Here is a 57671-nt window from a genome sequence, read left to right on the forward strand (position 1 = left end):
GCGGCCCAGAAGCCGAGCCGGTCAGCGCTGGCCTGTTCATACGCCTCCGCCGTGACGTTGGCGTGCGCGGCCAGGTCGGCGGGGGGCGCGAACCTGCGCTCTTCCTTCAGCAGGTTGGCCAGGCTCTCATTGCTCACGACATCCGCCTTTCGAGGGTGTCCGATGTGTCCCAGGCCACAGCTCATCAGACGTGGGGGGCCGGTGACAAGGGTCGTCCGGAATATTGGTTTAGACCTGTGGGTCCGCGAGGTGTAGAGGCGGGGCGACCCTTCGCAAAGGGCCGGTAACGCCACGTAAAGACCTTTCATGGCTTCTCGTGGCGAATGGCCTAAGAAATCCCTCGCGATGGTGGATAAATCATTTGATCGGCTTGTCGTACTAATTCCTTCCCGGGTCCGTGCGATCTTGGGCGGCGCCGCCGGTTCGAACCTGGCGGATCACCACAAAAGCCCTCGCCAGCGTTCGTCCGAGAGAAGGAAGAAGGTGGGCGGAACATGGCCGCCACCCAGAGGATCGCCGTCGGCGTGGTCGCCGCGGCCTGTGCCGCGTCGCTCGCGGCCTGCGGGACCGGCCCCGACGGTGCGAAACAGGGGACGTCCGGCCCGCAGCGGGGGGCGCCCGCGGCACCCGCGCCCAAGAGCGTGCTGCGGCTGATCGGCGACGGATCGACCGCGTACACCGGCGCGCAGCCCCATCTGCCCAGGCCCGAGCGGCTGAAGCCCGGTCAGAAGCCCCCGCAGTTCGTCGTCTTCTCCTGGGACGGGGCGGGCGAGGACAGCCAGAAGCTGTTCTCGCACTTCCGCAAGGTCGCCAAGGAGAACAACGCCAACATGACGTTCTTCCTCAGCGGGGTCTATCTGCTGCCCGAGGACAGACGCGACCTCTACAAGCCGCCGCAGCACTCGCCGGGCAGCTCCGACATCGGCTTCAACGACCAGCGGGGGATCGGCGACACCGTCAAGCAGGCCCGGCTCGCCTGGCTGGACGGCAACGAGATCGGCACCCACTTCAACGGCCACTTCTGCGGGCCCGACGGCGGGGTCGGCACCTGGTCGGTGGACGAGTGGAAGAGCGAGATCACCCAGGCCAAGCAGTTCGTGGAGAACTGGAAGACGAACTCGGGCATGAAGAACGCGGCCCCGCTGCCCTTCGACTACGACAAGGAGCTGATCGGCGGCCGCACCCCCTGCCTGGAGGGCCGGAAGAACTTCGTGAAGGCGGCCCGCCAGATGGGCTTCCGCTACGACTCCAGCGGGGTCGACAACCAGCTCTGGCCGAAGAAGAAGGACGGCCTGTGGGACCTGTCCATGCAGCTGGTCCCCTTCCCCGGGCACGACTACGAGCAGCTGACCATGGACTACAACTTCATGATCAGCCAGTCCGGCACCCAGACCCAGGGCGACCCCGACAAGTTCGACTACTGGGGCGACCAGGTGCGCGACGGACTCCTCCAGGGCTTCGAGCGTGCCTACGACGGCAACCGCGCGCCCCTGATCATCGGCAACCACTTCGAGTCCTGGAACGGCGGCACCTACATGCGCGCCGTCGAGGAGGTGGTGAAGAAGGTCTGCAACAAGCCCGAGGTGCGCTGCGTCTCCTTCCACCAGCTGGCCGACTGGCTGGACGCCCAGGACCCCAAGACCCTCGACATGCTGCGGGGCCTGAAGGTGGGTGAGGCGCCCAAGCAGGGCTGGGCGTCCTTCCTCTCCGGCTCCCCGGCCCCGGCGCCCAAGGGGGTCCCCGGGGCGCCGGCGGTCAAGGGGTAGCCGCCGGGCGGGACCTGTCGGGCGGGAGTCCGCACACCGGGGTCCGTGTACCGAGGGTCCTCAACCCGGGGTCCGTATGCCGAGGGTCCTCAACCCGGGGTCCCTCGCGCCGGTTCCTCACCGCGGAGTCCTCACGCGGGCGTGGAGACACTCGCCTCGACGCCCGCCTGGATGCCCGGGATGCCCGTCTCGATGCCGTCACCCGCGCCCGCGCCCACGCCCTCGCCGAGCACGAACCCGGGGTCGACCTGAGCCGCCAGGTCGGCCCCGGTGCGCTCGTTGCCCCACGACTCGGCGTTCTTCAGATGGAAGTGCACCATCTGGCGCATGTAGCGTTCCCGGTCCCGCCGTTCGTACGTGGCGTCCGCGGTGGCCCGCAGGGTCGCGAGCGCACGCGCGTTGGCCTCCTCCAGGAGGTCGAACCGCGGCGGGCGGCCCTTCTCCATGGCCCGCACCCAGTTCGAGCGCCCGACCGTGACCAGCAGGTCGTCCCCGACCTCCGCGCGCAGGAAGTCGATGTCGTCCTGCTCCTGGATCTTGTTGCCGACGACCTTCAGGGCGACGCCGAAGTCGCGGGCGTACTCCTTGTACTGGCGGTAGACGGAGACGCCCTTGCGGGTCGGTTCGGCGACGAGGAACGTCATGTCGAAGCGGGTGAACATGCCGGAGGCGAAGGAGTCCGAGCCCGCGGTCATGTCGACCACCACGTACTCGTCGGGGCCGTCGACGAGGTGGTTCAGGTACAGCTCCACCGCGCCCGTCTTGGAGTGGTAGCAGGCGACCCCCAGGTCGGCGTCGCTGAAGGGGCCGGTGACCATCAGGCGGACGGCGCCGCCGTCGAGCTCCACCGGACGCGCGCAGGCGTCGTAGACCGGATTGGGCTCGCGCACCCGCACCAGCCGCGAGCCCCGCCCTGGCGGGGTCGTCTTGATCATGGTGGCGGCGGAGGCGATGCGCGGGTTGCTGCCGCGCAGGTAGTCCTTGATCAGCGGCAGCCGCTCGCCCATCGCGGGCAGCGCCGCCGCCTCGGTCTCGTCCAGCCCGAGCGCGGGGCCGAGGTGCTGGTTGATGTCCGCGTCGATCGCCACGACGGCGGTTCCGGCCTGGGCGAGATGGCGGATGAAGAGGGAGGAGAGCGTGGTCTTGCCGCTCCCGCCCTTCCCGACGAAAGCAATTTTCATGTTCACCAAGCGTAGTCGCCCGATAGCTTTAGGTGGCATGGCCGAGTGAAGAAGACCACTCCTTCGTGGGGTCTGCCGATCGGGTGCGTAGGGTCGTACTCATGAGTACGACAGGCGCGACCGCCGATCCGCTCGCGGCCCTGGGCGCACTGCCCGGCGTGGCCGAGTCCGTGGAGTCCGTGCGCAAGGCCGTGGACCGGGTCTACGGGCACCGGATCATGCGCCGACGCAGCAACGAGATCACGTCCGAGGCGGCCCTGCGCGCCGCCCGCGGCTCGGCGGCGCTCTCCGGCGCCGACTGGGCACTGGAGGAGGTGCGCCGGCGCACCGACTTCGGCACCGACGACGAGGCCAGGGTGATGGGCGCGGCCCTCCGGCTGACCGCCGAGGCGGGCCAGCTGCTGTCCATCTGGCGGCAGTCGCCGCTGCGGGTGCTGGCCCGGCTGCACCTGGTGGCCGCGGCGAGCGACGACAGCCGGGTCGGCCGGCCGCGCCAGGACGGCGAGGCGGTGGACGAGCCGCTGATCGAGCTGCCGCTGCCGGACGCGCGGGAGGTCTCCGGGCGGCTGGAGGGCCTCGCGGACCTGATCATCGCGGGCAGCTCCGCACCGGCGCTGGTGACGGCGGCCGTGGTGCACGGCGAACTGCTCGCGCTGCGCCCCTTCACCTCGCACAACGGGCTGGTCGCGCGGGCCGCCGAGCGCATCGTGCTGATCGGCAGCGGCCTGGACCCCAAGGCGATCTGTCCGGCCGAGGTGGGCCATGCCGAACAGGGGCGGGCCGAGTACCTGGCGGCCCTGGAGGGCTATGTCTCGGGCACTCCCGAGGGCATGGCGGACTGGATCGCGCACTGCGGGCGCGCGGTCGAGTTCGGGGTGCGTGAGTCGACGGCGGTGTGCGAGGCGCTGCAGCGCGGCGCGGCCTGAGCCGTCCGGAAGGGGCCCGGACAGGGTTGCGGCGGTACGAGTACTCGTACCGCCGCTGGCATGAGCACCGGGTTACCAGGCGTCCTCGAATACTCGCCCATCAGGTCGGGGACTTTGCCCGCACCTGGTGCGGCTGGCCCGTAATCGACGGGTCGACGTCGCGTGGGTGCCCGGTGTGCATGCGGTGGTCCGTGGGCCAAATGCGTCGTGATCGGGGATCCTCTCGGATTTCCTTGGTCGCGCGGGCCGCTGATTTCTTTGTACCGCGCGCTCGTGACAAGCGGAACCCCTGCCCGCACTTCTTTGCCTTCGGGTGCGAGCAGGGGCCGGAACGGGCGTCGGCGGGAGGGTCTCAGACGGTGCTCCGGCGCCGGTTGGCGTACCAGACGAGGCCGGCCGTCGCGGCCGCCGCTCCCACGGCCGCCGCCGCGACCAGCGCGGGCCGCGGCGGCACGGAGAGGGCGGGCAGCCGCTTCTTGAGCGGGACGGGGCGGCGGAACTCCAGTACCGGCCAGTTCCGTGCGACGGCCTCGCGGCGCAGCGCCCGGTCGGGATTGACGGCGTGCGGGTGTCCGACGGCCCGGAGCATCGGCAGGTCGGTCACCGAGTCGCTGTAGGCGTAGCAGCGCTCGAGGTCGTAGCCCTCGGAGGCGGCCAGCTCGCGGATCGCCTCCGCCTTGGTCGGGCCGTACGCGTAGTACTCCACCTCGCCGGTGAAACAGCCGTCCTCGCCGACGACCATGCGGGTGGCCACCACCCGGTCGGCGCCCAGGAGTTCGCCGACCGGCTCGACCACCTCGGCGCCCGAGGTGGACACGATCACCACGTCCCGGCCGGCCGTGTGGTGCTCCTCGATGAGCGAGGCGGCCTCGTCGTAGATGATCGGGTCGATCAGGTCGTGCAGGGTCTCGGCGACGATCTCCCGCACCTGCTGCTGGTTCCAGCCCCGGACCATGTCCGACAGATAGGCGCGCATGCGCTCCATCTGGTCGTGGTCCAGGCCGCCGACCAGGAACACGAACTGGGCATAGGCGGTGCGCAACGCGGCCCTGCGGTTGATCAGCCCGCCTTGGTAGAAGGACTTGCTGAAGGTGAGTGTGCTGGACTTCGCGATGACCGTCTTGTCCAGGTCGAAGAAGGCCGCCGCGCGCGGCAAGGAGTGGTTTTCCACGTCCCCGAGCATAGGCGCCCACCATTCGGCGTAAGGTGGGGCGCGTGGGTTTGCCTGAGAGGGCTCTCGGGTACACCATGGAAGTCACGGATCGTTCGCGACCGTGCTAACCCGGTCCGGCTCCTCCCCCCCCGAGTCGGCCGTGGGGACGACCCCCGCTCTCCCCCCCGGCGGGGGTCGTCGCATGTCCGGACGGGTTTTTCCCCGCCTTCCCTCCCTCGTACGGCCCAACGGCCGACGCCTTCGCGTCGCGACCGCCGGTTCGGTGCGCCCATGATTCGTTACTCGCGGTAATCGCAGGGCTGCGCTGAGGAAGTCGTACAGGCGTCAGTGCAGGGTCACCGGTTTGGGTGACGAAGTTATTCACAGGGCCTGGGTTGTCCACGGTTTTCCACCAAGATCCACATGATTTCCCGGTTCGCTGCACCGTCATTCCCACGCGCTCCCGCCGCGGCGAGTTCACGGCCGGTTCCGTTTGCGGGACGCGTATGGCCGATTCGTGCCGACCGTTCATATGGAAGCCGCTCGCCGGTTCTCCACGTGCAGGGAAATCGCGTGGTCGCAGGGCCGCGCGGCGAAGGGGGAACACCGTGTCCGGAACCATCACCCATGACCCGCCACCCGCCCGCGGAGGCAGTCCGCTCATCGTCACCGAGGACGCCGCGCTCCTGGACGACCTGCTGCGCCTGTGCGCGGCCGCGGGCGCGACCCCCGAGGTGCACCACGGCATCCCCGACCAGGGGGACGCCTGGGCGGCGGCCCCGCTCGTCCTGGTCGGGGACGACGCCGCCCACCGGCTGCTCGGCGCCGCGCGCCGGCGCCAGGTGGTGCTGATCGGCCGGGACCAGGACGACCCGGACGTGTGGCGACGCGCCATGGAGATCGGCGCCGACCACGTCCTGATGCTCCCGGACGGCGAGCAGTGGCTGGTCGACCGGATCGCCGACGTCGCCGAGGGGGTCGGCCGCCCGGCCCTCACCGTCGGTGTGATCGGCGGCCGGGGCGGGGCCGGGGCGTCCACCCTGGCCTGCGCGCTCGCCGTCACCTCCGCCCGCGAGGGGCTGCGCACCCTGCTGGTGGACGCCGATCCGCTCGGCGGCGGCCTGGACGTGCTGCTCGGCGGCGAGGGCGCCGAGGGCCTGCGCTGGCCGGCCTTCGCCGCGTCCCGGGGCCGGGTCGGCGGCGGCGCCCTGGAGGAGTCGCTGCCCGCGCTGCACTCGCTGCGGGTGCTCAGCTGGGACCGCGGCGACTGCGTCGCGGTGCCGCCACAGGCCGTGCGCGCGGTGCTCGCCGCCGCCCGGCGCCGCGGCGGCACCGTCGTGGTCGACCTGCCCCGCCGCCTGGACGACGGGGTCGGCGAGGTCCTGGCCCAGCTCGACCTGGCCCTCCTCGTCGTCCCCGCCGAACTGCGGGCGGTCGCGGCGGCCGGGCGCGTGGCCGCCGCCGTCGGCGTGGTCGTCCGCGACCTGCGGGTCGCGGTGCGCGGGCCGTACGCGCCGGGTCTGGACGACCAGGAGGTGGCGCGGCTGCTCGGCCTGCCCCTGGCCGGGGAGGTCCCGGTGGAACCCGGGCTGCTGCGGCCGGGGGACGGCGGGAAACCGCCGGGCGCGAGCGGCCGCGGTCCGCTGGCCCGGTTCTGCCTGGGGTTCTGGGAGCGGGTGCTGGTGGAGCCGGGGGGTGCCAGGTGAGCTTCGAAGGGGTCGATCACGCTGATGACGCGACTGCGGCCCACGGCCTCGGCGGCCGGCCCGCGTGCCCTTGGGGCGGCCGGCCCGCGTGCCTTCGGGAGCGTGCGCTGCCCGAGGGGGGCGGTGCGCGATGACCTTCCCCGGATTCGACCGGGCCGACGGCGCCGCCCTGCTCGACGGGGTGCGACGGCGGCTCGCCGAGAGCGGGGCCGAGCCCACTCCCGCGCGGGTCGCGCAGGCACTGCGCGCGCAGGGGCGGGTGCTCGGGGACGCCGAGATCCTCGGGGTGGCCGAGCGGCTGAGATCCGAACTCGTCGGCACCGGGCCCCTGGAGCCGCTGCTCGCGGACCCCGAGGTCACCGACGTGCTGGTGTCCGCGCCGGACCGGGTCTGGGTGGACCGGGGCGGCGGACTGGAACTGACGCCGGTGACCTTCCCGGACGCGGCGGCGGTACGACGCCTCGCGCAGCGGCTGGCCGCGGTGGCCGGACGCCGGCTGGACGACGCCCGGCCGTGGGCGGACGCCCGGCTCCCCGACGGCACCCGGCTGCACGCCGTGCTGCCCCCGGTCGCCGTCGGCTGCACCTGCCTGGCCCTGCGGGTGGTACGGCCCCGGGCCTTCACCCTCGCCGAACTCGTCGCGGCCGGCACGGTGCCGCCCGGCGGCGACCGGATCCTGCGGGCCCTGCTGGCCGCCCGGCTGTCCTTCCTGGTCAGCGGCGGCACCGGCAGCGGCAAGACGACGCTCCTCAGCGCCCTGCTGGGCCTGGCCGGCGGCGACGAGCGGATCGTGCTCGCCGAGGACTCCGCCGAGCTGAGACCCGACCATCCGCATGTCGTCCGCCTGGAGACGCGGCCCGCCAACCAGGAGGGGGCGGGGCTGGTCACCCTGGAGGACCTGGTGCGCCAGGCCCTGCGGATGCGACCGGACCGGCTGGTCGTCGGCGAGGTGCGCGGCCCCGAGGTCGTCCATCTGCTCGCCGCGCTCAACACGGGCCACGAGGGCGGCTGTTGCACGGTCCACGCCAACACCGCCGGGGACGTCCCGGCCCGCTTGGAGGCGCTGGCCACGGCCGCCGGCCTCGACCGCGCCGCCCTGCACAGCCAACTGGCCGCCGCCCTGTCCGTGGTGCTCCACCTGGTGCGGGACCGCGCAGGCCGGCGCCGGATCGCCGAGGTGCACGTCCTGGAACGGGATGCCACGGGCCTGGTGCGGACCGTGCCCGCGCTGCGGTGGGGGGAGCGGGCGTTCGTGCCGGAGAAGGGGTGGGGACGGTTGGCGCGACTCCTCGGGGACGCGGGCGGGTTCCCGGAGGACCTCGGCCCGGGGCGTGGGCTCGATCGGCAGGGCTCGGCGGTGCGATGCGGTGGTGACGAAGGTGCGGGGTGACATCTCGATGGCGGTCGTGCTGATCTGCCTCGGCACGCTCGGCCGGCTGCTGTGCGAACGGCACCACGGGGTGCGGCGCGCGCGGCTGTTGCTGGCCGGGGGCGGAGGGGCCGGCCCGACGGCCCGTGACCGGCTGACCTCGCTCTCACGGCGTTGGCGTGGCCGTCTGGGCGTCGAGTGGTGGGCGCTCGCCGCGGGGCTGCTGCTCGCGCTGCCGGGTGCCTCGGTGATTCCGGTCGCCGCGGGGGCGGCCGGGGTGCCGGTGCTGCGCCGTGTGCGGTTGGCCGGGGAGGCCAGAGGCGCCCGGGAACGGCGGGTGGACCGGGTGATCGCCCTGTGCGGGGCGCTCGCCGGTGAGGTGCGGGCCGGACGGCAGCCCGGCGAGGCGCTGCTGCGGGCGGCGCGGGACTCCGGCGGGCTCGGCGACGCGCAGGCGGCCGTGGTCGCGGCGGCCCGCTTCGGCGGGGACGTGCCCGGCGCCCTCGCCGCGGCGGCCCGGCAGCCGGGTGCCGAGGGGCTGCTCGGACTGGCCGCCTGCTGGCGGGTGGCAGTCGACCAGGGCGCGGGACTCGCGGCCGGACTGGACCGGCTGGACGGCGCCCTGCGGGCCGAGCGCGACCAACGTGCCGACCTGCGCGCCCAACTGGCGGGCGCTCGCGCCACCGCCGTCCTGCTCGCCGCGCTCCCCGTCCTCGGCCTCCTCCTCGGCGCGGCGATGGGTGCCGCCCCGCTGCGGGTCCTCCTGCACAGCGGCCCCGGCCTCGGCTGCCTGCTGATCGGCGCGGCGTTCGAGACGGCCGGGCTGTGGTGGTCGGCGCGGATCGTGCGGGCGGCGGGAGCGGGGTGAGGGCGCGGGACGAGAGCGGTGGCAGGCCGGTTCGGGATGCGGAGGGAGACGTGAGGGCATGAGCGGGGACGTTGTGCACAGGTTGGGGACGGCCGTGGTGGTGGCAGGGGCGCTCGGCTGGGGTGGGCGGCTGGTGCTGTCGGTCCGCGGCGGGCGCCGCGCGCGGCATCGGGCGGCCCGGCTGCTGTCGCGTCGGACGCCGGAGACCAAGCGGCCCTGGGCGGCCATGGAGGCCGTGCGGCGATGGCTGCCGCTCGTGGGGGCGGCCGGCGGGGTGTGGGTGCTGGTCGGCGGGGTGGTCGGGGCGCTGCTCGGGCTGGGCGCCGGTGCCGTGCTCTGGCGGTGGCGGGCCCGACGGACGGCCGCGGACGGGGCGGGGGCCGTCGACACGGCCGGTGCCGCGCGCCAACTGCCGCTCGCCGCCGATCTGCTGGCGGCGTGCATCGCGGCCGGCGCCGGTCCGGTGGTCGCCGCGCAGGCGGTGGGGGAGGCCCTGGGCGGCCCCGTCGGCCAGGCGCTGGCACACGGCGCGGCGGAGGTACGGCTCGGCGGCGCACCGGCGGACGCCTGGCGCCGGCTGGCCGCGCTGCCCGGCGCGGGGGGCCTGGCGCGGCTGCTGGAGCGGGCCGACGAGTCGGGGCTGCCCGCCGCGGTCCCGGTGGCGCGCATCGCCTCGGACACCCGCGCGGAGTGGGGCCGTACGGCGACGGCACGCGCCCGGCGGGCGGCCGTACTGATCTCCGCGCCGGTGGGGCTGTGCTTCCTGCCCGCCTTCGTCGCGATCGGCGTGCTGCCGGTGGTCATCGGGCTGGCGGGCGGGGTGATGGCGGGGAGGTGAGGGACGGCGGTGGGCGCCGGCACGACGAACTGACCGGGAATGACGAGAACAGGCAGATTTCGTATGGGAGTTGAGATGAAAAGGAAGATCGTCCGAGCGGTGGCCGGGTTCCGGCGGGTGTGCCGCGGGGACACCGGAATGGTGACCTCCGAGTACGCGATGGGGATCATCGCGGCCGTCGGATTCGCCCTGCTGCTCTACGAGGTCGTCACCAGCGGCCAGGTCCGCGCGGAGCTGCAGTCCATCGTGAAGAAGGCCCTCAGTGCGCGGATGTGAACGGGGCTCGGACCGCGGGTTCGTGACGGTGGAGGCGGCCGTGGTGCTGTGCGTGCTGGTGGCGTTCACGATGGCGCTGGTCTGGGGGCTGCTCATGGCGGCGGCCCAGATCCGGTGCGTGGACGCGGCCCGTGCGGGCGCGCGGGCCGCCGCCCGCCAGGACCCGCCCGCCGCGGTGCTGTCGGTGACCCGGCAGGCGGCGCCTCGCGGGGCCCGGGTGACGGTCGGGCGCGAGGGCGACCAGGTCCGGGTGACGGTGGTGGCGAGACCGCCGGTGCTCAGCGGTCTGCCGTTCGAGCTCCGCGAGGAGGCCGTGGCGTCGGCGGAGGAGACGGTCGGGGCGAAGGGGGAGGGAGCGTGAGGCGGGAGTGGGGGCGGGGGAGCGGTCGGGCCCAGACCCGGAATCGGGTTCGTGCTCGGGTACGGGTGGTTCGTGCCCGGCTTCCGGCTCCGCGGGCGGCGGACCGGTACGGCTCCGACCGGGGCTCCGCCTCCGTCTGGAGTGTCGGGGCGATCGCGGTGCTCTGCGTGGTGTTCGGCGCGGTGCTGGCGCTCGGGCAGGCCGTGGCCGTCCGGCACCGGGCGGCCGGCGGCGCGGACCTGGCGGCGCTCGCGGCCGCGGACCACTGGGCCGAGGGCGGCGAGGCGGCCTGTGCTCGGGCGGGACGGCTGGCGGCGGCCCAGGGGGTACGGCTGGTGCGGTGCACGGTGGAGGGCGAGATCTCGGACGTGACCGCGGCCTCGGGGCGCGGCCCGTTCACGGCGGAGGTCCGGGCCAGAGCGGGCCCGGCGGACCCGGGGGCACCCGGCGCGCCGTCCTCGGACATGCCGCCGTCCGCCGACCCCCCGGCGGCCGCCCCCTGGACCCGCCCCTCCTCGGCGCGCACCCCCGCGATCCCATGGTCCCGCCCCGCGGTGGCCCCTGGCCCGCCGCTCCGCCCCGACCGCGCTCGGCGCGCCGGCCTCCGGTCCCGCGCCGGCACCCCCGTGCCGCCACCCGCCCCGTACCGGAACACGCCGCGCCGGCCCTCGCCCCGCACCGGCACCCGGGTATCGGCCCCCGCCCCGCGTCGGTTCCGTTCAGCACCGGCACCCGGGTGTCAGTCCTCGCCCCGCGTCGGCACCCGCCCCGCGCCGGCACCCGGGTGTCGGCACACGCCGCGTACGGCATACGCCGTGTCGGCCCGCGCCCCGCCCGCGGCCGTGCTCAGGCCCGCGGCGGCCGTCCGGGAGCCGGAGCCGTCCCTCCATCCGACCGGGAGTCCGCTCCCTCCCGCGACGGGTCGGGGGCTCCGCGCAGCAGGGCCGTGAGGAGGCGGACGGCGCCGCGCTTGTGCAGGGGGTCGTTGCCGTTGCCGCACTTGGGGGACTGGATGCAGGAGGGACAGCCGGCGTCGCACTCGCAGGAGGCGATGGCCTCGCGGGTCGCGGTGAGCCAGGCGCGGGCGGTGTGGAAGGCGCGCTCGGCGAAGCCCGCGCCGCCGGGGTGGCCGTCGTACACGAAGACCGTCGGGAGGAGGGTGTCGGGATGCAGCGGCACGGAGACGCCGCCGATGTCCCAGCGGTCGCAGGTCGCGAAGAGCGGCAGCATGCCGATGGAGGCGTGCTCGGCGGCGTGCAGGGAGCCGCCGAGGATCTCCGGGGTGATCCGGGCCTCGTCCAGCTGGTCCTCGGTGACCGTCCACCACACCGCGCGCGTGCGCAGCGTACGAGGAGGGAGGTCGAGCTTCGTCTCGCCCAGGACCTCGCCGGTGATCAGGCGCCGGCGCAGGAAGGAGACCACCTGGTTGGTGACCTCGACGGAGCCGTAGCAGAGCCGGCCCGCGCCCCAGGGGATCTCGGTGTCGGTCTCCAGGACGGAGATGGCGGTCGTGTCGCGGGCGACCGTGGAGTAGGGCGGGTCGGCCTGCTCGACCAGGGCGACCGAGTCCTCCAGGTCGAGGGAGCGCACCAGATGGGTGCGTCCCTGGTGGAGGTGGACCGCGCCCTCGTGGACGGTGGAGTGCGCGGCGGCCGCGTCGACCGTGCCGAGCAGGCGGCCCGTGCCCTCCTCCACGATCTGCACCGGGCGGCCGCCCGCGCCGCGGATGTCGGTGAGGTCGGCGGCCCGTTCCCGGCGGGTCCAGTGCCAGGCCCGGGTCCGCCGGCGCAGCAGTTTCGCGGCCTCCAGCTGCGGCAGCACGTCCGCGCAGGCGGGACCGAACAGGGCGAGGTCCTCGTCGGTCAGCGGGAGTTCCGCGGCGGCCGCGCACAGGTGCGGGGCGAGCACATAGGGGTTGTCGGGGTCGAGGACGGTCGACTCCACCGGCTGGTCGAACAGGGCTTCGGGGTGGTGGACGAGGAAGGTGTCCAGCGGGTCGTCGCGGGCGATGAGGACCGCGAGGGCGCCCTGCCCGGCACGGCCCGCGCGGCCCGCCTGCTGCCACAGCGAGGCCCTCGTGCCCGGGTACCCGGCGATCACCACCGCGTCCAGGCCCGAGACGTCCACGCCCAGCTCCAGGGCCGTGGTCGCGGCCAGCCCGAGGAGTTCTCCGGAGTGCAGGGCGCGCTCCAGGGCACGGCGCTCCTCGGGGAGGTAACCGCCGCGGTAGGCCGCGACTCGCCGGACCAGGGAGCGGTCCACCTCGGCCAGTTTCTCCTGGGCGATCACCGAGATCAGTTCGGCGCCGCGCCGGGAGCGTACGAAGGCGACCGAGCGCACGCCCTGCACGGTCAGGTCGGTCAGCAGGTCGGCGGCCTCGGCGGTGGCGGTTCGCCGTACGGGCGCGCCCTTCTCGCCGTGCAGCTCCGTGAGCGGGGGCTCCCACAGGGCGAAGACCAGCTCGCCGCGCGGGGAGGCGTCGTCGGCGACCTCCACCACGGGCAGGCCGGTCAGCCGGCGGGCGGCGACGGCGGGCTCGGCGGCGGTCGCGGAGGCCAGCAGGAAGACGGGCGAGGAGCCGTAGCGGGCGCAGACGCGGCGCAGCCGGCGCAGCACCTGGGCGACGTGCGAGCCGAAGACTCCCCGGTAGGTGTGGCACTCGTCGATGACGACGAACTTCAGCGACTTCAGGAAGGAGGACCAGCGCGGGTGGGAGGGCAATATCCCGCGGTGCAGCATGTCGGGGTTGGTGAGGACGTAGTTGGCGTACTGGCGGACCCACTCGCGTTCCTCGTAGGGGGTGTCGCCGTCGTACACGGCGGGTCGGACCGCGGTGCCCAGGGGTTGTGAAAGTTCCTTCACCGATCGGCACTGGTCGGCCGCGAGCGCCTTGGTGGGGGAGAGGTACAGCGCGGTGGCCCCTCGGCCGTTCGGCGCCCCCGATCCCTCCAGAAGGGTGGACATCACGGGGACGAGATAGGCGAGGGACTTGCCGGAGGCGGTGCCGGTGGCGACGACCACCGAGTCGCCGTCCAGGGCGTGCTCGGCGGCCAGCGCCTGGTGCGCCCAGGGATGCTCGATGCCGCACTCCCGGACGGCCGCGATCACCTCGGACCGAATCCGGTCAGGCCAGACGGCATGGCGGCCCGTGCGCGGGGGCAAGTGCTCCGTATGAGTGATGCGCGCGGCCCGGCTCGGTCCGGAGGCGAGCCGGCCCAGGACAGCGCCCGGCGACGGGCGGGACCCCGGGTCCGGCACGGGTCGATCGGATCGGTGATTCTTGGCCATCGGCACCGAGTGTGTCACTGGCGTGACGGACAATGGGGTCAAGGCGTCGTGCACGCATGCCGGTAAGTGATTGAATGCCATCGCGGCTGGCGTTGCGTCCCGAGGGCCGCAAGCCGAGGTGCCCGAGGGGCGACCGCTCGATAGCAAGGTGCTGGAGGATCCGTGGACCTGTCCCTGTCGACCCGTACCGTCGGCGATCGTACGGTCGTCGAGGTCGGTGGCGAAATCGATGTATACACCGCGCCCAAGCTGCGCGAGCAGCTGGTCGAGCTGGTGAACGACGGCAATTTCCACCTCGTCGTCGACATGGAGGGCGTGGACTTCCTCGACTCCACCGGACTCGGCGTGCTGGTCGGCGGCCTGAAGCGAGTGCGCGCCCATGAGGGCTCGCTGCGCCTGGTCTGCAACCAGGAGCGCATTCTCAAGATCTTCCGCATCACCGGCCTCACCAAGGTGTTCCCGATCCACACCTCGGTCGAGGAAGCGGTGGCGGCCACCGACTGAGCCTGCCCGGCCGGCCCGTTCGCGGGCCGGGCCCGCGGCCGACCGGCCGACTCCGGGCCACCGGCCGTCCTCCCGGACGGCCGGTGGCCGGACCGCGGACCGGTGGGCCGGCGGTGGGTTCCGCCTGGTTCCGGCCGGTTCCGGCCGATCCCCGACGTCGTAGGGGTACGTGCCGGGTGTGCCCGGGTGGATCCGGGTATCGAAGTTCATGAGGGGCGGGCCCGGCGAGTCCGCCCGATCGCAGTTCCCGTAGTCGCGAGGGGGATGCATGGCCACCGTCGAACTCCGCTTCAGCGCGCTGCCGGAGCACGTCCGGACCGCCAGGCTGGTGGCGGCCGCGGTGGCGCGCAGAGCCGGAGTGGACGAGGCGGTCCTGGACGAGGTGCGCCTCGCCGTCGGCGAGGCGTGCTCCCGTGCCGTGGGGCTCCACCAGACCAGCGGCATCGACGCGCCCGTGAAGGTGGCGCTGATCGAGGAGGAGAAGCAGTTCTCCATCGAGGTCGGCGACGAGGCCCCGCACGCGGTCCCCGCCGAGCGGGTGTCCCGGGGCGGCGCCGCCGCGGACGCGGACGTGGAGGCCGAGGAGGACGAGATGGGCCTCGCGGTCATCAGCGGTCTCGTGGACGACGTCGAGGTCACCACCGGGGAGAACGGCGGCCTGATCCGCATGACCTGGCCCGCCACCTCCCAGGCCGTCACCGTCGGCTGACGCCGCGCCCGTCGGCCGAGGCCGTCTCCCGAAGAACACGAACACACGATCAGGGCCCTGCCGAGCAGGGCCCTGATCGTGTTTCGGGCAGATCGTTTCCGATGCCCCGGAAGACGTCCCCGGAATTCGTGAAGGAATTCACGATCAATAGCCGTATCATTCGATCAAGATTCAATGGGACCGCCGGTGTCCGTCAATGCTTTTGAGGCGTTACCTCTTTTGGGGTTGCTCATCGGAGCGTGCGGGCCAATTCTGTTTACGGTGCTCTTTTGACATCACTCGGGGGTACCTACAATCCGTCCACATCTTGAGCTCAGCCCAAGCGTCAAGGAGGACGAATGGCGGGGCTTTCTTACCCCTCTGAGTTGGACCACCCCACATACCTCGCAGCCGCGGTGCTCACCAACGGCAACCGGGTCATCGTGGCCGTCATCGCGGCCGTAGCCCTCGCCGCGCTGGTGGTCGCGGGGATCCTGGTGCGCCAGGTACTCGCCGCCGGCGAGGGCACCGACACCATGAAGAAGATCGCCGAAGCGGTCCAGGAAGGCGCCAAGGCGTATCTCGCACGGCAGCTGCGCACGCTCGGCGTATTCGCCGTCGTCGTCTTCTTCCTGCTTCTGCTGCTTCCCGCGGACGACTGGAATCAGCGGGCCGGGCGTTCGGTGTTCTTCCTGATCGGTGCGGTGTTCTCGGCCGCCACCGGCTATATCGGCATGTGGCTCGCGGTACGGAGCAATGTGCGGGTCGCCGCCGCGGCCCGGGAGGCGACCCCGGGCGAGGGCGAACCCGAAAAGGATCTGACGGCCGTCTCGCACACCGCGATGAAGATCGCATTTCGCACGGGCGGTGTGGTCGGCATGTTCACGGTGGGCCTCGGCCTGCTGGGCGCCTCCTGTGTGGTGCTGGTCTACGCCGCCGACGCGCCGAAGGTCCTCGAGGGCTTCGGCCTCGGCGCGGCCCTGATCGCGATGTTCATGCGTGTCGGCGGCGGCATCTTCACCAAGGCCGCCGACGTCGGCGCCGACCTGGTCGGCAAGGTCGAGCAGGGCATTCCGGAGGACGACCCGCGCAATGCCGCCACCATCGCCGACAACGTGGGCGACAACGTCGGCGACTGCGCGGGCATGGCGGCCGACCTCTTCGAGTCGTACGCCGTCACCCTGGTGGCCGCGCTGATCCTCGGCAAGGCCGCCTTCGGCGACTCCGGGCTCGCCTTCCCGCTTCTGGTGCCCGCCATCGGCGTGATCACCGCGATGATCGGCATCTTCGCGGTCGCCCCCCGGCGCTCCGACCGCAGCGGCATGACCGCGATCAACCGCGGCTTCTTCGTCTCCGCGGTGATCTCCCTCGCGCTGGTCGCCGTCGCGGTCTTCGTCTACCTGCCGTCAAGCTACGCCGGCCTCTCCGGCGTGACGGACACGGCGATCAAGGGCAAGGACGGCGATCCGCGGATCCTCGCCCTGGTCGCGGTGGCCATCGGCATCCTGCTCGCCGCCGTCATCCAGCAGCTGACCGGCTACTTCACCGAGACCAACCGGCGCCCGGTCCGCGACATCGGCAAGACCTCCCTCACCGGTCCCGCCACCGTCGTCCTGTCCGGCATCTCGGTCGGTCTGGAGTCCGCCGTCTACACCGCGCTGCTCATCGGGCTCGGCGTGTACGGCGCGTTCCTGCTCGGCGGTACGTCGATCATGCTCGCGCTGTTCGCCGTCGCGCTGGCCGGCACCGGCCTGCTGACCACGGTCGGCGTGATCGTCGCCATGGACACCTTCGGGCCGGTCTCCGACAACGCGCAGGGCATCGCCGAGATGTCCGGCGACGTCGAGGGGGCGGGCGCGCAGGTGCTCACCAACCTGGACGCGGTCGGCAACACCACCAAGGCGATCACCAAGGGCATCGCCATCGCCACCGCCGTGCTCGCGGCGTCGGCGCTCTTCGGGTCGTACCGCGACGCGATCACCACCAATGTGCAGGACGTCGGGGAGAGGCTCACCGGGCCCGGCGCGCCGCTGAGCCTGTCCCTGGACATCTCGCAGCCCAACAACCTGGTCGGCCTCATCGCGGGCGCCGCGGTCGTGTTCCTCTTCTCCGGACTCGCCATCAACGCCGTGTCGCGGTCGGCGGGTTCGGTGGTGTTCGAGGTGCGGCGGCAGTTCCGCGAGAAGCCCGGGATCATGGACTTCACGGAGAAGCCCGAGTACGGCAAGGTCGTCGACATCTGCACCAAGGACGCCCTGCGGGAGCTGGCCACGCCCGGTCTGCTCGCGGTGATGGCGCCGATCTTCGTCGGGTTCACGCTCGGCGTCGGCTCGCTCGGCTCCTACCTGGCCGGCGCGATCGGCGCGGGCACACTGATGGCGGTCTTCCTCGCCAACTCCGGCGGCGCCTGGGACAACGCCAAGAAGCTGGTGGAGGACGGCCACCACGGCGGCAAGGGCAGCGAGGCGCACGCGGCCACGGTGATCGGCGACACGGTCGGGGACCCCTTCAAGGACACCGCGGGTCCGGCGATCAACCCGCTGCTCAAGGTCATGAACCTGGTCTCGCTGCTCATCGCGCCCGCGGTGATCAAGTTCTCCTACGGCAACGACAAGAACCTCGGTGTGCGGATCGGGGTCGCGATCCTCGCGCTGCTGGTCATCGGCACGGCCGTGTACATCTCCAAGCGGCGCGGCATCGCCGTCGGCGACGACGAGAGCGCCGAACGGGTCGCCAACTCGGCCGACGCGGCGGTGGTTTCGTAGGTTCCGGGAGACGGCCTGCGCGGAGAGCGGGCGGGCGGCGCGTGCGCAAGACGTGCCGCCCGCCCGTTCGTGTGCGCGGAAACGGCGCAGTCGTGAGCCTTCTCTCGCGCAAAAAGTAATAAAAGGTACCTAGGGGGCGATCGGTGTGCGGAGGGTGTGCGTCCGCCGTGTAGGGTCCGGGGCCCGAGAGCCATGGAAGGGACCAATCCGGTGAACAAGAAGCTCGCGGCCGCGCTGTCCGGCGGTGCGGTACTGGTGGTGGCGCTGTCGGGATGCAGCAGCAACAGCGCCCCCAAGGGGCCCGACCCCAAGCTGGTCGCCTGGGCCAAGTCGGTGTGCGACGCCGTGCCCGCGCAGGACGCGAAGATCAAGGCGGCGAACGCGGCGATCTCCACGACGGCCGCCGACACCGCCAAGCCCGAGACGCTGCAGAAGACCGACTCCAAGGCCTTCCAGGACATGGCCGACGGCTACAAGGCGATCGCCACGGCCGTCAACGAGGCCGGCGCGCCCCCCGGGGTCTCCGGCGGCGCCAAGCGGCTCGGCGATGTCGTGAAGAGCTTCAACAGCCTCGCGGCCTCCTACGGCGACCTGAAGAAGCAGGTCGACCAGCTGAACACCAAGGACCAGGCGAAGTTCGCCTCCGGGCTGCACGACGTCGCCCAGCAGATGACCGAGCTGGAGAAGAAGCACCAGAGCGGCACGGAGTCCCTGAAGAACCTCCAGCAGGGCGAGGTGCAGGACGCCATCGCCCAGCAGCCGAGCTGCAAGAAGGTCGCCTCCTCGGCGTCGTCGTCGGCGTCCGCGGCCTCCACGGCGGGCTGACCGGCGCACGAGCGCGCGGGGGACGGCGGCCCGGCCGTCCCCCCGGGCCCGGCCGTCCCCCCGGGCCCGCCCGGGACACACGGGACACAATGGGACCGTGACTGACTCCGGACTCGCCCCCCTGCCCGCCGCCGACCGTCCCGAGGCCGCCGCGCGGCTGCGGGACGCGCTGCTGGCCGCCTCCTTCACCGCCGACGGGCTGCTCGAACTGCTCGGCGCGCCCGCGTACGCGGCGCTGGCCCGCAGCGAGACCGTGCCCGCGCTGAGGGCGACCCGTGGCGACACGCCGCTGGAGACCCTCGTACGGCTCTTCCTGTTGCAGCAGCCCGTGGCGCACGCGCGCGTGGCCGCCGTGCTCCCCGTCGAGGAGGCCGTCGAGGCCGGGTGGCTCATGCGGGTGGGCGGCGACGAGCTGGCCGCCACCGTGGACGTGCGGCCGTACGGCGGGCCCGGCGGCGAGGACTGGTTCATCGTGTCCGACCTGGGCTGCGCGGTCGGCGGCGCGGGAGGCATCGGACAGCAAGCCGAGGGCGTCGTCCTCGGCGTCGGCGGCGCCTCCACCACCCTCGCCGGCATCACCGTGCGCACCCCCGTCGCCGCGGCCCTCGACCTCGGCACCGGCTCCGGCATCCAGGCGCTGCACGCCTCCCGGCACGCCACGCGCGTGACGGCGACCGATCTCAACCCGCGCGCGCTGCACATCACGGCGCTCACGCTCGCTCTGTCCGGCGCGCCCGCCGCCGAGCTGCGCGAGGGCTCCCTGTTCGAACCGGTGCGCGACGACGAGAAGTTCGACCTCATCGTCTCCAACCCGCCCTTCGTCATCTCCCCCGGCGCCCGGCTCACCTACCGCGACGGCGGCATGGGCGGGGACGATCTGTGCCGCTCGCTCGTCCAGCAGGCGGGAGAACGGCTGAACGAGGGCGGATTCGCGCAGTTCCTCGCCAACTGGCAGCACGTGGCGGGGGAGGACTGGCAGGACAGACTCAGGTCGTGGGTGCCGCGCGGGTGCGATGCCTGGATCGTGCAGCGCGAGGTGCAGGACGTCACGCAGTACGCCGAGCTGTGGCTGCGGGACGCCGGGGACCACCGCGGGGACCCGGCGGACTACCAGGCGCGCTACGACGCCTGGCTCGACGAGTTCGAGGCGCGCAAGGTCAAGGCGGTCGGCTTCGGCTGGATCACCCTGCGCAGGACCGGTGCGGCCGAGCCCTCCATCACGCTGGAGGAGTGGCCGCATCCCGTCGAACAGCCCCTCGGGGACACCATCCGGGCGCACTTCGAACGCCTCGACTACCTGCGCGAGCACGACGACGCGGCGCTGCTCGCCCATCACTTCCGGCTGGTCGGCGAGGTGGTGCAGGAACAGGTCGGGCTGCCCGGCGCCGAGGACCCGGAGCACGTCGTCCTGCGACAGCACCGCGGCATGCGCCGCGCGACCAAGGTGGACACGGTGGGCGCCGGGTTCGCGGGCGTGTGCGACGGCACGCTCAGCGCGGGCCGCATCCTGGACGCCATCGCCCAGCTGATGGGCGAGGACTCGGTACGGCTGCGCGCCCAGACCCCCGCCCAGATCCGGCTGCTCGTGGAGCAGGGCTTCCTGGAGCCGGTGGGCTGAGACGCCCGCGCGCGGAAGGTGCCTGCGGCGTCTCCCGCGCGCGGCGGCGGGCCCGCGCCGTGTCCCGCGTGCCGCAGGGGGACCGTCTCCCGCGTGCCGCGGCGGGCCCGCGCCGCGGCACGCGGCGGTGGCAGCGGCCCGCGTGCGCGGCGGGCCGTCTCGTGCCGCCGCCGCGCCACGCCTCCGGCGTTTGCCTGCGACGTACCACCGGCGTCTCCCGCCCGGCAAGCCCTGGCGTCTTCTGCCTCGCAGGCCCCGGGCGTATGCCTGCGACACGCCACCGGCGTCTCCCGCCCCGGACGCCCCGGCCGTATGCCTGCGACGTACCACCGGCGTTTCCCGCCCCGGACGCCCCGGCCGTATGCCTGCGACGTACCACCGGCGTTTCCCGCCCCGGACGCCCCGGCGTACCCCCCGCCTCGCGGCGCCGCCCGGCCCGCCCCGGCGCAGGGCCGACGAAACAGGCCGGCGTATGCCTTCGGCACACCCGCGTGGCCCGCCGATCGCAGAACGGCCGGAAAAATACGGCTCCCGTGGCGAAGACGCACCCCTCCGCGCCCCTCGCCCGGTCCGGCCCCCGCCCCGCCGGTCTCCCGTTCACCCCGATGTCGCCCGTCCGTCGCCCGTGCGTGTCACTCTCCCCCGCGGGACGGAGCCGGAAGGGGTGGGGAACGATGGAGCGCGGGCCGGCGATCTTCACGGGGGTGGTGTTCGCCCTGTTCGGAGGCGTCCTCCTGGTGTGGACCGGGATCCGGCTGCGGCGCGGTGAGCCGGTGGCCCACGGTGTGAACCGGGTCGCATCGGCCACGGTCGCGAGCGTGGCCGGAACGCTCGCGCTGGCCGTCGGCGGCTACTGCCTCACCCGCCTCTGACGTCGGCGGGCGTCCCTTCCCGGGCGGGTGGGGAGAGTAAGAGGAGCATCACGCTCCGGACAGGCCCGGACGGGGTACCCGGGACTCCGGGCGGCAGGAATACCGGTAGTCGGGTTACCGTTCGAGTGGCCGTTGTGGGCTTTTCCCGTTTGACACGGGGGCGGGATGTACCGTCACACTCCGCAGCGTCACACGTGCCAGCAGTACGTTGCGACCCCGGGACCAAGGCCTGGGGAGGCCACAGCGTCGACCGGAGAGAAGAGCGAAGTTGTCCCCGACCAGCGAGACCGCACAGGGCGGCCGCCGACTCGTCATCGTCGAGTCGCCTGCCAAGGCGAAGACGATCAAGGGCTACCTCGGCCCCGGCTACGTAGTCGAAGCGAGCGTCGGGCACATCCGCGACCTTCCCAACGGCGCCGCCGAGGTGCCCGAGAAGTACACCGGCGAGGTGCGCCGCCTCGGCGTGGACGTCGAGCACGACTTCCAGCCGGTCTACGTGGTCAACGCGGACAAGAAGGCTCAGGTCAAGAAGCTCAAGGACCTGCTGAAGGACTCCGACGAACTCTTCCTGGCCACCGACGAGGACCGGGAGGGCGAGGCCATCGCCTGGCACCTCCAGGAGGTCCTGAAGCCGAAGATCCCGGTCAAGCGGATGGTCTTCCACGAGATCACCAAGGACGCGATCCGCGAGGCCGTCGCCAACCCGCGCCAGCTCAACCAGAAGCTGGTCGACGCCCAGGAGACCCGCCGCATCCTCGACCGCCTCTACGGCTACGAGGTCTCCCCGGTGCTGTGGAAGAAGGTCATGCCCCGGCTGTCGGCCGGCCGTGTCCAGTCCGTCGCGACCCGGCTCGTGGTCGAGCGGGAACGCGAGCGCATCGCCTTCCGCTCCGCCGAGTACTGGGACCTCACCGGCACCTTCGGGACCGGCCGCGCGGGCGACCCGTCCGACCCGTCGTCGCTGGTCGCGCGCCTGCAGACCGTCGACGGACGGCGTGTGGCGCAGGGCCGTGACTTCGACTCCCTGGGGCAGCCGAAGACCGCGAACACCCTCCACCTGGACGAGGCGACCGCCCGCGCGCTCGCCGCCGCCCTGGAGAACACCCGCTTCTCCGTGCGCTCGGTGGAGTCCAAGCCGTACCGCCGCTCGCCGTACGCGCCGTTCCGTACGACGACGCTCCAGCAGGAGGCCAGCCGCAAGCTCGGTTTCGGCGCGAAGGCGACCATGCAGGTCGCCCAGAAGCTGTACGAGAACGGCTACATCACGTACATGCGTACGGACTCCACGACGCTGAGCGAGACCGCCGTCGCGGCCGCCCGCGCCCAGGTCACGCAGCTGTACGGCGCCGACTACCTGCCCCCGCAGCCGCGCACGTACGCGGTGAAGGTGAAGAACGCGCAGGAGGCGCACGAGGCGATCCGGCCCTCGGGTGATCGTTTCCGCACGCCCGCGGAGACCGGCCTGACCGGCGACCAGTTCAAGCTGTACGAGCTGATCTGGAAGCGGACCGTCGCCTCCCAGATGAAGGACGCGACCGGCAACAGCGTGACCGTCAGGATCGGCGGCACCGCCGCCGACGGCCGGGACGTGGAGTTCAGCGCCTCCGGCAAGACGATCACCTTCCACGGCTTCCTCAAGGCCTACGTCGAGGGCGCCGACGACCCGAACGCCGAGCTGGACGACCGCGAGCGCCGGCTGCCGCAGGTCGCCGAGGGCGACGCGCTGTCCGCCGACGAGATCACGGTCGACGGCCACGCCACCAAGCCCCCGGCGCGCTACACCGAGGCATCCCTGGTCAAGGAGCTGGAAGAGCGCGAGATCGGCCGCCCGTCGACCTACGCGTCGATCATCGGCACGATCCTCGACCGCGGTTATGTCTTCAAGAAGGGCACGGCCCTCGTGCCGTCCTTCCTGTCCTTCGCCGTCGTGAACCTTCTGGAGAAGCACTTCGGCCGGCTGGTCGACTACGACTTCACCGCCAAGATGGAGGACGACCTCGACCGGATCGCCCGCGGCGAGGCCCAGGCCGTGCCGTGGCTGAAGCGCTTCTACTTCGGCGAGGGCACCATCAGCGGCGCAGCGGCCGACGCGGGCAACGGCGACGGCGACCACCTCGGCGGCCTCAAGGAACTGGTCACCGACCTGGGCGCGATCGACGCCCGCGAGGTGTCCTCGTTCCCGGTGGGCAACGGCATCGTGCTGCGGGTCGGCCGCTACGGGCCGTACATCGAGCGCGGCGAGAAGGACACCGAGCAGCACCAGCGCGCCGACATCCCGGACGACCTGGCGCCGGACGAGCTGACCGTCGAGCTGGCCGAGAAGCTGCTGGCCGAGCCCAGCGGCGAGATCGAGCTGGGCACCGACCCGGCCACCGGCCACGCGATCGTCGCCAAGAAGGGCCGCTACGGCCCCTACGTCACCGAGGTGCTCCCCGAGGGCACCCCGAAGACCGGCAAGAACGCGGTGAAGCCGCGTACCGCCTCCCTCTTCAAGTCCATGTCGCTGGACACGGTGACGCTGGACGACGCCCTGAAGCTGATGTCGCTGCCGCGCGTCGTCGGCGCCGACGCCGAGGGCCAGGAGATCACCGCCCAGAACGGCCGCTACGGCCCGTACCTCAAGAAGGGCACGGACTCGCGCTCGCTCCAGACCGAGGACCAGCTCTTCACGATCACGCTGGAGGAGGCGCTGGCGATCTACGCCCAGCCGAAGCAGCGTGGGCGGGCCGCGGCCAAGCCGCCGCTGAAGGAACTGGGCGAGGACCCGGTGTCCAAGAAGCCGGTCGTGGTCAAGGACGGCCGCTTCGGGCCGTACGTCACCGACGGCGAGACCAACGCGACCCTGCGCTCCGGCGACAGCGTCGAGACGATCACCCCGGAGCGCGGCTTCGAGCTCCTCGCCGAGAAGCGCGCGAAGGGCCCGGCCAAGAAGACCGCGAAGAAGGCGGCGGCCAAGAAGACGGCCCCGGCGAAGAAGACCGCCGCGAAGAAGACGGCGGCGAAGAAGACCGCCGCCAAGAAGACGACGGCGACGAGGTCGACGGCTTCCGGCGCGGAGGACTGAGCGTCCTCCGGCGCGGGGACCGAGAACCCACGCGTCTCGTTTCGCCCCGTACACGCCCCGGCATCACTTTGGTGTCGGGGCGTGCGCATGCCAGGAGTGCGAGGTGTGGTGTCCGTGGCTGCGGATAGGCTGAACGCATGACGCGAGCCGAGCACCCAACGGCCCACACTCCAGAACCGGACGACGCCCTGGTCGCGGACTCCCGCGAACGCGCCGTACGCTCCCTGCTGCGCCGACCGCAGTTGCGGCGCCTGTGGAGCGCGCAGCTGGTCAGCGGTGTCGGCGACATCCTCGCCCTCCTCGTCCTGGTCCTCCTCGTCCTCCAGGCGGCGATCACCCAGGGCTCGTTCGGCGGCGGCTACCGGGGCGTCGCGTTCGCGGTCGCGACGGTCTTCGCGGCCCGGGGCCTCGCCGCGCTGCTCTTCGGCGCGGTCCTGCTCGGCCCGCTGACCACGCTCACCGCCCAGGAGGGCCCGCTCGACCGCCGCTGGACCATGGTCGGCGCCGACGGCCTGCGTGCCGTGCTGCTGATCATCGCCCCCTTGTGGATCGACTGGTCCCCGGCGAACGCCCCGGCCGTGCTGCTGGTCACCGCCTTCGTCACCGGCGTCGCCGAGCGGCTGTGGACGGTGTGCCGCGAGGGCGCTGCCCCGGCCCTGCTGCCCGCCCCGCCGCCGGAGGGCGCGACCGTGCGGCCGCTGCCCGACCACATGGACGCCCTGCGCCGTCTCGCGCTGCGCACCGGCTTCCTCGCCGTACCGCTGGCCGCCGCCGCCCTGGTCGTCGCCGGCCTGCTCAACAACCTGCTGGGCACCGGCGTGCCGTGGTTCGACCAGCACCACGCGGCCCTCGCGTCGTACGTCGCGGCGGGCCTGTTCGCCGCCTCCCTCTCCCTACTGACCTTCCTGGAGCTGCCCGGCACGCGCACCCCGCGCGCGCGGTCCCCGCTGGAGGGCCTGCGCCGCCCGCGCACCGGCGCCGGTGTCGACAAGGGGCGCACGGGCGCGATCCCGCTGCTCGTCCTCGCCTGCGCCGCCGTGGCCGGCGCCATCGCGGCCGCCGTCTCCGTGTGCGTGCTGCACGCCACCGACCTGGGCGGCGGCCCGGTGCTGTACGGCCTGCTGGTGCTCGGCCTGACCGGCGGCGTCGCCGTCGGCATCCGCACGGCACCCGCGCTGCTGCCCTCGCTGTCCCGTCGCCGGCTGCTGGCCCTGGCGATCGCCTTCACCGGCGTCGCGCTGCTGGCCGCCGGGCTGGTCCCGGACGTCACCACGGTGCTGCTGATCGTCACCCTGGCCGGTCTCGGCGCGGGCATCGCGGCCAACACCGGGCACGCCCTGCTCGACCAGGAGACCGAGGACTACCGCAGGGCGCGCGTCACCGAGCACCTCCAGGCCGTCGTCCGCGTCTTGATAGTTCTCGGCGCGGTGATCGCCCCGGTGGTCGCCGGGCTGATCGGACGGCACCGGCTGGAGAACGGCCGGTTCGTGTTCGCGCACGGCGGCGCCTCGTTCACGCTGATGCTGGTCGGCGCGCTGCTGCTGCCGGTGGCCGCGCTCGTGCTCGCCAAGGTCGACGACCGTTCCGGCATCCCGCTGCGCAAGGATCTCAAGGACGCGCTGCTCGGGGGCGAAGACCCCGTCGAGACGCAGACCGCGAGCGGCTTCTTCATCGCCCTGGAGGGCGGCGACGGCGCCGGCAAGTCCACCCAGGCCGAGGCCCTCGCCGAGTGGATCCGCGCCAAGGGCCACGAGGTCGTGCTCACCCGCGAGCCGGGGGCCACCCCCGTGGGCAAGCGGCTGCGCTCGATCCTGCTGGACGTGTCCTCGGCGGGCCTGTCCCACCGCGCGGAGGCACTGCTGTACGCCGCCGACCGCGCCGAGCACGTCGACACCGTCGTGCGCCCCGCCCTGGAGCGCGGCGCGGTGGTGATCTCCGACCGCTACATCGACTCCTCCGTCGCCTACCAGGGCGCGGGCCGCGACCTGTCCCCGACCGAGATCGCCCGCATCAACCGCTGGGCGACCGACGGCCTCGTACCGCACCTCACCGTGCTGCTCGACGTCTCCCCCGAGGCCGCCCGCGAGCGGTTCACCGAGGCGCCGGACCGGCTGGAGTCGGAGCCCGCCGAGTTCCACGCGCGCGTGCGCGCCGGTTTCCTCACCCTGGCCGCCTCCGACCCCGGCCGCTACCTGGTGGTCGACGCCGGGCAGGAGCCCGAGGCCGTCACCACCGTGATCCGGCACCGCCTCGACACCGTGCTGCCGCTGTCCCAGGCCGAGATCGAGGCCAGGGAGGAGGCGCGCAGGAAGGCCGAGGAGGAGGCCCGCCGCAAGGCCGAGGAAGAGGCCGCGCGCAAGGCCGAGGAGGAGCGCCTGGAGCGCGAGCGCCAGGAGGAGCTGGCCCGGCTGCGGGCCGAGGAGGAGGAGCGCAAGCGCCGCGAGCTGGAGGAGGCGCAGCGCCGCGAGGCCGAGCGGCAGGCGGAGGAGGCCCGGCAGCGGGCGGCCGAGGCGGCCCGGCGCGCCGAGGAGGAGCGGCAGCGGCTGCTCGCCGAGGAGAAGGCCCGCGCCGAGGCGGAGGCGCGCCGCAAGGCCGAGGAGGAGCGCCGCCGCAAGCAGGCCGAGGAAGAGGCCCGGCTGCGCGCGGAGGAGGAGGCCCGGCAGGCCCGGCTCCGCGCCGAGGAGGAGGCCCGGCAGGCCAAGGAGCGTGCCGAGGAGGAGGCCCGGCGCCTGGAGGCGCAGCGCAGGGCGGAGGACGCGCTGCTCCGCGCCGAGGAGGCCCGCCGTCGGGCCGCGGAGGCGGCCGCGGCCGCCGACCTGGCGGCCCGCAGGCCCGGCACCCCCCAGCCGAAGGCCCCGGGCGTGACCGCGGACGCGGCCACGGTGGCCACCCCGGTGGTGTCGCCGGGAGCGGGCACGGAGGAGACGGTGCCCACCCCGGTCCTCTCCCCGGACCAGGACGAGGCGTTCGGCAGCGAGGCCCGCGACTCGGTCTCCGAGGCCGAGACGACCGCCGAACTGCCGCAGCCGCCGGCCGTTCCCGGTGCCGCGGACGAGACGGCCGTGCTGCCGCAGGTGCCCGCCGGCGCCGCCGACGAGACCGCCGTACTGCCCCAGGTGGGCGCGGACGAGACGGCCGTCCTGCCGCCCGTGCGCGACGAGGCCCCGGCGGACCGGATGCCGCGCGGCTTCTTCCGCGACGAGCGGACCGCGGGCCCCGACGGCTCCGAGGACCGCACCCGCGAGATGCCCCGGCCCGGCACCGACGGCACCCGTCGCCGGCCCCGCCCCGACTGGGCCGAGGAGACCCCGCTGGACGACCTGCCGTCGCTGGCGGACGAGCTGCTGGGCTCGTACGACGAGGAGGACGGACCCCGGCGGGGCCGCCGGGGCTGACCCCGGGTCCGTACGGAGCGGCGCTCGTGCCCCGCGTGGAGCAGGGGGCGGGCGCCGCTCCGTGTCGGCGGTGCCGTCGGCGGGCGTCCTCGTGGTCGGCGTTGTCAGAGCCCACCCGCACAATGGAGGTCGGAGCGCGGAGTGTGACGGAAGGGCGGCGTGACCCGTGAGCGTGTGGGACGACCTCGTCGGGCAGGAGAAGGTGAGCGCGGTGCTGGACGCCGCCGCCCGGGACGCCGACGCCCTGGTCACCGCCGCCGCGGCCGACGAGCCGCTGCCGGAGACGTCCCGGATGACGCACGCGTGGCTGTTCACCGGCCCGCCCGGCGCGGGCCGCAACCAGGCGGCCCGGTCCTTCGCCGCCGCCCTCCAGTGCGTCAGCCCCGACCGCGCCCTCGGCGGCGCGCCCGGCTGCGGCTTCTGCGACGGCTGCCACACCGCGCTGCTCGGCACCCACGCGGACGTCTCCACGGTCGCCGCGGTCGGCGCGGAGATCCTGGTGAGGGACATGCGGGACACGGTCCGCAAGTCGTTCACCGCGCCGGCCAACGGGCGCTGGCAGATCATCCTGGTCGAGGACGCCGAGCGGTTAAACGAGAAGTCGGCGAACGCCGTGCTCAAGGCCGTCGAGGAGCCCGCCCCCCGCACGGTCTGGCTGCTGTGCGCCCCCTCCATCGAGGACGTGCTGCCGACCATCCGCTCCCGCTGCCGCCATCTGAACCTGCGCACGCCCTCGGTGGACGCGGTCGCCGACATGCTCGTACGACGCGACGGCGTCGAACCGCAGGCCGCGGCCGCCGCCGCCCGCGCCACCCAGGGACACGTGGACCGCGCCCGCCGCCTGGCCACGGACCCGGCGGCCCGTGAGCGCCGCGCCGCCGTCCTCAGGCTCCCGCTGCGCCTGGACGAGGTCGGCGCCTGCCTCAAGGCCGCCCAGGAACTGGTCGACGCCGCCGCCGAGGACGCCAAGCAGCTCGCCGAGGAGATGGACGGCAAGGAGGCCGAGGAGCTGAAGGCGGCGCTCGGCGCGGCCCAGGGCGGTCGGCTGCCGCGCGGCACGGCGGGCGTGATGAAGGACCTGGAGGACATGCAGAAGCGCCGCAGGACCCGTACCCAGCGCGACAGCCTGGACGTGGCCCTCGGCGACCTCACCACCTTCTACCGCGACGTCCTCGCCCTCCAGCTCGGCTCGCGCGTGGCGATCGCCAACGCGGACGCGCAGGAGGCGCTGGACCGGCTGGCCCGCGGCAGTTCCCCGGAGTCCACCCTGCGCCGCATCGAGGCGGTCGCCGCGTGCCGCGAGGCCCTGGACCGCAATGTGGCGCCGCTGCTGGCGGTGGAGGCGATGACGATGGCGTTGCGGGCGGGCTGACGGTGCCGTTCCGGATGCCGTTCCCGACGCCCCGTCCCCCGTACGGGGCGACAATCCGAACTCCTCGCGTCCGCCGCGTCGCCCAGCGTTACTCTCGCGGGATGCAGACCAGGTCCTCCCCCTTCCGGCCCCGCGGCGGGCGTCCCGCGGCCCGCCCCCGGACCACGGCCCGGCTCACCGCCGCCGCCCTGATGACCGCGGCCCTCCTCGTGTCCGCGTGCTCGCCGGGCAGCAGCTCGATCAGGCCGTCCTCGGCGGCGTCGACGCGGCCCGACGCGGCGGCCGCCCCCGTCCTGGCCCCGCTGCCGCGCGCGATCCCGGCCGCGCTCACGCCGTACTACACGCAGCGGCTCCAGTGGCGCGACTGCGGCGCCCCCGGGTTCCAGTGCGCCACGATGAAGGCCCCGCTGGACTACGCCCGGCCGGGCGCGGGCGACGTACGGCTCGCGGTGACCCGCAAGGCCGCGACCGGCAGCGCCCGGCCGCTCGGCTCGCTGCTGGTCAACCCGGGCGGTCCGGGCGGCTCGGCGGTGGACTACCTGCAGCAGTATGCCGGTCTCGGCTACCCCGCCGAGGTCCGCGCCCGGTACGACATGGTCGCGATGGACCCGCGCGGCGTCGCCCGCAGCGAGCCCGTCGAGTGCCTCGGCGACCGCCAGATGGACACGTACACGCAGACCGACGTCACTCCCGACGACCGGGCGGAGGAGGACGCGGCGGTCGCGGCCGACGAGAAGTTCGCCCGGGCCTGCGGGGCGCACTCGGCGCGGCTGCTGCGGCATGTCTCCACCGTCGAGGTGGCCCGGGACATGGACGTCCTCCGCGCGGCGCTGGGCGACGCGAAGCTGAACTACGTGGGGGCGTCGTACGGCACCTTCCTCGGCGCGACCTACGCCGGCCTCTTCCCGAGCCGGGTGGGCCGCGTGGTCCTGGACGGCGCCCTTGACCCCTCCCTGGACTCCCGCACGGTGAACCTGGAGCAGGCCCGGGGTTTCGAGACGGCGTTCCAGGCCTTCACCGAGGACTGCGTGCGCCGCGCGGACTGCCCGCTCGGGGGCAGCGGTACGACCCCGCGGCAGGCCGCCGACCACCTCAGGAGCTTCTTCCGCAAGCTGGACGGCCATCCCGTCCCGGCGGGCGACCGCGACGGCCGGAAGCTGGGCGAGGCGCTGGCCACCACCGGCGTGATCGCGGCGATGTACGACGAGGGCGCCTGGTCCCGGCTGCGCGCGGCGCTGACCTCGGCGACGAAGGGCGACGGCGCGGCCCTGCTCGCCCTCTCGGACAGCTACTACGAGCGGGACGCGGACGGCCACTACAGCAACCTGATGATGGCCAACAACGCCGTGAACTGCCTGGACCTGCCGCCCGCCTTCACCGGCCCCCGCCAGGTGGAGCAGGCGCGGACCGCGTTCGAGAAGGCGTCCCCGGTCTTCAGCGAGGGGCTGGCCTGGTCCTCGCTGAACTGCGCGTACTGGCCGGTGCGGGCCACGGGCGAACCGCACCGCATCACGGCACGGGGCGCGGCCCCGATCGTGGTCGTCGGCACCGTCCGCGACCCCGCCACCCCCTACCGCTGGGCCCAGTCCCTGGCCCACCAGCTGACCTCCGGCCACCTGCTGACCTACGACGGCGACGGTCACACCGCGTTCCTGCGCGGCAGCAACTGCGTCGACTCCGCGATCGGCACCTACCTCCTCCACGGCACCCCGCCACCCCCCGGCAAACGCTGCTCCTGACCCCCCGCCCCGGCCCCGGCGCCCCCGCCCCGGGGCCGGTACGAAGCACCCCGGAAACTGTGTAGACTTACCGACGTTGCCGATCGCACCCTAGGTGCAGGCAACGCGCCGCTTTAGCTCAGATGGCCAGAGCAACGCACTCGTAATGCGTAGGTCTCGGGTTCGAATCCCGAAAGCGGCTCCGGCAAAGGCCAGGTCACATAGCCCGTGACCTGGCCTTTTGTGTTGCTTGGGGCATGACGCGTCACACGGCAGGGGTGCCGCGAGATGGCTTGCGTGAGCGATGCGTGAGCGATGCGTGAGCGGAGCGGTCCGGTGCCCTACTTCTTGGGCTTCTTCCGCTTGCCCTTCCTCTTGGCCCTGGCCCCGGCTTTCGCCTTGGCCGCCGCCTTCTTCGCGGCCTTACGGGCCTCCTCCGCCTCGGTCTTCCGCTGAAGCGGGACCAGCTTGGCGGTGGCCTCGGCGGCGTTCTTGCCGACTTGGGGCAGGACGCTCTGGTAAATGTCCCGCGTGATGCGGGTGTCGCTGTGCCCGAGAGTGTCCGACACGATCTTCACGTCGATGCCGGCGGCGAGCATGAGCGTGGCCGCCCCGTGCCGGAGGTCGTGCAGCCGGATTGGCGGGAGCCCGGAGGCGGCGACGAGCCGCTCGAAGAGGTCAGTTACCTTCCCGGGATGGAGCCAGGAGCCGTCTTCTTGGGTGAAGACCATGCCGGTGTCCACCCAGGCTGTTCCCCACTCCTCGCGGTCCGCGTCCTGCTGTTCGCGGTGCCGCTTCAGGACGCTGACGGTGTCGTCGTCGAGCGCGACCACGCGGAAGCCGCTGTCCGTCTTGGGCGCGGAGGTCTCGACCTCCCACCCGTCCTGGACGAGCTGGGCGGAGACGGTCAGGGAGTGGTCATCGAGGTTGGTCTCCGACCAGGGTTGCGCGCATGCCTCGCCCCGCCGCAGGCCGCGGAAGGCGATCAGGTGCCACATCGCGTACAGCCGGTCCTCCACGACGAAGTCGAGGAACGCGCCGGTCTGTTTGGGTGTCCAGACCATCACGGGCGAGGGTTTCTCGCCCGTCTGCTCCCACTTGGCGACCCGCGCGTCCGTCCACACCAGAGCCTTCGGCTTGCGCACGGGGTCGAGTTCCACGTGGGCGGCTGGGTTGAAGGTGAGGATCTGCTGGCCGATCGCGTCGTTCAGCGCGGCCCGTAGCGTGGCCTTGATGCGCTGCCGGGTGGCCGGGCCGGTCACGCGCCGGAACGGGGGCATGGCGTCAATCGCCGTCTTCATCGCCTTGCGACGGGCGCGGTTGTCCGTGCCCTTCCACGGCACGGTGGCCAATTCCTCCACCGCGGCACGGCGCTGGGCGTTCTGCTCCAGGATCTCGGCGTTGGCATCGGAGATGGCCGTGAACATGTCGCTGAGATGGCTCACGCGCAGGCGGTCGAGGCGGTGGTGGCCGATCCGGGGCTTCAAGTGGAAGCGGATCGGTCTCGTAGCGGCTGAGTCCCGACTTGCGGATGCGCTTGCCGTCGAGCCATCGGTCGAGCCACTCGCTGACGGTCAGGCGGCCGATCAGGTCCTGACCGGACTTCAGGCGTCGGCGGGTCTCCTCGACATCCGGCAGTGGCGACTTCTCGTCGCCGACCTCTTCCAGCATGGCAGCGATGAGCGCCATGCCCTCGGGGTCGTCGGTGTCGGCGAGGCCGAGCAGGGCGCGGACGTGGTCGAGGTCGGCCTGGGCCGCCTTCAGGGAGTCGTAGCCGGCGCGGCTGAAGGAGCGGCGGGTGCCGTCCTCGTGGGGCGGGAGCTCCTGGCGTATGGAGTACGAGCCGTGCTTACGGTTGGAGAGCTTCGGGCACTTCTTGCCGAGCGGCTTACCGTTGTGAGGGTCGCGGCAGTAGCAGCGGCGGTGGGTGGAACCCTTCAAAGATCATTCTCCTCATCGGTGTTGCCGACGGGTGGGTCGACGTCGGCGAGTTCTGGTGGCAGGTGCGGTGGTGTGCCGCCGTCTTCGCGGATGAAGGCGCGGGCGCTGCGGAGCCGGTACTTGGCTTCCAACACCCTTTCGGCGTAGTCGGCTTGGGCGAGTACGGCTTCCTCGCGTTCGGCCTGGTTGGGTGCCGTCTCGGCTTTCCAGCGCTCGTGCTTCTCGCCTTTCAGAGCGGCCAGGGCGGCGCGCTGGTAGCGGACGTGGGCGCGGAAGTTGCGGAGCATGTCGTCTTCCATGCCGAAGTCCTCCCTGTCGCCGGTGAACCAGTGCATGGCATCCCATGTGGGGTCGGAGTGCTGCAGGGGAAGGCGCTGGACTCGGTCGACGTAGCCGACGGGGTAGAGCAGGCAGATGGGGTAGGTCCGCAGGGCTTCGGCGAGGACGAGGACGTCGACCAGGGGCAGGTTGGCTCGGCGGCCGGATTCCATGTTGGCGATCACGTTGCGCGGGATCGGATGGCCGATCTCCTCGCAGCGGTCGGCCAGGTCCTGGGCGCTCATGCGCAGCTCCTTCCTTCGTCTGCGGACCTCGGCTGCCACCGTGGCCATCACCTGATCCACCCACTCCGGGACGTCGTCCTCGTCATCTCCAGGATCAAAACCGTGTTGTGTCATGGAGACACATTAGCTTCCCGATGATGGTTAGTGATCGCCTGGAGCCGGACGTGATGCCGCGTTCGCCGAGGGCTCACTCATGAACGGAGCACTGCATGCGCAACAAGGAGACCGCCGAGCAGCCCAAGGGCATGACACGAGAAGAGCTGCTGGCCCTGCCCGCCGCCGTTGACCTCGACACCGGCAACCGGGCGCTGGGGCTGGGCCGGAGCAAGGGCTACGAGCTGGCCAAGCGCGGCGAGTACCCGTGCAAGGTCCTGCGGCTGGGCAAGGCGTACCGCGTCGTGACCGCCGACCTGTTGAACCTGCTCGGCCTGGCCGCATGACGACCCGAGCCCATAGCAGACGCTTCTGCGCTGAGCTGACACAGAAACGCTGGACTGTGTCGGGGCGTGGACGTACTGTCCGTGTTCCCTCGCCCCGGCCAAGGAAGCGAGAAAGCCCCCGGCGCGCCAACGCCGGAGGCTCCGCACACTCCACTGCCCGCATTCCAACGAACGACCTGCGTGAGTCGGGCCTGCATGCCCGACGTCACCGGATAAGGAGCTGCCCTGTGCAACCTACGACACCCGAGCCCTATTCCGCACCCGGCAAAGCGGCATGGCCGACAGTCGCCGTGCCCGGCAGGCCCGGCCACGCGCCCGAAGCCGCCCCGGCGGCCGACGAGCGGGCGCCGGATACGGTCCCGGTGGACCAGCCCGCCGAAGAGGCGGTGCCGGACCCGGAGCCGACGTACGGCTCCGAGGTGCTGAACGAACTGCGTGCCCAGATAGCCCAGTTCGTGATCCTGCCCTCCCCGCAGGCGCTGGACGCGGTCACGCTGTGGGTGGCGGCGACGCACCTGCAGCCCGCGTGGCAGCACGCCCCGCGTCTGGCGGTGGTGGGGCCGGCGAAGCGGTGCGGCAAGTCACGGCTGCTGGACGTGCTGACCGAGACGGTCCACGAGCCGATGCTCACCATCAACACCACACCGGCGGCGGTCTTCCGGTCCATCACCGACGAGCCGCCCACCCTGCTGGTGGACGAGGCCGACACCATCTTCGGCACGCCGAAGCAGGCGGAGAAGAACGAGGAGATGCGCGGCCTGCTCAACGCCGGGAACCAACGCAACCGCTACGTCACCCGCGTCGTCGGCAACGACCACACGCCCCACCGGTTCGCCACCTTCGCCATGGCTGCACTCGCGGGCATCGGCGACCTCCCCGACACGATCATGGACCGGTCCGTGGTCATCCGCATGCGTCGCAGGGCCGAGGGCGAGAGCGTCAAGCCCTTCCGCTCCCGCCGCGACACCCCAGCCCTCCACGACCTGCGCGACCGCATCGCCGCATGGGCCCGCCCGATGCTCGACGAGGCCGCCGACATGGAACCGGCGATGCCGGTGGAGGACCGCGCCGCCGACACCTGGGAGCCCTTGGTGATCGTCGCCGACCTCGCCTCCGGACACTGGCCCCGCCTCGCCCGCGTGGCGTGCGCGCAGATGGCCACCGACGAGACGCAGGCCGAGGAGGACCACCCCAGCTCAGCGCGGATCCTGGCCGACATCCGCCGGGTCTTCGTCGCCCAGCGCGAGGTCGACAGCCTCTGCACGGACGAGCTCCTCCACCACCTGCGCCAGGACCCGGAAAGCCCCTGGGCGGAGTGGGGGCGCAGCGGGCTGAGCCCGCGTGACCTGGCCGGGATGCTGGGCGGCTTCGGCATCAAGGCCGGCAACGTCCGCCTTATCGACGGAACCCAGCGCAAGGGCTACACGCGCAACAAGTTCCTCGACGCGTGGCGCCGCTACTGCCCGACCATCCATCCGGTCGACGCCGAGCCCGCCCGCAGCGAGGGCTGACACATCGCCCCGCCCCCGGTTGCCGTCCTTGCCGTCCCTGCCGTAACTCCGCAGGTCAAACGGCATACAGGCAAGACGGCAGCCGGGGCCAAGACGGCAACACGATCATGACCGTCGCGATGCCCACCGGGACGTTGCCCGCATTCGTCTTGTGCCGTCCCGGGTGTCCCCGCCGTATCACCGCAGGTCACAGCGCATGCGACCGGGACGGCAAGACGGATCCGATCCGTCCACGGCCACCAAACCGCAGCCTCACCGCCTGTGCCTGCCCCAAGACGCGCCAGCGCCGCCAGGACGGAACACCGAACCCTGTGCCGTACCGGCCCTGACCTGCGCTTGCAACGGCCAGGACGGCAAAGACGGACCACGCCACCACCCCAGGAGAACCCCGCTTGACCACCCTCTCCACACCCATCCACCGAGACCATCGCCCTGACGAAGGGCGGCCGATGGCGACCAAGCAAGCCGCCGAGCGGTACGCGCTCGTCGCGGCGGGAGTCGTCATCGTGGCGCTCACCGCCGGCGGGTTCTGGCTGTCGTACGCGCATCTCGCGGAGGTCGCCGGACAGCACGGCCTCAAGAGCTCCCCGGTCCGCCAGTGGGCCTGGCCGGCGACCCTGGACGCGTTCATCGTCGCGGGCGAACTGCTCATGCTCCGCGCGGGCCTGCGCCGGGTGACCGACTGGTGGGCGATCACCCTCACCGCCATCGGATCGGTCGGCTCTATCGCGCTTAACGTGGCTGGGGTCAGCGGCACAGGCAACGCCAGCGCCGTGCCCCTGCTCGACTACGTGGTCGCCGCGGTCCCCCCGACCGCCGCGCTGCTGGCCTTCGGCGTTCTGATGCGGCAGATCCACCAGCTCGTCGACCAACCCGCCGACCACTTCGACGCCGCACCCGTCCAGGCGCCGGAACCGCCGGTCACCGCGCCCGCCAAGCCCGCTGAGCCACTGGCCGAGCTGGTCCGGCCCGCTGAGCCTCCGGCCGCCGGTTCCGTCCAGCCGACGGAACCACCGCCCGAGGTTTCGGAGAGCAAGCCGCGCCGTGGCCGCCCGCCCAAGGCCACGCTCGCAGAACTCGTGGAGATCGGCCGGGTCGCCCTCGCTGAGCACGGCACACTCAGCCGGTCCCTTCTCCGGAAGGCAGTTAAGGACAAGGACCTGACGATCAGCAGTCGGCGGCAGACCGAGGTGATGGAGATCCTCCGGCCCGAAATGGAAGCCGCCGCCGAGACCAGTCCGAACAGCGGCTGACCGGAATCCCTGCGGGGTGACCGGAACCCCTTCCGGTCACCCCGGCCAGCGCCCCGTTCGCCGCCCGCTTATCCACATCTGTGGATGGCGTGCTGACTACCAGCACTGAGCCAGTTCTTCCCCGCCGACCTGCCTCCCCCGCCTCTTCCGGAGAACCGCCCGTGACGCACGACCCGCACCGTCCCGACCACACTCCCGACGAGCCGCTGCCGCTGACGAAGTCCCCTACGCTGATGGGGCGTTTGCGCCGCGCGTTCGGACGGGCTGCCCCTGGCGGAGCCAGTAGTACCCCGAGTCCGACTCAAGGCCGGTCTTCGGGGATCTCCGCCCCGGGGGTGGCGGAGACGGCCCAGCGCCAGGGGGCGCCGGGCGAGGAGGTCGGAGCCGAGGGCGGCCCCGACGGGGACACGCTCCACGCCGTACAGCACGAGATTCTGCGCCCCGTCCGTGCCGCCGAGCCTCCCGCGCACAGTGTCCAGCCGACCATCCGCCGATTCACCGGAGACAAACGCACGGAGCGTATCGGCCCTCTGCGTTTCACCACCGGTCAGCTCGCTCAGCTTGAGGAAGCCACCGCCGAGCATGGCTACAAGGGCGCGGGCGGCTTCGCCGCCGATGTCGTCGTCGCCTTCATCACCGGCCGGTTCACCGCCAACCTGCCGCTGTCCGAAGACCGCCGCCGCACCCATATGTTCCGGGCCCAGGTACTGCGCGAACTCAACCGGATCGGTGTCAACGTCAACCAGATCGCCCGCGCCCTCAACAGCGACCTCACCCCACCCGACGTACGCCACCGCCTCGAAGAACTCCACGAGCTGCTGGAGCTGATCGCCGAGGCTCTGCGCGCTCCCGTCGACACGATGGAGGTCTGACCGGAATGATCGCCGCCATCAAGCCCGCCGGATCCAGGACCCGCGGACTGCTCGCCTACCTTTACGGTCCCGGCCGGCACGACGAGCACTTCGACCCGCACATCGTGGCCGCCTTCACGATGCTCGGTATGCCTGACCCCGGCCGTGACGAGAACGCGACGCTCACCGAACTCGCCCGCCACCTCGATGAGCCGGTACAGCTGCGCAACAGCGAATTCGGCAAGCCGGTCACCGACCATGTATGGCACTGCGCCGTCCGTGCGGCACCCGAGGATCGGCAGCTCTCGGATGCTGAGTGGGGAGAGATCGCAGGTCACATCGTGCACGCAGCCGGCATCGCACCCGAAGGCGACGACCTGGCCTGTCGCTGGATCGCAGTCCGCCACGCGGACGATCACATCCACGTCCTCGCCACCACCGTCCGCGAAGACGGCCGTCGCCCAAACTCCACAACAACGGCATCCGCGTCGGCAACGCATGCCGCGAGATCGAAAAGGACTACGGGCTACGCCAGTTGAAGAAGGGCGATGGAACCGGCAGCCGCCGCCCCACCCAGGCCGAGATGCACAAGGCCGACCGCCTCGGCTGGGAGCAGACCAGCCAGCAGTGGCTGGAAGACCGTATCCGAGCCGCCATCCCGCACGTCACCGACACCGAGGAACTGCTCACGTACCTCGACGCTGACGGCGTCGAGGTCAAGCCCCGCCGCGGCTCTTCCGGAGACCTCCTCGGCTACGCAGTCGGCCGCCCCGGCGACGAGAACGACAAGGGGGAGCAGATCTATCGAGCTGGCGGAAAGATCGCTCCCGACCTCAGCCTCCCCAAACTGCGGGCCCGCCTGGAGGCAGCAACATTCGAGGAGCACCCCACCGCGCGGCGCACCCGGCACACCACCCCCTGGCACCAGGCCACCGACGCCCTCGACACCCTTCACGCCGAGCTCGCCGGCGCCACCGGTGACGAATCCGGCAGGGATGAGCGAGCCCAGGCCCACATCGCCGCGCTCGGTGAACTGATCGAGGCCACCGCACAGCACGCCCCCGCGAACCTGCGCATCGAACTCCAATCAGCATCACGGGTGTTCGCCCGCGCCCAACGCTCCCAGATCCGTGCCGAAGGCCGAGCCGCCGACACCGTACGCCTCGCAGCCCGCGACATCATCCACACCGCCACCGGATCGGACGGCAGCGCGCTCGCGGCCCTGCTCGCCGCCATGGTCTGGGCGGCGGTCCTCGCGCAGCGCTGGCACGAGGCGAAGAATCACGCCCACCAGTCCGACGCCGCCCGCCGGGCCCTTGGCCACCTCCAGACCGCCGCCGACCAGGCCCTCGCCCCCGTGCTCGCCGATCTGGATCGCCGTCTGCCGCGCGAACAGGCCCGCCGCACTCTGGCCCGCGACGTCCGCGCCGCCGTCCCCGACCATGCCGAACGCATCCTCGCCGACGAGAACTGGCCTGCTCTTGCCGCAGTCCTCGCGGATGCGGAGGCCGGTGGCCACAAACCGCACCAGCTCCTCAAGGAGGCCGCCGAGCAACGCGAACTCGACACGGCCCGCCGCCCGGCGCGGGTTTTGATCACGCGCATCCAGCACACCGGCCGCAACCCCGTACGTATCAGCCAAGCCGAAGCCGCACGCATCCGCTCGACGCGGTCGATATCAGCGGCCAGCACTACAGCCTCGGTCCAGCAGCGTCCACCGGAGCCAGTTACCGCTCCGGAGCGAGGGAGCCGCCCTCGGCGGTAGCGATTGCAGGGGGCAGCCATTCGTCGCTCCGGACTGCTGTCACTTCAGACAGACGTTGCCGATGATCGCAGTTCAGGCGCGGCGGCCCCGAGTGCGGCATGGTCGTCGGCAACGGCACGGAGACGAGAAGCCAGAGTGTCTGGGCCGAGCGACGCCAGTGCCCACAGGGCACTGAGCCGGCGTGCGGTCGACCAGATGCCGGTGGTCGGGGGCCGGAAGGCAGCCACGGTGATGTTCCTGGCAGCGAACGGGACGGGGTCGAGATAGGACATGCCGCCGGTCCCGCACAGGTACGCGCGAGCACCCGTCGCGGCGGCCAGGTCGGCGAGTCGGAGGGAGCGGCCCGGTCTGGCGGACAGGAGGCTGCTACTGAGGATCCGGCCACGCCAGCCGAGCAGGTCAAGCAGCACGCGGGTGGAGGTCTCCGCGATCGCCGCGGTCCGCCCTGTGGCGAAGGAATCCAACACAGGGTCCAGGGCCTGGGCGAGGGAGGGCCAGTGTGGGCTGGTTCCGAAGGTCTGCCGCAGCATTCCAGCGGTTCTTCGGCAGGCGAGTTCGACGTCGTCAATCAGCGCGTCTCGGATGAGGGTGGATCGCCCGCTCGGGAGGTGGGTGGGGATGGAGAGCCACTGCTGGCGGTCTGGTTCGTCGATGGCGGCGAGGCGCGCTCGGTGCTGGTAGTCGCGGCGGGTGAACTGCACATCGTCCAGGACGATCCAGTAGTCCGCCGCGAACAGCTTGGCCAGCGTCGTCAGCCTCGGGAACAGATTGGGCTGGTGGATCGCGCACAGCCCGCCGGGAGCAGGCTGCTCACGAGGAGATGAGGCGGCTGGTGAAGCCGGAGCGAATGAGAGATTCGTACGCTGCATGTACGTCCTCGGGGACTTCCTGCTCGATGGCGAATCCGAGCTTCGGATACTCGATGACCCGCTGGAGGTCGCCGGCGAGCATGTCCAGAACGAGCTTCTCGTCCCCGATGCTCTTCAGATAGTCGTCGAACACCAGCGGCTCCGACGCGCAGAGAAACTCGATGTCGGGCCACAGCTTGCGGGCGGTCGCGAACGATCGCCGTTCCATGTACGGCTTGGAGACCAGCAGCACCGTCGTCGGATGGATGCCGGAGGCGGCGAGGACCTCACGGGAGAGCGTGATGTTCTGTCCGGTGTTTGCCGCGTGGGGCTCCAGCAGAATGGCGTCGGCGGGGACACCGAGGTCGATGGCGTGCTCACGGAAGTGGACTGCCTCCCCGCGAGGGAAGACCTTGGCGGTGGTGGGGCTGTTGCCGCCGGTGAACACCAGGGTCTGGAACAGCCCGGCGCGGTACAGCTCGGCGGAGCGGGTTGCGACGCCGAGGTCGTGGCTGCCCAGTCCGATTGCCACATCGACGGGGCGCAGCTCGTGCTGCATCTGGTGGTAGTCCCAGATCAGCTTGGCCTGGTGCCACTGGTTCTCGGTGATGCCCTGATGGTCGTTGCGCACGCGTTCTCCCTGGTCACCGTTGCCGGGGGCCGGTCAGCCCCTCGCTCATGGCCTTGATGCCCTCGATGCTGCGCAGTTGGTGCACGAGTCCGTACTGCGCGGCCACCTTGGCGGCCTGGTCGAGGACGAGGATTCCATCATCCTGGGTCGCTGTATCGGAGAGCAGGATGTGGCCGTGAGCGGTGTCCAGACGTACGCGTTGCATTGGTGAGTCGGTCGTTCCGCTGCTTCGGGCGATGTCGATGAAGTGCAGGGCTTGAGAGAGATCGCCGGCGCCGCGGCGGGCCAGAGCGAGCTTCTGGTGGGCCACCGACCAGTCGTCCGGTTCGGTGAGGTCCTCGAACTCGCGGGTCGCTGCCTGCATGACGCGGGTCGCGTAGTCGTGCTCGCCGTCCTTGCTCAGCGCCGTCCCCACCCACAGCCTTGCGCGAGCCCGGTCGCGGCGAGAGAGCCGGTCGTCGACGGCGAGGCTCTCGTAGTTGCGGGCGGCGACTTCCAGCTTGCCGGACATCTCGGTGACGACTGCGAGCGACAGATCGAGCTGGGCGACGCGGCGAGGGATGTCGAGCTGGGTGAAGACCGTCCGGGCACCGGCGTAGGAATGCTGGGCCGAGAGCGGGCCCAGGACAACGCCTTGGTCGCGTTTGAGGTCACCAAGTAAGGCCGTGGAGCGGGCAAAGAGGTACAGGCCCTTCTCGTCCAGTTCATGGGCCTTGAACCGGCCCAGCCACCGAGTGAGAAGGCTGTCGGCGAAGGCGAAGTTCTGCCGGGACAGGGAGACCACGACCCGGTCGAGGTCATCGGCCCATGACTCGTACTCCCACGCTCTGGGGCCGGACGAGGCGACACGTCTGCCGATGGTCGCGACGCTGCCGGCCATTTCCGACAGGAGCGTCTCGAAGCACAGGTGGACTGCGGCGTCCGCTCGTCCGAGGGCGGTGTCGAGGATGGCCTGGGTATCGGGTCTCGGCTCGGTGGCGGCGAGCTTGCTCTCCCACTTGGACACGGTCGCGACCGCCAGGCCCAGACGCTCGGCGTAGGCCCGCACGCTCAGCCGCAGGGCGAGCCGCAATGCCTTGGCCTCAAGCCCGGTCCAGTGGTGCACGGTCGCCACGCGTCACTCCCTTCCACCAGCCATCGAAGCAGACGCGACGACGCGGCGGGACGGAAGTGGAACGGAAGTAGAACAGGCGGTGATTTGCAGCGAGTTGGTCCGCCGACATGCTCGAAGCGTCACCACGTGTCGAGCCATTGGACGGTCCTGAGCATGGAACCCCTCACGGAACATCGCCTGGTCAGCGGCCCGGTCGTCTACGGTTTCCTGCGGCTGGTACGCGTGCCCCGAGCACGGCAGGACGCGCTGGTCGCCTCGCTGGCCGAGTACTGCCGCAGCCACGAGCTGCAACTGTCCGGCCTCTTCACCGACCGTGTCGCTGCCGGGTCCTCCTCGGCGGCATTCACCGGTCTCCTTGACGTGCTCGCGCTGCCGGACGTCTACGGCGTCGTCGCCCCCGCCATGTCCCACCTGGGCCCGAAGACCATAGCGGCCGAACGCAGGCGACAGATCGAATCGGCCGGTGCCCGGCTGCTGCTGGTCCGGTGCCCGCGCCCCAAACCCTCAACCGTCTCTCGACGCACCCCCGTCCACCGCACACGCTCCGGCACCACCCGTGTCGTGGACGCCGAGTCGTGAGGACTATCGCGATGACCAAGACGATTCAGAAGTTCTTCGAGTCCCGGCCCGAATCGGTCAGCGAGGCGCGGGCCTTCACCACCGAGGCCCTGACCATCTGGGGTGTGCTGGACCGAGGCGACGACGTCCGACTCTGCGTCTCCGAACTCGCCACCAACGCCGTGCTCCACGGGACTGATCCCGGCCGCGGCTTTCTCGTCAGACTCGACGCCGATGACGAGGTCGTACGCCTGGAAGTACACGACAGCCGCCGCCAGCACCCCCACCCCCGTCGTCCCGGCGACACGGACACCGCCGGCCGCGGGCTGCTCCTGGTGACCGCACTTGCCGACGGCTGGGGCGTGGAGGACCGCACCCCGTTCGGGAAGATCGTCTGGTCGTGCTTCAAAGCCCCGAGAGGGACGACAACATGAGTGTCGCTCTCACCCCGCCCGGCCCTGATCTGCGCCTACTGGTGTCGCTCGCCGCTTGGACCTGGCAGGGCGCCGGACCGGACGGCCGCGAGATCGCGCACATCCTGATCACGCACACCCCGGCCCTGACTGACGGCGGCACCGTCGTGCCAGCCGAGGACCGAATGCGGCGACTGTCCGTGTGTCTCGGTGGCCTGACCGGAGCCCGTGAAGTCATCCCGGATCCGGAGCGCCGCCTACAGCTCGTCGGCGACCGCGTGCTGCTGCATATTCCCGAGGCTTCCCGGCGACTGCAGCTACCCACTCGCCGTTCCTGGACCGAACTGGTCACCCGCACCGGCGAGGCGATTCTCCTCCTCGGTCTTGATCCGCTGCCACAGTCTGCAGACGCTCTTCGCCTCGATGCCTACCTGGACTCCGCCCTCGCAGCCGACCGACTGCTGTTCGGGCGCGTCCAGTTCCCGCCGCCAGGCCCGCGCGCTGATGTCTGCTCGACCTGCGGCGGCAGCGGCACGGACCCGATCTCGGGCCGCGCATGCCCGGACTGTTCCCTGCACTGCCGACTCGAACCGTGAAAGGCACGCCATGCACCAGCTCATCGCTGCCCCTTTCCTTGACGGCCACCTTCTGCTGCGTCCCGGAGCGCGATCCGGAGCCCGCATCCCGGCCACCCACTACGAGCAACTGCGAGCCGCCGACGGCGCGCAGACCCTGCCTGGCTGGACGGTCGACCTGGCAGCCGAAGCCTGGGGCCTCGATGTCGCCAGCGCCCCGACGACGGACACGGTCCTGATCCGCGAGCCGTCTGCGTACGGATACTGTCGGGCCTCCTGGGAGATCAACCTCGGATGTAATTTCGCCTGCAAGCACTGCTATCTCGGCGAACGGCCCTTCTCCGGCCTCACTTGGGAGAACAAGGTCAAGCTCCTGGACATCATGCGCAAGGCCGGCGTCATCTGGCTCCAGATCACCGGCGGTGAACCGACCATGGACCCGCACTTCCAGAACGCCTACCGGTACGCCTGGCTGGCCGGAATGATGCTCACGATCTCCACCAACGGCTCCCTGCTGTTCCGCCCCGACCTGCTCCAGCTCTTCAGGGAGTGCCCGCCGTACCGCCTCGTCGTCAGCATGTACGGCGCGAGCGAGGAGTCCTTCGACGCGCTCACTCAGCGGCGCGGAGCCTGGAAGGCGTTCCGGCGGGGCATGGACGCCGCCCGCGCCGCAGGGCTGCCACTGCGCATCAACATCGTCGTCACCGAGGACAACGCGAGCGAGGCAGACGCGATGGCCGCGCTCGCCAAGGAGTGGGGCGTGGAACACCACGCGTACACCAACATGACCCCGACGATCTACGGCGGTGGCGAACCCCTCCTCGCCCAGTCCGCAGACCACCTGCGCCAGCGCAAGCCGTTCGCTGGATGCAACGCCGGCCACACGTTCTTCCACGCCGACCCGCACGCCAGGGTCTCGATCTGCAAGGTCGGCCGCGACGACCAGATCGACCTCATGGCCGAAGGCATCGAAGGACTGCGACGGCTCGGCACGATCGCCGACCGCCTGATGCTTCGCACCGGAGGGTGCGAGGGCTGCGCCCTGTCCGGTACCTGCCGGGTCTGCCGTCCCCTGGCCAAGCATTATCAGGAGGCGAAGGCGCCGCTGCACAGCTACTGCCAGCACGGAGACAAGGAGAAGGTGACCTCATGACCGGACCCGTACCGGTGCAGATCCTGACAGGCTCGCCACCCAGTGCGCGCCGCGCAGCGCCCCCGGTGGCCTCGTCCGCCGTGACGCTCGTCGCGGACTTGGACGACGTCGTCGAGAGCGCCGAGTGCTCCTGCGACGCCGGCGACGATAACCCCCACTAATTCCGGCCCGACCGATGTGCTCCGGCCCGTCCCACCGACGGGCCGGAGTACTCTCACGTACAGCGCTAAGGTGCCCGCATGTTCTTCCGCTGGGACTGGCTCCGCCCCGTGCTCACCGCACCGGTCGTGCCCACCCTCGGCCCCGTCCACCCGCACGCCCTGACGGCGGACCTCTTCGAAGCCACCCTCCTCGTGGCCGCCGACCGGCGCTTCCTGCCGTACGACAAGGACCGCCGCTGGGGCAACGAGAAGCAGGAGGTCGTCCTTCCTGGCGACGTGGTCCACCACCCTGACCACACACTCATCCCGACTCTGCTGACGCGCGGCCGACGAGCGGTGAAGGTCTTCGCCTACGGTCACCGGAGCGACGTCCTGTACCAGGCCGCCGAACTCGCAGCGAAGCTCGCGGCCCTTCACGGAGCAGCCTCTGCTCGTGTTATCCGGCCACTGGGCCCGGAGACGACCCATACACATGGCGTCCGCATCCAGCTCAAGGACTTTACGGCGCGGTACTGTCCCCCCTCCGCCGGCCCCGTCCGTCGGCTCGAAGACTGGCCCCTCCCCATCCGCGGCACCTTTACCGCCTTCGCCCAGACGATGGGGGCCGACGGCTTCGCCTTCCTCGACCGTCAGATGAAGACCAAGGGATGCGGCCCGGTCCTCGTGGCCGTGGTGGAGGACCGTGTTGTCGGTGCCATCGGCCCCATGGAGATCTGTCCCGACCCCACGGGTGCTGACCAGCTCATGCCGCAATACTTCGCCGTGCACCCAGAGGCTCGCGGGCACGGACTCGGCCGGCACCTGTGGCGGGCGGCCATGCACTGGGGCCAGACTTACGGCGCGGTGTACCAGCTCCTCCAGACCGAAGTCCGGGGAGCCTCGGATCACCTCTGTCGTAGCGAAGGGCTCGCCACGCTGGGTTTTCTCCACGACAGGAGGGTCTGACGCAAGCTTGGCACGTTCCTGCTAACGATCAGGCCGCCAGGTGTCAGTGGGACGCGCTAGCCTGCTCGCGTGATTGCAGGTGCTCTGCCCAGGCTGCACGAGTTAGGCCACGGAGCATGGGCAGCCAAGTGAAGCTACGAGTCTGCTCTCCGACCCGCCGCTGCTGGTCGGCCTACGCGAGCAATACCCCGAAGGCGGTCTTGCTGTCTGCCAGGGTTCGGCCCAACTCGGCACCTGGCGACCTCACTTGGCACTAGGCTGATCCATCAGTCAGCAGCGCTGCGTGCGTCTTGTGACACTCAGCGCGCTACGGGATTATTGATCTCGGTCAGATGAGCGGGGGTTTCTGGTGGGTGCGTTCGGAGCGGGTGGACAGTGACGGAATTCATTCCCGGCGTTGGCGCCGGGTCTTTGCTGCGGTCTGAGCTGCTTGCCGATGGTCGGTCGACCCGGATAGGTGCGATTCACCAGATCGACTACGGCCAGGCCGTCGTGCTGACTCACGATCGCTGGAAGTTCGACGCCGGTGGTATTCCGCAGTTCTCGTTCCTCCTCGCGACCGCGCAGGACGTCAACGAGCCACACGTCGACGATGACGAGGTGCTGCTTCTGCGCGTGGAGGGCACGTCGCCGCTGTCGCTTGAGCGCGACCTGCACGCAGTGCGCGAGGAGTCCCTGCGAACGGCTCTGTCTAACAACCAGGACCCATCGCCATCCGCCGTGCTCGATGCGGAGCTCGACCCGTTCACCAAGAACCGCGTGTCGTTCACTGGTGTGCGATGCAAGATCCTCGGCACCTTCTACGAAGACGACGTGGATGGGCAGAAGGTGCTGGAGTTCGGTGCCGATGTGGACAACTTCTACGCCACGTCCATGTACCGAGTCCTGAAGCCTATCGGTGACGGCCTCGCGACGATCGCGTCCTACCTCAAACCGACCGGACGCCCGGTGGAACGCGTACGCATCGGCGCGGTGCGGTACTCCGCTACGCGGCGGCGAGCTAAAGCCGCCAAGCAGGCCGACGCCGCAGTCGAAGTCAACATCCGGGACTTCATTGGCAACAAGACCGCCCTGCTCGGCATGACTCGGATGGGCAAGTCGAATACCGCGAAGATCATCATCGCGCGCACGTTCGTGGTCTCCGAACGACAGCGCGCCGCTGGCGGTCACCCCATTGGGCAGCTGATTTTCGACCCGCAGGGGGAGTACGCCAACCCAAATGTGCAGGATGGTACCGAGATTGCGGCGATCGGTGCGGACCATGTCCGGATCTTCAAGTTCGGTGCGGACGGCACGCAGCCGCATGTTAAGCCTCTCAACATCAACTTCTTTTCTGAGAATCAGATTGACGCAGTCCAAGGGTTGATTTCCGACACTCTTAGCGGCGATGAGTCTGGTTACGTCAAGGACTTCGCGGGTATGTCCTACGCGGATGTTCCAGGAGATCGCTCCGCCACCACGCATGCCCAACGTGCCCGGCTTGTTCTCTATGGCGCGCTGATGCGTGCGGGCTTCGCAGTGCCGACAAATTTTCGCGCGCGAATCAATATCAGCGCCGCTTTTCAGCAGAAGATTGTCGCCGAACTCGGCCGTAACCCGTTTGTGCAAGTCGGGAACAGTGCCAATTTCGTGGCCGTCGCTGCAGCAGACGTAGAGAATGTCGTCGACAAGATTGTAGAGCTGCGCGACGCCGGAGACACCGACGCGAGCAACTTCGCCAAGGATGTCCGCTGGAAGAGCGTTGAGCCAATTTTCACGACTCGCAGCGGGAACCGCAGCGTCCGAGGCTGGCGAAATCTGAACCCACTGCGCTCGTTTCACAGCCCAGCGACACAGAACGACCCTGCGATCGAGATCTACGAGGAGCTTCTCCGGGGGCGCATTGTGATCGTCGATTTGCATGTCGGGGCCGAAGCTGTGACCAAGGCGCTGAGCGAGTCGATTACGCGTCGACTGCTTTCTAAGCAGACCGAGGTGTTTACCTCTGGGCAGGAACCGCCGCACATTCAGGTGATGCTTGAGGAGGCTCACAACCTGTTCTCGTCGGATCGCTATAAGGATGACCTTGACGTCTGGGTCAAGCTCGCCAAGGAAGCGAGCAAGCTGAATCTCGGCATGACCTACGCCACGCAAGAGGTCTCGGGGGTGGCGCATCAGGTCAAGGCGAATACTGCCAACTGGGTTGTCGCCCATTTGAATAACACGACAGAGGTGCGGGAGCTGGCCAAGTTCTACGACTTCGGGGCGTTCTCGGATGCGATCATCGCCTCCGAGGATCGTGGGTACGTGCGGCTCAAGACCCTGTCCTCGCCGTACATTGTTCCTGTCCAGATCGATCGGTACGACATCGCGCTCGTCAACGAAGCACGAGCAGCGGCTGGTGACCCGCCGTTGACGCTGAACGGTACGGCACTCTGATGCCGTACGAGACCGTCGGCGGGGCTCACGAGATCGCATCGCGGCTGGGGCATTCGGCGGCTGCCATCCGGGCGATCGCGGACCAACGCACCTTCCATGTCCCGGCTGAGGCGATCCAGGACCTGGATTCGATCCGCGAGCGAATCCGTCCGCGGAGCGACTTCGCTGCCCCGCCTGCGCCAGACCGACTCACTGCTGCGCTGGCGATCGATGGTTCACACGTCGTTGAGCAGGTTCGTGACGGCCTGCCATCGGTCCTGTACGGGTTTGCACAGGCCGCCGCAGCGTACGTGGACCTCGGAGTTTTGGAATCGCAGCGGGCCGAGCGGTTTGTCGACCCGTACAAGATCGAGCGTGCGGTCAACACCGCCATCGTGACGCTTGATCTGCCTGTCTCCGGCGCGTACACGCGTGCCGACGCCGACATCGTGACCTCGTGGCGAGAGGTCATCAATGAGCTATTTCGGCAGAAGAAGATCGACGTCAATCGCCTCGACCAGCCGCTACTGGACCTGCTCTTCCTTCTCCACGGCGCTCCCGGTGCGCCAGCGGCTACAGTGCCGGTTAACTGTCCGACGCAGGACTGCAAGAAGGACATTCCTGTGCCGCCCGCTGGTGCCGACTGCGACGCGTGCGGCGTGCACCTTTTCCCCACCGACGTGCTCCGTATACATGAGGAAGTTGGCGAGGAGGGGACGAACCAGTCCGCTCTCGGGCGGCTCATGTCGGTGATTGAGCTGTTGGTGCTGGTCGGGCTGGCGACGCTGCTGTGGGAGCAGTCTCGCCAGAAGGCTCTTCCCACGACGCTGTTCATCGTCGATGGCCCGCTGGCCGTGTTCGGCACACCAGCAAAGCTGCGCGGGCGAGCCCTTGAATACTTCCAAGCGATGGGCAGGGCTACTCCGGGCAACGCGCCATACGTCTGTGGGATTGAGAAGTCCGGAGTTCTGGTCGACTACGCGCGCCAACTGGCCCGACACGACATTCTCGAACCGGGTGACCTGTTGGTATGCGACGAACAGATCATTGCGCGAGTCGTAAACGCCAACAACGCCCGCGCCTACGGTAAGGAGACATACTGGGGCCGCAAGTTCGTGTATCGCGCGCTTGACGGGCGAGTTGTCGTCCCGACCGTGCCACCACCGATGGGTGCACCGTATGATGCCAACGGCGGCCAAGCCGACCCGGCGGCCTACCCGACGTTGCCTGCAATCCTCGACGTGATCGACCGGACTGGTTCCTCGATGTACATCGACGGCATCATCCCAGTGGCGGCCGCGCACGGGAAGGCCGCGTTCCCGATCGGCGTGGGCACCGATGTGCTCCGCCTCGTAGCCACCAAACGTCTCGGTCTCGACTCGTCTGCTGGACAAGCGGCTCCGGTACGGTTTACCCCATGATCGAGAATGTGGCTGTGCCGCCGGCCGCCCCCCTCTGTGATGCTCACGCTGCACATGTTGCTGCGCCCGCAATCCCGACGCACATTCTCGACAACCCCCGCCCACTCGTTTCACCCGTCGGTATCGTTGACCACGCGCTCATGATGAGCAGGTACCAGTCACCCCTGCGCTATCCAGGAGCAAAGTCATCCCTCGCGCCGGTGATCGCCCGAATCCTGGATGCCGCCAAGGGTTCGAGGGCCGTTCCGGAAATCAACCTCCTGGTCGAGCCTTTCGCCGGCGGAGCGTCAGCGTCCTTGCGACTAGTTGGCCAAGGGCTCGTCGACCGAGTGCTGCTCGCTGACGTGGATCCCTTGGTGACTGCCTTCTGGCAGACCGCGGCCGCCGATACTGAGGCGCTGATCGACCGTATGCATGACGAGTGGACCCGATACGTCAAGCCGGGTGGAGTAACCGCTGTCGATCGGTGGGACTATTGGCGTTCCTGGGTACCCACTCGCAAAGCAAAGCCTGCCACGGTCCGACTGGAGCTCGCGACACAGTGCCTATTCCTAAACCGCACAACGTTTTCTGGAATCCTTCACGGTAAGGCAGGCCCGATCGGCGGGCGCAAGCAAGCAAGCCCGTACGGCATCGGATGCCGGTGGAATCCGGAAGCCATAGAGGAACGACTTCGATATGTCGGTCACCTTTACGAAGTCGGCCGAATCGTCGATGTCTGGCACAAGGACTGGCAACAGACACTCGATGACGTGCCCAGCTATTATCCGCAGTTGATCCCGTCTCGCGTTGTTGCTTACCTCGACCCGCCCTACATCGAAAAAGCCTCGCACTTGTACCGAACCTCTTTCGACCCTAGAGGTGGATACGGTGGCAACAGGGCTGGCAAGGCGGGGTCAGATGACCACATGCTCCACATGCAGCTCGCCGGATATCTGCGTACCAAGGCGCAGTTCCGCTGGCTGCTCAGCTACGACAACAACCCAATGCTGACCGAGAGCACTTGGCTCTATGCGCACACTCGCATGGCGCCTAGCCGCGTGGACCGAGAGATGCTCGGCGTACGCTCGTGGCCCTTGACTAAACGGTTGGTGAAGACGCGCTACAGCGCTAGTGGTAAGACGGGCAAGCGCGATGCCGATGAACTCCTCATCACGACCCTTCCGCCGTCCACTGTCCCCGTAGATCACCAGCTGCGCGAGCTGCCCTGATTGCGCAGCTGGGTTGACGGTTGCCACGCGGGGCGGTTTGGCGGGCTCGAAGCGGTCACGAGTGGCCAGCCTGCGTGAGCGATGCGTGAGCGGATGGGACGGCACCGTCTGGATTAGGCATCATACCGATCGGGGTTGCAGGTCTCTGACCTGGTAAGACGGGATTCTGCGGCACCGCCCGGTAGTAGCCGGGATGATCTTGCAGGCCCTCGTAATGCGTAGGTCTCGGGTTCGAATCCCGAAAGCGGCTCAGATAAACCCCAGGTCAGGTAGAAGCTGACCTGGGGTTTTGTTTTGAACTCCAGCCTGGCCGAGATCCCGGGCCTGCGCCCCGGCTGCGGCCGTGTCTCCTCGGCCGGCCGGGTCTTCGCCGAGTGGGATCCCGTCCGCAAGCTGCTGGGCCGGGTCTGGCTGACCAACCTGCCGGAGCGCAGGATGGCCGACCTGTTCGCCCTCGCCTCGCCGCACACCGGCACCCTGGCGACCGTGTCCGTCCTGGGGGGGGGAGCACTGCGGATTGCTCGACTTCGAGGGCCGTTCGTTCCCCGGTCGGCACCGGCACATGACCCTGGTCTCGGCGATCCACGCCTACGGCCTGCTCTCCCGCCCGGTCCCGCACCACCGCCCGGACCGGGAGGCCGCCTGAGGCCGTCCGGGGGTCCGCCCGAGGCCACTGCCCGCGCGACGCATCTGCCGGAACGGGGAGGCCGGGCTCCAGGGGCCGCCCCGCGCGTGTTCGACGCCCTGCACCCGGTCGAGCCGGAGAAGACCCCGGCGGGGGAGGGCTGCGCGTGGCGGGACCGCCGCGGCGCCGTCGACGGCCGGCTGCGCCGTCGTCCCACACCGCCGTTCGCCAGGGAGGGCGTGAACGGGGAACGCCCGCGCCCGTTCCGCGCGGGGCGACGCCCTGCGAGCGGGACCCATTTGGTTATGCCTGGAACCGTGAATTCCCTTCTTCCGGCAAAGCGGTGCAAAAAGGGTGTAAAGGGGTTGGATGGAAGGCGAACCCGCGCAGGTGAGGCAACATCTTGGTGAACGAGGGGGCGGCGCGCGGTCAGGAGTGCGCCGCCGTTGCCGGCCGGACGGGGTGAGGGACGTGGTGGAGCCGAGGATCGCCGTGGCCGTGGTGACCATGGGCAACCGGCCCGCCGAGGTCGACGCCCTGCTGGAGTCCGTGGCCAAGCAGGACCTCGCCCCCGCCCGGATCGTGATCGTCGGCAACGGCTGCCGGCTCCCCGAGTTCGCCCGTAGGCTGTCCCTGCCCGGTGAGGTCACCACCGTCGACGTGGCGGAGAACCTGGGCTGTCCGGGCGGCCGCAACGTCGCGCTCGCCCGGCTGCGCGCGTTCGGTGACGTCGACGTCGTCGTGGAACTGGACGACGACGGGCTGCTCGTCGACGCCGATGTGCTGCGCCGGGTGCGGGACCTGTACGTCGCCGACCCGCGCCTCGGCATCGTCGGCTTCCGCATCGCCGACGAGCACGGCGAGACCCAGCAACGGCACGTGCCCCGGGTCGGCAAGGCGGACCCGATGCGCGGCGGATACGTCACCGGGTTCCTGGGCGGCGGGCACGCCCTGAGCATGGCCATGCTCGACGAGACCGGCGACTGGCCGGCCGAGTTCTTCTTCGCGCACGAGGAGACCGACCTCGCCTGGCGGGCCGTCGGCGCCGGCTGGCGGATTCGTTACTCCCCCGAGCTGCTGCTCCAGCACCCCAAGACCTCCCCCGCCCGGCACGCCATCTACTACCGGGTCAACGCCCGCAACCGTGTCTGGCTCGTCCGGCGCCGGCTGCCGCTGCCGCTCGTCCCGGTGCACCTCGGGGTGTGGACGCTGCTCACCCTCGCCCGCACCCGTTCCGCAGCCGGGCTGAAGGCGTGGTTCGGCGGGTTCGTGGAGGGGCTGCGGGAGTCGCCGGGCGAGCGTCGCCCGATGCGGTGGCGGACGGTGTGGCGCCTGACCAGGCTGGGGCGTCCGCCCGTGATCTGACAGGAACGCGGCGGCGGGACGGGGCCCCGGTCGTTCACCTCCGCCGACCGGGGCCACCCACGTCCCCGGATCCGACCTGCGGCGACACTCCCCCGAGTTGCGCGACTCACGCGCGCGCCGTCGGGCCGGTTCCGATGGAATGATCACATCAAGTCTCACCAACGGATCGCTAACATGTGGCCAATGGTTCGTCGGCAGGGGACGGGTCAGGTGACCGGAACTCGTCGGCTGGCAGCGGCTGACGACGCGTGAGCGGGCCGGCAGCCGCTCTGTCGAGCGGTCATTCACCAGGGCCGGTCGCCCCGTGGACGGCGGCAGGGGCCGGTCGCAGAGGGTGGCGGGAAATCGCCGCCCGCAGGGCGGATTTCCGCCAGGGTAACGGCGGGCGCGCGCCCGCCGCGGAAGACGGTCGGTCCCGACCGCACGGGAAGGCAGTGGAGCGGCGTGAAAGGGCGGCGCGAGCTGCGGTTCGGACTGCTGGGTCCGCCGGTCCTCTACGACCACCCGTCGTGCGACCACCCGTGCGGGACGCGGGCGTGCGAGGGGCGCTACGACGCCCCCGACACCCGAACCCCGGGCGACGGCACCGCCGGAGACGGCGATCCGGACACCGCCGTGCGCGCCATCGGCAGCCCCAAGGTGCGCGCGCTCCTTGCCGCGCTGCTGCTGGAGCCCGGCCGGGTCGTGTCGGTCGAGTCTCTGAAGGACGCCCTGTGGGGCGGGGCGCCGCCGGTCTCCGCGCGGGCGTCCCTGCACAACCACGTCACCCGGCTGCGCCGGCTCCTGGACGATCCCGAACGGCTCAGGTCCGTACCGCCGGGCTATCTGCTGCGCGTCGACCAGGGCGAGTTGGACGTGCACGTGTTCGACGCGCTGGTCGCCGACGCGCGCGCCGCGCACGTCCGGCGCGACTGGCCCGGCGTCGTACGCGCCTGCACGACCGCGCTCGCGCTGTGGCGCGGCACCCCGCTCAGCGGGCTGCCCGAACTCGGCGGCAACACGCTCGTGACGCGCCTGGTGGAGGCGCGGCTGCTCCTTCTGGAATGGCGGTACGACGCCGAACTCGCCGTCGGCGGAACACGGTTGGCGGCGCTCGTGCCCCAGCTCGCGGCCCTCGTCGCCGAGCATCCGCTCCGCGAGGCGTACCACCGTCAGCTGATGCTCGCCCTGCACCGCACCGGCCGCCAGGCCGAGGCCCTGGCCGTCCACCGCGATCTGCGCGCCCGCCTGATCGAGGAACTCGGCGTCGAACCCGGCCCCGCCGTCCGCGAGGCCCATGTCGAGGTGCTGCGGGGGAGCGGCGAGTGGCTTCCGGGGGAGGGGGACGAGTACGAGGACGAGGGCAGGGACGGGCGCGAGGACGGGGTGTCGTGGGGGCCGGTCGGGGAGTGCTGCCCGGGGGAGGGGCGGCGGGCGCGGGCGGGGTGCTCGGCGGCCGGGCCGGAGGAGGAGCCGAGGCCGGGCGCGTCCGGGGTGTCGCTCGGGGACGACCGTGAGGGCGAGCGCGGAGTCGCGCGCGGGGGCGAGCGCCAGGCCGAGCGCGGGGGTGCGTGCGCGGCCGAACGCAAGGGTGGGCGCGCGGACAAGTGCGAGGGTGGGTGCGGCGGCGGCCACCGTGGTGACGGTGAGGGTGGGTGCGGCGGCGGCCACCGTGGTGACCGCGAGGGCGGGTGCGGCGACGACCGCCGAGGCGACGACGACGGCGCGGGCGACGCGGCCCCGCCGCATCCTCCGCGCGTTGCGCAGCTCCCCCCGCCCCCCGCCCAGCTGCCACCCCCGCCGGCCCACTTCACCGGCCGTACCCTCGTCCAGGGCGCATTGCGGCACCTGCTGACCGGGCCGTCCGCTCCGGCCCCCGCCGTCGCCGTGGTCTCCGGCATGGCGGGCGTCGGCAAGAGCGCGCTCGCCCTGCACGTCGCCCATGAGCTGCGGGAACGTTTCCCCGACGGTCAGCTCTACGTCAACCTGCACGGCGCCACACCCGGAGTACCCCCGCTCGCCCCCGCGCAGGCGCTTGCCGCGCTGCTGCGGGACCTCGGGGTCGCGCCCCGTACCGTGCCCGAACACCCGGACGCGGCCGCCGCCCTGCTCCGCTCGCTGCTCGCCCCGGCCCGCGTCCTGCTCGTCCTGGACGACGCGGCCGACGCGGCCCAGGTACGACCCCTGCTCCCGGCCGGTCCCGGCTGCGCGGTGATCGTCACCAGCCGCTCGCCGCTGACCACCCTCGACGGCACCCGGCGCTTCCCGCTCGCCCCGCTGGCCGAGGAGGACAGCGCGGAACTGCTCCGCGTGCTCAGCGGGCGCGCGGGGCTGGACGCCGATCACGCCCTGGTCCACCTGACCGGCGGGCTGCCGCTGGCCCTGCGCGTGGTCGCGGCACGGCTCACCGCCCGGCGCGCGCTCACCCCGGACGCGCTCGCCGGTCAACTGGCTGCAACCGGAGGACGGTTGCGGCACCTGGAGTACGACGACCTCAGCGTCCGGCGCTCCCTGGGCGTCGCCCATGACGCCCTCGCCGCCGCCGCCCGGGAGACCGACCGGGACGCGGCCCTCGTCCTGCGCGGCATCGGCGCGCTCGACCTGCCGAATTACGGCGCCCCGCTCCTCGCCGACCTCACCGGCATCGACGCGCGCCGCGCCGAGGCCGCCCTGGACCGCCTCGTGGACGTGGCCCTCCTGGAGGAGACGGCCTACGGCCGCTACACCCCGCACGACCTGGTCCGTGAGTTCACCCGCGAACTGGCCGAGGAGACGGGTGAGTTCGGTGCGCCCGCTGTCCAGGCCCCGGTCACCGACGGTCCGGCGCGCGCCCGCGCGAAGGACGACACGCCCCCCGACCTCGTCGCCCTGCGCTGGTACGCCGCCGCGGCCGAGCACGTGCTCGTCGCCATCGTGGAACCCGGCCTCGACCTGGACGACCGGCGGCGGCCGACCCCCGCGCAGCCGGCGGAGCACGCCGCCGCCGTGGCCGGGCTGCGGCCCTTCGAGTCGGCGGGGCAGGCCGGCGCCTGGGGCGAGTCGGAGCTGGAGAACGTCGTCGCGCTGGTGGCGCGCAACGCCGACGCGGCCGATCCGCGCGGGCTCGCCCACCTCTCGGTGCTCGCGCGGCTGCTCTTCCCGTATGTGCAGCGCAGCGGCCGGGTCGCGGAGATGGAGGTGCTGGGGCGGGCCGCGCTCGGGGCGGCGCGGCGACTCGGGGACCCGGTGGCGGAGGCGTACGCGCTCGGCGACCTCGCGGGCCTGCACTTCCTGACCGGCCGGCACAACGAGGCCCTCGCCCTGACCGACCGCTGCCTGGAGAGCTGGCGGCGGCTCGGCGTGCCCAGCCGCGTCCGGCGCTGTCTGAACAACCGGGGGCTGCTGCTGGAGGGGCTCGGCCGGTTCGCGGAGTCCGAGGAGGCGCTGCGGCAGAGCCTGACCTGCTCGCGACTGCTGAACGATCCCTTCGGCGAGGCCGTCACCCACAGCCATCTCGGCAACCTCTACGAGCACACCGATCCGCGCGCCGCCATCGAGCAGCACCGGCGCTCGCTGGCGATCGGGGAGGCGATCGGTGCCGTCATCCTGCGTCACTCGGCGCACTGCAACATCGGCTTCGCCCATCTCGCCCTGGGCGAACCGGCCGCCGCCGCCCGGCATTTCGAGGAGAGCCTGCGCATCCTCGGCGGGCAGAGCGACTGGCACGGCGAGTCCCAGACCCGGCTCGGTCTGGTCCGCGCGCTGCGGCGGCTGGGGGAGAGCGAGCGGGCGTACATCGAGTGCGGGGAGCTGCTGCGCCGCGCCGATGCCCGCGCCGACCGCTACACGGGCGGCCTGGCCCGCCACCAGCGTGGCCTCCTGCTGCACGCGCAGGGCCGTCGAGCGGAGGCCCACGACGCCTGGCGCGCCGCCCTCGCCGCCCTGACCGGCACGGACGAACAGGCGGTGGTGACCGAGCTGAGGGAGCTGCTCGCCGAGTGAACCGGCGCGCGTCGGACGGTCGTCGGCGCCGGACCGCGGGGCGCCGGTGGACCTTCGCCGGCTCCGGTCAGCGGTCCACTCGGCGGTCTACTTGGCGTCCGCGTAGCACTCCACCACCGCCGTCGTGAACGGGAACCGCACCGGGGTCTCGCCGAAGGTGAGCCGGCCGGCGAGGTCGGCCGCGTCGCGGATGGCCGCCACGACGGTGTCGGCCTCCTCCGCGGGGCAGTGCACGATCACCTCGTCGTGCTGGAAGAAGACCAGCTCGGCCCGTAGCGCGGCGCAGGACCGGCGCAGCGCCGCGAGCAGCAGCAGGGCCCAGTCGGCGGCGCTGCCCTGGACGACGAAGTTGCGCGCGAAGCGGCCCCGCGCGCGGGAGTCGGCGGAGGCGCGGGCCGGGACCCAGGCCGCCCGGCCGTCGGCCGGGGACTCGCCCTCCTCCTCCCCGACGCCCATGGGGATGCCGGCCTCCTCCGCCGTCTCCTCGGTCGCGCCGGCGGCCGGCGGGCAGGTGCGGCCCAGCCAGGTGCGCACCAGCCGGCCCTCCTCGCCCGCCCGCGCCGCGTCGTCGACATAGGCGACGGCCTTCGGGAAGCGGCGGCGCAGCGCGGCGAGGTTCTTCAGGCCGTCGCCGGAGGTCTGGCCGTAGACCGCGCCGAGCACCGCCAGCTTGGCCTGGTCGCGGTCGCCGGAGAAGGCGCGGTCGGAGACGGCCTGGTAGAGGTCGCTCTCGCGGCCCGCGACGTCCATCAGGCCGGGGTCGCGGGAGATCGCGGCCAGGACCCGCGGCTCCATCTGGTCGGCGTCGGCCACCACCAGCCGCCAGCCGGGTTCGGCGACCACGGCCCGCCGGATCACCCTGGGGATCTGGAGGGCGCCCCCGCCATGGGTCACCCAGCGCCCGGTGACCGTGCCACCGGCCTGGAACTCGGGGCGGAAACGGCCGTCGCGCACCCAGTCCTGGAGCCAGGACCAGCCGTGGGCCACCCAGATGCGGTAGAGCCTCTTGTACTCCAGCAGCGGGGCGACGGCCGGGTGGTCGAGGGACTGGATCTCCCAGCGGCGGGTGGACCTCACCTTGATCCCGGCCTGTGCGAAAGCCCTGATCACATCGGCCGGCAGGTCGGGACGGACCCTGCGGCCGAACGCGGCGGAGACCTCGTCCGCGAGCTCCGCGAGGCGGCGCGGCTCACCCCCGCCCGCGTACCGCTCGCCGAGCAGGTCGCGGAGCAGGTCACGGTGGACCTCGGCGCTCCAGGGCAGTCCGCAGCGGTTCATCTCGGCGGCCACCAGCGTGCCCGCCGACTCGGCGGCGGTCAGCAGGCGCATCCGGCCCGGATCGGCCGCCTTCTCGTGCCGTCGCACCTGGTCGGCGTAGACCGCGAGGAGGTCGGGCAGCGGCAGCCGGGCGCCGGTG

40 protein-coding genes, 1 tRNA gene and 4 pseudogenes (1 of these 45 running past the window's edge) are annotated in these 57671 nt (G+C 71.5%); 36 read left to right on the top strand and 9 right to left on the bottom strand.

The genetic code is table 11. The features are described from left to right. Positions 1-494 precede the first annotated feature (494 nt). Positions 495-1766, top strand: coding sequence for a polysaccharide deacetylase family protein (locus tag QSK45_RS33445; RefSeq protein ID WP_285562671.1), 1272 nt, complete (start codon positions 495-497; stop codon positions 1764-1766). Positions 1767-1897: 131 nt separating this feature from the next. Here QSK45_RS33445 and QSK45_RS33450 read toward each other — a convergent pair whose 3' ends face one another. Continuing rightward, positions 1898-2947 carry an ATP-binding protein gene (locus tag QSK45_RS33450; RefSeq protein WP_285562672.1) on the bottom strand — a complete coding sequence of 350 codons (1050 nt, stop codon included), beginning with the start codon at positions 2945-2947 and terminating at the stop codon, positions 1898-1900. A 101-nt stretch (positions 2948-3048) separates the two neighbouring features. On the opposite strand from QSK45_RS33450, the gene QSK45_RS33455 reads away from it, so the two are divergent. After that, complete coding sequence (locus QSK45_RS33455) at positions 3049-3873, top strand: Fic family protein (RefSeq protein WP_285562673.1); 825 nt, start codon at positions 3049-3051, stop codon at positions 3871-3873. A gap of 352 nt (positions 3874-4225) precedes the next feature. On the opposite strand, the gene QSK45_RS33460 is transcribed toward QSK45_RS33455, so the two are convergent. Continuing rightward, positions 4226-5056, bottom strand: a complete 831-nt coding sequence (locus QSK45_RS33460; protein ID WP_285562674.1) for an HAD family hydrolase — start codon at positions 5054-5056, stop codon at positions 4226-4228. Positions 5057-5634: 578 nt separating this feature from the next. Between QSK45_RS33460 and ssd the strand changes: the two genes are divergently transcribed. From ssd to QSK45_RS33495, 7 genes and pseudogenes are all read left to right on the top strand, one after another. Beyond that, a complete protein-coding gene (ssd, locus tag QSK45_RS33465; protein ID WP_285562675.1) occupies positions 5635-6732 on the top strand; it encodes a septum site-determining protein Ssd in 1098 nt (365 codons plus the stop codon). A 130-nt stretch (positions 6733-6862) separates the two neighbouring features. Further along, entirely contained in the window at positions 6863-8122 is a 1260-nt protein-coding gene (locus tag QSK45_RS33470) for a TadA family conjugal transfer-associated ATPase (RefSeq protein ID WP_285562676.1), read from the top strand. Positions 8123-8129: 7 nt separating this feature from the next. After that, entirely contained in the window at positions 8130-8969 is an 840-nt protein-coding gene (locus QSK45_RS33475) for a type II secretion system F family protein (protein WP_285562766.1), read from the top strand. Positions 8970-9027: 58 nt separating this feature from the next. Next, the gene (locus QSK45_RS33480; RefSeq protein WP_285562677.1) at positions 9028-9807 is read left to right on the top strand and encodes a type II secretion system F family protein; all 780 of its coding nucleotides are present in this window, start codon (positions 9028-9030) and stop codon (positions 9805-9807) included. A 75-nt stretch (positions 9808-9882) separates the two neighbouring features. Continuing rightward, positions 9883-10083, top strand: coding sequence for a DUF4244 domain-containing protein (locus tag QSK45_RS33485; protein WP_285562678.1), 201 nt, complete (start codon positions 9883-9885; stop codon positions 10081-10083). A gap of 22 nt (positions 10084-10105) precedes the next feature. After that, positions 10106-10444, top strand: a complete 339-nt coding sequence (locus tag QSK45_RS33490) for a TadE family type IV pilus minor pilin (RefSeq protein WP_285562679.1) — start codon at positions 10106-10108, stop codon at positions 10442-10444. 65 nt (positions 10445-10509) lie between these two features. After that, positions 10510-10890: pseudogene (locus tag QSK45_RS33495) on the top strand (Rv3654c family TadE-like protein); the annotation flags it as partial. Between the two features lie 400 nt (positions 10891-11290). On the opposite strand, the gene QSK45_RS33500 reads toward QSK45_RS33495, so the two are convergent. Further along, positions 11291-13813: a DEAD/DEAH box helicase gene (locus QSK45_RS33500; protein WP_285562680.1), complete on the bottom strand. Its 2523-nt coding sequence runs from the start codon at positions 13811-13813 to the stop codon at positions 11291-11293. Positions 13814-13894: 81 nt separating this feature from the next. On the opposite strand from QSK45_RS33500, the gene bldG reads away from it, so the two are divergent. The 11 genes from bldG to QSK45_RS33555 all read left to right on the top strand — a co-directional run bounded on the left by bldG (position 13895) and on the right by QSK45_RS33555 (position 30755). After that, a complete protein-coding gene (gene bldG / locus QSK45_RS33505) occupies positions 13895-14236 on the top strand; it encodes an anti-sigma factor antagonist BldG (RefSeq protein WP_010986038.1) in 342 nt (113 codons plus the stop codon). Positions 14237-14504: 268 nt separating this feature from the next. Continuing rightward, the gene (locus QSK45_RS33510; protein WP_285562681.1) at positions 14505-14945 is read left to right on the top strand and encodes an ATP-binding protein; all 441 of its coding nucleotides are present in this window, start codon (positions 14505-14507) and stop codon (positions 14943-14945) included. 338 nt (positions 14946-15283) lie between these two features. Next, positions 15284-17689 carry a sodium-translocating pyrophosphatase gene (locus tag QSK45_RS33515; RefSeq protein ID WP_285562682.1) on the top strand — a complete coding sequence of 802 codons (2406 nt, stop codon included), beginning with the start codon at positions 15284-15286 and terminating at the stop codon, positions 17687-17689. Positions 17690-17881: 192 nt separating this feature from the next. After that, entirely contained in the window at positions 17882-18514 is a 633-nt protein-coding gene (locus QSK45_RS33520) for a small secreted protein (RefSeq protein WP_285562683.1), read from the top strand. Positions 18515-18611: 97 nt separating this feature from the next. After that, positions 18612-20132 carry a N5-glutamine methyltransferase family protein gene (locus QSK45_RS33525; RefSeq protein ID WP_285562684.1) on the top strand — a complete coding sequence of 507 codons (1521 nt, stop codon included), beginning with the start codon at positions 18612-18614 and terminating at the stop codon, positions 20130-20132. A 674-nt stretch (positions 20133-20806) separates the two neighbouring features. Next, complete coding sequence (locus QSK45_RS33530) at positions 20807-21004, top strand: hypothetical protein (RefSeq protein WP_285562685.1); 198 nt, start codon at positions 20807-20809, stop codon at positions 21002-21004. Positions 21005-21272: 268 nt separating this feature from the next. Further along, positions 21273-24068 carry a type I DNA topoisomerase gene (topA, locus tag QSK45_RS33535; RefSeq protein WP_285562686.1) on the top strand — a complete coding sequence of 932 codons (2796 nt, stop codon included), beginning with the start codon at positions 21273-21275 and terminating at the stop codon, positions 24066-24068. Between the two features lie 137 nt (positions 24069-24205). Further along, positions 24206-27463, top strand: coding sequence for a dTMP kinase (gene tmk / locus QSK45_RS33540; protein ID WP_285562687.1), 3258 nt, complete (start codon positions 24206-24208; stop codon positions 27461-27463). A gap of 166 nt (positions 27464-27629) precedes the next feature. Continuing rightward, on the top strand, positions 27630-28835 hold the full coding sequence (locus QSK45_RS33545) for a DNA polymerase III subunit delta' (protein ID WP_285562688.1): 1206 nt from the start codon (positions 27630-27632) through the stop codon (positions 28833-28835). 101 nt (positions 28836-28936) lie between these two features. Beyond that, positions 28937-30574, top strand: coding sequence for an alpha/beta hydrolase (locus tag QSK45_RS33550; RefSeq protein ID WP_490993654.1), 1638 nt, complete (start codon positions 28937-28939; stop codon positions 30572-30574). Positions 30575-30681: 107 nt separating this feature from the next. Next, positions 30682-30755 (top strand) — tRNA-Thr (locus QSK45_RS33555). 139 nt (positions 30756-30894) lie between these two features. On the opposite strand, the pseudogene QSK45_RS33560 reads toward QSK45_RS33555, so the two are convergent. Continuing rightward, positions 30895-32494: pseudogene (locus QSK45_RS33560) on the bottom strand (tyrosine-type recombinase/integrase). Continuing rightward, positions 32491-33171, bottom strand: coding sequence for a helix-turn-helix domain-containing protein (locus QSK45_RS33565; protein ID WP_285562689.1), 681 nt, complete (start codon positions 33169-33171; stop codon positions 32491-32493). Before QSK45_RS33565 ends, QSK45_RS33560 begins: the two are co-directional and overlap by 4 nt. A gap of 95 nt (positions 33172-33266) precedes the next feature. Here QSK45_RS33565 and QSK45_RS33570 point away from each other — a divergent pair, with 95 nt between their 5' ends. The 5 genes and pseudogenes from QSK45_RS33570 to QSK45_RS33590 all read left to right on the top strand — a co-directional run bounded on the left by QSK45_RS33570 (position 33267) and on the right by QSK45_RS33590 (position 38877). After that, the gene (locus tag QSK45_RS33570; protein ID WP_266541479.1) at positions 33267-33497 is read left to right on the top strand and encodes a hypothetical protein; all 231 of its coding nucleotides are present in this window, start codon (positions 33267-33269) and stop codon (positions 33495-33497) included. Between the two features lie 227 nt (positions 33498-33724). Further along, on the top strand, positions 33725-35008 hold the full coding sequence (locus tag QSK45_RS33575) for a DUF3631 domain-containing protein (RefSeq protein ID WP_285562690.1): 1284 nt from the start codon (positions 33725-33727) through the stop codon (positions 35006-35008). Positions 35009-35457: 449 nt separating this feature from the next. Further along, positions 35458-36261 (top strand): DUF2637 domain-containing protein, encoded by an 804-nt coding sequence (locus QSK45_RS33580; protein ID WP_285562691.1) that lies wholly within the window; start codon positions 35458-35460, stop codon positions 36259-36261. A gap of 335 nt (positions 36262-36596) precedes the next feature. Then, a complete protein-coding gene (locus QSK45_RS33585; RefSeq protein WP_218513978.1) occupies positions 36597-37133 on the top strand; it encodes a MobC family plasmid mobilization relaxosome protein in 537 nt (178 codons plus the stop codon). A gap of 5 nt (positions 37134-37138) precedes the next feature. After that, positions 37139-38877: pseudogene (locus QSK45_RS33590) on the top strand (relaxase/mobilization nuclease domain-containing protein). A 44-nt stretch (positions 38878-38921) separates the two neighbouring features. On the opposite strand, the gene QSK45_RS33595 reads toward QSK45_RS33590, so the two are convergent. Genes QSK45_RS33595 through QSK45_RS33605 form a run of 3 tightly spaced genes read right to left on the bottom strand, consistent with a single transcriptional unit; the run spans position 38922 to position 41470 of the window. Further along, positions 38922-39746 (bottom strand): WbqC family protein, encoded by an 825-nt coding sequence (locus QSK45_RS33595; protein WP_285562692.1) that lies wholly within the window; start codon positions 39744-39746, stop codon positions 38922-38924. Further along, entirely contained in the window at positions 39688-40356 is a 669-nt protein-coding gene (locus tag QSK45_RS33600; RefSeq protein ID WP_285562693.1) for a YdcF family protein, read from the bottom strand. The genes QSK45_RS33595 and QSK45_RS33600 overlap by 59 nt, the downstream gene beginning before the upstream one ends. Positions 40357-40369: 13 nt before the next feature. Continuing rightward, entirely contained in the window at positions 40370-41470 is a 1101-nt protein-coding gene (locus tag QSK45_RS33605; RefSeq protein WP_285562694.1) for a helix-turn-helix domain-containing protein, read from the bottom strand. 153 nt (positions 41471-41623) lie between these two features. On the opposite strand from QSK45_RS33605, the gene QSK45_RS33610 reads away from it, so the two are divergent. From QSK45_RS33610 to QSK45_RS33660, 11 genes and pseudogenes are all read left to right on the top strand, one after another. Continuing rightward, positions 41624-42049, top strand: a complete 426-nt coding sequence (locus QSK45_RS33610; RefSeq protein WP_285562695.1) for a hypothetical protein — start codon at positions 41624-41626, stop codon at positions 42047-42049. Positions 42050-42060: 11 nt separating this feature from the next. Beyond that, positions 42061-42462, top strand: a complete 402-nt coding sequence (locus QSK45_RS33615) for an ATP-binding protein (RefSeq protein ID WP_218513972.1) — start codon at positions 42061-42063, stop codon at positions 42460-42462. After that, positions 42459-43037 (top strand): hypothetical protein, encoded by a 579-nt coding sequence (locus QSK45_RS33620; protein WP_285562696.1) that lies wholly within the window; start codon positions 42459-42461, stop codon positions 43035-43037. The genes QSK45_RS33615 and QSK45_RS33620 overlap by 4 nt, the downstream gene beginning before the upstream one ends. A 10-nt stretch (positions 43038-43047) precedes the next feature. Further along, positions 43048-44169, top strand: coding sequence for a radical SAM protein (locus QSK45_RS33625; protein ID WP_218513970.1), 1122 nt, complete (start codon positions 43048-43050; stop codon positions 44167-44169). 239 nt (positions 44170-44408) lie between these two features. Beyond that, a complete protein-coding gene (locus tag QSK45_RS33630; RefSeq protein ID WP_285562697.1) occupies positions 44409-45275 on the top strand; it encodes a GNAT family N-acetyltransferase in 867 nt (288 codons plus the stop codon). Positions 45276-45650: 375 nt separating this feature from the next. Further along, positions 45651-47693, top strand: a complete 2043-nt coding sequence (locus QSK45_RS33635) for a helicase HerA domain-containing protein (protein WP_285562698.1) — start codon at positions 45651-45653, stop codon at positions 47691-47693. Further along, complete coding sequence (locus QSK45_RS33640) at positions 47693-49093, top strand: hypothetical protein (protein WP_285562699.1); 1401 nt, start codon at positions 47693-47695, stop codon at positions 49091-49093. Before QSK45_RS33635 ends, QSK45_RS33640 begins: the two co-directional genes overlap by 1 nt. Then, positions 49090-50304 (top strand): DNA adenine methylase, encoded by a 1215-nt coding sequence (locus QSK45_RS33645; protein ID WP_285562700.1) that lies wholly within the window; start codon positions 49090-49092, stop codon positions 50302-50304. Before QSK45_RS33640 ends, QSK45_RS33645 begins: the two co-directional genes overlap by 4 nt. Positions 50305-50604: 300 nt before the next feature. Further along, positions 50605-50950: pseudogene (locus QSK45_RS38680) on the top strand (IS701 family transposase); the annotation flags it as partial. A gap of 450 nt (positions 50951-51400) precedes the next feature. After that, on the top strand, positions 51401-52294 hold the full coding sequence (locus tag QSK45_RS33655) for a glycosyltransferase family 2 protein (RefSeq protein ID WP_285562702.1): 894 nt from the start codon (positions 51401-51403) through the stop codon (positions 52292-52294). Positions 52295-52738: 444 nt separating this feature from the next. Then, the gene (locus QSK45_RS33660; protein ID WP_490993655.1) at positions 52739-56254 is read left to right on the top strand and encodes an AfsR/SARP family transcriptional regulator; all 3516 of its coding nucleotides are present in this window, start codon (positions 52739-52741) and stop codon (positions 56252-56254) included. Positions 56255-56341: 87 nt separating this feature from the next. On the opposite strand, the gene QSK45_RS33665 is transcribed toward QSK45_RS33660, so the two are convergent. Continuing rightward, positions 56342-57671, bottom strand: partial view of a bifunctional 3'-5' exonuclease/DNA polymerase gene (locus QSK45_RS33665; protein ID WP_285562703.1) — the 3' portion only. 377 nt of this gene lie beyond the right edge of the window; the window shows 1330 of its 1707 coding nt (coding positions 378-1707); its start codon lies beyond the right edge, outside the window; it ends in the stop codon at positions 56342-56344.

The organism is Streptomyces hygroscopicus subsp. hygroscopicus, from assembly GCF_030269125.1.
Lineage (GTDB): Bacteria > Actinomycetota > Actinomycetes > Streptomycetales > Streptomycetaceae > Streptomyces > Streptomyces hygroscopicus_C.

Excerpts from the sequence above, each read along its gene's own strand:
- QSK45_RS33580 (WP_285562691.1), top strand. The coding sequence starts at position 35,458 with ATGGCGACCAAGCAAGCCGCCGAGCGGTACGCGCTCGTCGCGGCGGGA.
- QSK45_RS33615 (WP_218513972.1), top strand. The coding sequence starts at position 42,061 with ATGACCAAGACGATTCAGAAGTTCTTCGAGTCCCGGCCCGAATCGGTC.
- tmk (WP_285562687.1), top strand. The coding sequence starts at position 24,206 with ATGACGCGAGCCGAGCACCCAACGGCCCACACTCCAGAACCGGACGAC.
- QSK45_RS33475 (WP_285562766.1), top strand. The coding sequence starts at position 8,130 with ATGGCGGTCGTGCTGATCTGCCTCGGCACGCTCGGCCGGCTGCTGTGC.
- QSK45_RS33455 (WP_285562673.1), top strand. The coding sequence starts at position 3,049 with ATGAGTACGACAGGCGCGACCGCCGATCCGCTCGCGGCCCTGGGCGCA.
- QSK45_RS33515 (WP_285562682.1), top strand. The coding sequence starts at position 15,284 with ATGGCGGGGCTTTCTTACCCCTCTGAGTTGGACCACCCCACATACCTC.
- QSK45_RS33610 (WP_285562695.1), top strand. The coding sequence starts at position 41,624 with ATGGAACCCCTCACGGAACATCGCCTGGTCAGCGGCCCGGTCGTCTAC.
- QSK45_RS33640 (WP_285562699.1), top strand. The coding sequence starts at position 47,693 with ATGCCGTACGAGACCGTCGGCGGGGCTCACGAGATCGCATCGCGGCTG.
- QSK45_RS33625 (WP_218513970.1), top strand. The coding sequence starts at position 43,048 with ATGCACCAGCTCATCGCTGCCCCTTTCCTTGACGGCCACCTTCTGCTG.
- QSK45_RS33485 (WP_285562678.1), top strand. The coding sequence starts at position 9,883 with ATGAAAAGGAAGATCGTCCGAGCGGTGGCCGGGTTCCGGCGGGTGTGC.
- QSK45_RS33450 (WP_285562672.1), bottom strand. The coding sequence starts at position 2,947 with ATGAAAATTGCTTTCGTCGGGAAGGGCGGGAGCGGCAAGACCACGCTC.
- QSK45_RS33520 (WP_285562683.1), top strand. The coding sequence starts at position 17,882 with ATGGAAGGGACCAATCCGGTGAACAAGAAGCTCGCGGCCGCGCTGTCC.
- QSK45_RS33480 (WP_285562677.1), top strand. The coding sequence starts at position 9,028 with ATGAGCGGGGACGTTGTGCACAGGTTGGGGACGGCCGTGGTGGTGGCA.
- QSK45_RS33630 (WP_285562697.1), top strand. The coding sequence starts at position 44,409 with ATGTTCTTCCGCTGGGACTGGCTCCGCCCCGTGCTCACCGCACCGGTC.
- QSK45_RS33460 (WP_285562674.1), bottom strand. The coding sequence starts at position 5,056 with ATGCTCGGGGACGTGGAAAACCACTCCTTGCCGCGCGCGGCGGCCTTC.
- QSK45_RS33445 (WP_285562671.1), top strand. The coding sequence starts at position 495 with ATGGCCGCCACCCAGAGGATCGCCGTCGGCGTGGTCGCCGCGGCCTGT.
- QSK45_RS33530 (WP_285562685.1), top strand. The coding sequence starts at position 20,807 with ATGGAGCGCGGGCCGGCGATCTTCACGGGGGTGGTGTTCGCCCTGTTC.
- QSK45_RS33565 (WP_285562689.1), bottom strand. The coding sequence starts at position 33,171 with ATGACACAACACGGTTTTGATCCTGGAGATGACGAGGACGACGTCCCG.
- QSK45_RS33500 (WP_285562680.1), bottom strand. The coding sequence starts at position 13,813 with ATGGCATTCAATCACTTACCGGCATGCGTGCACGACGCCTTGACCCCA.
- QSK45_RS33645 (WP_285562700.1), top strand. The coding sequence starts at position 49,090 with ATGATCGAGAATGTGGCTGTGCCGCCGGCCGCCCCCCTCTGTGATGCT.
- QSK45_RS33470 (WP_285562676.1), top strand. The coding sequence starts at position 6,863 with ATGACCTTCCCCGGATTCGACCGGGCCGACGGCGCCGCCCTGCTCGAC.
- QSK45_RS33510 (WP_285562681.1), top strand. The coding sequence starts at position 14,505 with ATGGCCACCGTCGAACTCCGCTTCAGCGCGCTGCCGGAGCACGTCCGG.
- QSK45_RS33620 (WP_285562696.1), top strand. The coding sequence starts at position 42,459 with ATGAGTGTCGCTCTCACCCCGCCCGGCCCTGATCTGCGCCTACTGGTG.
- QSK45_RS33550 (WP_490993654.1), top strand. The coding sequence starts at position 28,937 with ATGCAGACCAGGTCCTCCCCCTTCCGGCCCCGCGGCGGGCGTCCCGCG.
- QSK45_RS33570 (WP_266541479.1), top strand. The coding sequence starts at position 33,267 with ATGCGCAACAAGGAGACCGCCGAGCAGCCCAAGGGCATGACACGAGAA.
- QSK45_RS33595 (WP_285562692.1), bottom strand. The coding sequence starts at position 39,746 with ATGCAGCGTACGAATCTCTCATTCGCTCCGGCTTCACCAGCCGCCTCA.